This is a genomic window from Catellatospora paridis, from assembly GCF_009720365.1.
Classification (GTDB): domain Bacteria; phylum Actinomycetota; class Actinomycetes; order Mycobacteriales; family Micromonosporaceae; genus Catellatospora; species Catellatospora paridis.
The window spans coordinates 57,672-113,761 of sequence record NZ_WBZD01000042.1 but is presented as its reverse complement, the minus strand read 5'-3'; the positions used below and the strand labels follow the sequence as shown (position 1 = coordinate 113,761).

The 56,090-nt window shown below is 72.4% G+C and carries 53 protein-coding genes (2 of these 53 cut by a window edge); 29 read left to right on the top strand and 24 right to left on the bottom strand.

Features of this window, described 5'->3' with window-relative positions:
* The 4 genes from F9C41_RS37530 to F9C41_RS37515 form a co-directional block, all read right to left on the bottom strand.
* Window positions 1-249: the 5' end (the start) of a hypothetical protein gene (locus F9C41_RS37530; protein ID WP_155391602.1), read on the bottom strand. 480 nt of this gene lie to the left of the window's left edge; the window shows 249 of its 729 coding nt (coding positions 1-249); the start codon lies at window positions 247-249; the stop codon falls past the left edge of the window.
* Window positions 250-455: 206 nt separating this feature from the next.
* Window positions 456-1,775, bottom strand: coding sequence for a cytochrome P450 (locus F9C41_RS37525; protein ID WP_155391601.1), 1,320 nt, complete (start codon window positions 1,773-1,775; stop codon window positions 456-458).
* A gap of 152 nt (window positions 1,776-1,927) precedes the next feature.
* Complete coding sequence (locus F9C41_RS37520) at window positions 1,928-2,785, bottom strand: ABC transporter permease (protein ID WP_155391600.1); 858 nt, start codon at window positions 2,783-2,785, stop codon at window positions 1,928-1,930.
* Window positions 2,782-3,687, bottom strand: a complete 906-nt coding sequence (locus tag F9C41_RS37515) for an ATP-binding cassette domain-containing protein (protein ID WP_155391599.1) — start codon at window positions 3,685-3,687, stop codon at window positions 2,782-2,784. The genes F9C41_RS37520 and F9C41_RS37515 overlap by 4 nt, the downstream gene beginning before the upstream one ends.
* A gap of 131 nt (window positions 3,688-3,818) precedes the next feature.
* Between F9C41_RS37515 and F9C41_RS37510 the strand changes: the two genes are divergently transcribed.
* On the top strand, window positions 3,819-5,111 hold the full coding sequence (locus F9C41_RS37510) for a sensor histidine kinase (protein WP_230690302.1): 1,293 nt from the start codon (window positions 3,819-3,821) through the stop codon (window positions 5,109-5,111).
* Entirely contained in the window at window positions 5,108-5,764 is a 657-nt protein-coding gene (locus F9C41_RS37505) for a response regulator (RefSeq protein WP_155391598.1), read from the top strand. Before F9C41_RS37510 ends, F9C41_RS37505 begins: the two co-directional genes overlap by 4 nt.
* Before the next feature lie 6 nt (window positions 5,765-5,770).
* On the opposite strand, the gene F9C41_RS37500 is transcribed toward F9C41_RS37505, so the two are convergent.
* The 9 genes from F9C41_RS37500 to F9C41_RS37460 all read right to left on the bottom strand — a co-directional run bounded on the left by F9C41_RS37500 (window position 5,771) and on the right by F9C41_RS37460 (window position 14,503).
* Entirely contained in the window at window positions 5,771-6,487 is a 717-nt protein-coding gene (locus F9C41_RS37500; protein ID WP_155391597.1) for a pyridoxamine 5'-phosphate oxidase family protein, read from the bottom strand.
* 102 nt (window positions 6,488-6,589) lie between these two features.
* A complete protein-coding gene (locus tag F9C41_RS37495) occupies window positions 6,590-7,255 on the bottom strand; it encodes a copper resistance CopC family protein (protein WP_196280117.1) in 666 nt (221 codons plus the stop codon).
* Window positions 7,256-7,312: 57 nt separating this feature from the next.
* Window positions 7,313-8,545: a DUF1501 domain-containing protein gene (locus F9C41_RS37490; RefSeq protein ID WP_155391595.1), complete on the bottom strand. Its 1,233-nt coding sequence runs from the start codon at window positions 8,543-8,545 to the stop codon at window positions 7,313-7,315.
* Window positions 8,546-8,565: 20 nt separating this feature from the next.
* Entirely contained in the window at window positions 8,566-9,882 is a 1,317-nt protein-coding gene (locus F9C41_RS37485) for a DUF1800 domain-containing protein (RefSeq protein ID WP_155391594.1), read from the bottom strand.
* A gap of 90 nt (window positions 9,883-9,972) precedes the next feature.
* Window positions 9,973-11,241 (bottom strand): hypothetical protein, encoded by a 1,269-nt coding sequence (locus tag F9C41_RS37480; protein ID WP_155391593.1) that lies wholly within the window; start codon window positions 11,239-11,241, stop codon window positions 9,973-9,975.
* A 24-nt stretch (window positions 11,242-11,265) separates the two neighbouring features.
* Window positions 11,266-12,051 carry an ABC transporter permease gene (locus F9C41_RS37475; RefSeq protein WP_155391592.1) on the bottom strand — a complete coding sequence of 262 codons (786 nt, stop codon included), beginning with the start codon at window positions 12,049-12,051 and terminating at the stop codon, window positions 11,266-11,268.
* Window positions 12,048-13,013 carry an ATP-binding cassette domain-containing protein gene (locus F9C41_RS37470; RefSeq protein WP_155391591.1) on the bottom strand — a complete coding sequence of 322 codons (966 nt, stop codon included), beginning with the start codon at window positions 13,011-13,013 and terminating at the stop codon, window positions 12,048-12,050. Before F9C41_RS37470 ends, F9C41_RS37475 begins: the two co-directional genes overlap by 4 nt.
* 11 nt (window positions 13,014-13,024) lie before the next feature.
* Window positions 13,025-13,915: a DUF4097 family beta strand repeat-containing protein gene (locus F9C41_RS37465; protein ID WP_155391590.1), complete on the bottom strand. Its 891-nt coding sequence runs from the start codon at window positions 13,913-13,915 to the stop codon at window positions 13,025-13,027.
* Between the two features lie 72 nt (window positions 13,916-13,987).
* Window positions 13,988-14,503: a ribbon-helix-helix protein, CopG family gene (locus F9C41_RS37460; protein WP_155391589.1), complete on the bottom strand. Its 516-nt coding sequence runs from the start codon at window positions 14,501-14,503 to the stop codon at window positions 13,988-13,990.
* Between the two features lie 252 nt (window positions 14,504-14,755).
* On the opposite strand from F9C41_RS37460, the gene F9C41_RS37455 reads away from it, so the two are divergent.
* The 4 genes from F9C41_RS37455 (at window position 14,756) to F9C41_RS37440 (ending at window position 21,457) form a co-directional block, all read left to right on the top strand.
* The gene (locus tag F9C41_RS37455) at window positions 14,756-16,201 is read left to right on the top strand and encodes a coiled-coil domain-containing protein (RefSeq protein WP_155391588.1); all 1,446 of its coding nucleotides are present in this window, start codon (window positions 14,756-14,758) and stop codon (window positions 16,199-16,201) included.
* Between the two features lie 165 nt (window positions 16,202-16,366).
* Entirely contained in the window at window positions 16,367-18,295 is a 1,929-nt protein-coding gene (locus F9C41_RS42250; RefSeq protein ID WP_155391587.1) for a fibronectin type III domain-containing protein, read from the top strand.
* 154 nt (window positions 18,296-18,449) lie between these two features.
* Complete coding sequence (locus F9C41_RS37445; protein ID WP_230690301.1) at window positions 18,450-20,687, top strand: acyltransferase family protein; 2,238 nt, start codon at window positions 18,450-18,452, stop codon at window positions 20,685-20,687.
* 158 nt (window positions 20,688-20,845) lie between these two features.
* Window positions 20,846-21,457: a hypothetical protein gene (locus F9C41_RS37440; RefSeq protein ID WP_155391585.1), complete on the top strand. Its 612-nt coding sequence runs from the start codon at window positions 20,846-20,848 to the stop codon at window positions 21,455-21,457.
* A gap of 60 nt (window positions 21,458-21,517) precedes the next feature.
* On the opposite strand, the gene F9C41_RS37435 is transcribed toward F9C41_RS37440, so the two are convergent.
* Window positions 21,518-22,561 carry a suppressor of fused domain protein gene (locus F9C41_RS37435; protein ID WP_196280116.1) on the bottom strand — a complete coding sequence of 348 codons (1,044 nt, stop codon included), beginning with the start codon at window positions 22,559-22,561 and terminating at the stop codon, window positions 21,518-21,520.
* Window positions 22,562-22,678: 117 nt separating this feature from the next.
* Between F9C41_RS37435 and F9C41_RS37430 the strand changes: the two genes are divergently transcribed.
* Window positions 22,679-23,017 (top strand): ArsR/SmtB family transcription factor, encoded by a 339-nt coding sequence (locus F9C41_RS37430; protein ID WP_155391583.1) that lies wholly within the window; start codon window positions 22,679-22,681, stop codon window positions 23,015-23,017.
* Window position 23,018: 1 nt separating this feature from the next.
* Window positions 23,019-23,495 carry an SRPBCC family protein gene (locus F9C41_RS37425; RefSeq protein WP_155391582.1) on the top strand — a complete coding sequence of 159 codons (477 nt, stop codon included), beginning with the start codon at window positions 23,019-23,021 and terminating at the stop codon, window positions 23,493-23,495.
* 54 nt (window positions 23,496-23,549) lie between these two features.
* Here the strand turns inward: F9C41_RS37425 and F9C41_RS37420 are convergent, their stop codons facing one another.
* Window positions 23,550-25,016 carry a hypothetical protein gene (locus tag F9C41_RS37420; RefSeq protein WP_155391581.1) on the bottom strand — a complete coding sequence of 489 codons (1,467 nt, stop codon included), beginning with the start codon at window positions 25,014-25,016 and terminating at the stop codon, window positions 23,550-23,552.
* Between the two features lie 235 nt (window positions 25,017-25,251).
* Here F9C41_RS37420 and F9C41_RS37415 point away from each other — a divergent pair, with 235 nt between their 5' ends.
* The 3 genes from F9C41_RS37415 (at window position 25,252) to F9C41_RS37405 (ending at window position 27,209) form a co-directional block, all read left to right on the top strand.
* On the top strand, window positions 25,252-25,857 hold the full coding sequence (locus F9C41_RS37415) for a hypothetical protein (RefSeq protein WP_155391580.1): 606 nt from the start codon (window positions 25,252-25,254) through the stop codon (window positions 25,855-25,857).
* A 56-nt stretch (window positions 25,858-25,913) separates the two neighbouring features.
* A complete protein-coding gene (locus F9C41_RS37410) occupies window positions 25,914-26,393 on the top strand; it encodes a hypothetical protein (RefSeq protein WP_155391579.1) in 480 nt (159 codons plus the stop codon).
* A gap of 120 nt (window positions 26,394-26,513) precedes the next feature.
* Complete coding sequence (locus F9C41_RS37405) at window positions 26,514-27,209, top strand: GNAT family N-acetyltransferase (protein WP_155391578.1); 696 nt, start codon at window positions 26,514-26,516, stop codon at window positions 27,207-27,209.
* Here F9C41_RS37405 and F9C41_RS37400 read toward each other — a convergent pair.
* Window positions 27,184-27,747: a P-loop NTPase family protein gene (locus F9C41_RS37400; protein ID WP_155391577.1), complete on the bottom strand. Its 564-nt coding sequence runs from the start codon at window positions 27,745-27,747 to the stop codon at window positions 27,184-27,186. The genes F9C41_RS37405 and F9C41_RS37400 overlap by 26 nt on opposite strands.
* Window positions 27,748-27,820: 73 nt before the next feature.
* Between F9C41_RS37400 and F9C41_RS37395 the strand changes: the two genes are divergently transcribed.
* Entirely contained in the window at window positions 27,821-28,408 is a 588-nt protein-coding gene (locus F9C41_RS37395; protein ID WP_155391576.1) for a TetR/AcrR family transcriptional regulator, read from the top strand.
* 4 nt (window positions 28,409-28,412) lie between these two features.
* Entirely contained in the window at window positions 28,413-29,039 is a 627-nt protein-coding gene (locus F9C41_RS37390; RefSeq protein ID WP_230690300.1) for a maleylpyruvate isomerase family mycothiol-dependent enzyme, read from the top strand.
* 24 nt (window positions 29,040-29,063) lie between these two features.
* On the opposite strand, the gene F9C41_RS37385 is transcribed toward F9C41_RS37390, so the two are convergent.
* Window positions 29,064-29,732, bottom strand: coding sequence for a hypothetical protein (locus F9C41_RS37385; protein ID WP_155391574.1), 669 nt, complete (start codon window positions 29,730-29,732; stop codon window positions 29,064-29,066).
* A 157-nt stretch (window positions 29,733-29,889) separates the two neighbouring features.
* On the opposite strand from F9C41_RS37385, the gene F9C41_RS37380 reads away from it, so the two are divergent.
* Window positions 29,890-30,198: a hypothetical protein gene (locus F9C41_RS37380; protein WP_155391573.1), complete on the top strand. Its 309-nt coding sequence runs from the start codon at window positions 29,890-29,892 to the stop codon at window positions 30,196-30,198.
* A 67-nt stretch (window positions 30,199-30,265) separates the two neighbouring features.
* Here F9C41_RS37380 and F9C41_RS37375 read toward each other — a convergent pair whose 3' ends face one another.
* Window positions 30,266-31,519 carry a glycoside hydrolase family 16 protein gene (locus F9C41_RS37375; protein ID WP_155391572.1) on the bottom strand — a complete coding sequence of 418 codons (1,254 nt, stop codon included), beginning with the start codon at window positions 31,517-31,519 and terminating at the stop codon, window positions 30,266-30,268.
* 246 nt (window positions 31,520-31,765) lie between these two features.
* On the opposite strand from F9C41_RS37375, the gene F9C41_RS37370 reads away from it, so the two are divergent.
* Entirely contained in the window at window positions 31,766-32,110 is a 345-nt protein-coding gene (locus F9C41_RS37370; RefSeq protein ID WP_196280115.1) for a zinc-binding dehydrogenase, read from the top strand.
* Window positions 32,071-32,373, top strand: coding sequence for a zinc-binding dehydrogenase (locus tag F9C41_RS37365; protein WP_196280114.1), 303 nt, complete (start codon window positions 32,071-32,073; stop codon window positions 32,371-32,373). The genes F9C41_RS37370 and F9C41_RS37365 overlap by 40 nt, the downstream gene beginning before the upstream one ends.
* Window positions 32,374-32,412: 39 nt before the next feature.
* Here the strand turns inward: F9C41_RS37365 and F9C41_RS37360 are convergent, their stop codons facing one another.
* The gene (locus F9C41_RS37360) at window positions 32,413-33,564 is read right to left on the bottom strand and encodes an RNA-guided endonuclease InsQ/TnpB family protein (RefSeq protein ID WP_155391569.1); all 1,152 of its coding nucleotides are present in this window, start codon (window positions 33,562-33,564) and stop codon (window positions 32,413-32,415) included.
* 497 nt (window positions 33,565-34,061) lie between these two features.
* Here F9C41_RS37360 and F9C41_RS37350 point away from each other — a divergent pair, with 497 nt between their 5' ends.
* The 3 genes from F9C41_RS37350 to F9C41_RS37340 all read left to right on the top strand — a co-directional run bounded on the left by F9C41_RS37350 (window position 34,062) and on the right by F9C41_RS37340 (window position 36,162).
* Window positions 34,062-34,328: a DUF4235 domain-containing protein gene (locus tag F9C41_RS37350; protein WP_155391568.1), complete on the top strand. Its 267-nt coding sequence runs from the start codon at window positions 34,062-34,064 to the stop codon at window positions 34,326-34,328.
* A gap of 208 nt (window positions 34,329-34,536) precedes the next feature.
* Complete coding sequence (locus F9C41_RS37345) at window positions 34,537-34,932, top strand: YciI family protein (RefSeq protein WP_155391567.1); 396 nt, start codon at window positions 34,537-34,539, stop codon at window positions 34,930-34,932.
* A 6-nt stretch (window positions 34,933-34,938) separates the two neighbouring features.
* Window positions 34,939-36,162 carry an RNA polymerase sigma factor gene (locus tag F9C41_RS37340; RefSeq protein ID WP_155391566.1) on the top strand — a complete coding sequence of 408 codons (1,224 nt, stop codon included), beginning with the start codon at window positions 34,939-34,941 and terminating at the stop codon, window positions 36,160-36,162.
* 129 nt (window positions 36,163-36,291) lie between these two features.
* Here the strand turns inward: F9C41_RS37340 and F9C41_RS37335 are convergent, their stop codons facing one another.
* Window positions 36,292-37,164 (bottom strand): sigma-70 family RNA polymerase sigma factor, encoded by an 873-nt coding sequence (locus tag F9C41_RS37335; RefSeq protein ID WP_155391565.1) that lies wholly within the window; start codon window positions 37,162-37,164, stop codon window positions 36,292-36,294.
* Between the two features lie 135 nt (window positions 37,165-37,299).
* Here F9C41_RS37335 and F9C41_RS37330 point away from each other — a divergent pair, with 135 nt between their 5' ends.
* A complete protein-coding gene (locus F9C41_RS37330; protein ID WP_155391564.1) occupies window positions 37,300-37,758 on the top strand; it encodes a carboxymuconolactone decarboxylase family protein in 459 nt (152 codons plus the stop codon).
* Here the strand turns inward: F9C41_RS37330 and F9C41_RS37325 are convergent.
* From F9C41_RS37325 to F9C41_RS37310, 4 genes are all read right to left on the bottom strand, one after another.
* Window positions 37,724-38,758 (bottom strand): ADP-ribosylglycohydrolase family protein, encoded by a 1,035-nt coding sequence (locus tag F9C41_RS37325; protein ID WP_230690315.1) that lies wholly within the window; start codon window positions 38,756-38,758, stop codon window positions 37,724-37,726. The two genes, F9C41_RS37330 and F9C41_RS37325, sit on opposite strands and share 35 nt — an antisense overlap.
* A 70-nt stretch (window positions 38,759-38,828) precedes the next feature.
* Window positions 38,829-40,292: a trehalose-6-phosphate synthase gene (locus tag F9C41_RS37320; RefSeq protein ID WP_155391562.1), complete on the bottom strand. Its 1,464-nt coding sequence runs from the start codon at window positions 40,290-40,292 to the stop codon at window positions 38,829-38,831.
* Complete coding sequence (locus tag F9C41_RS37315; protein ID WP_230690314.1) at window positions 40,289-40,639, bottom strand: STAS domain-containing protein; 351 nt, start codon at window positions 40,637-40,639, stop codon at window positions 40,289-40,291. The genes F9C41_RS37320 and F9C41_RS37315 overlap by 4 nt, the downstream gene beginning before the upstream one ends.
* A gap of 147 nt (window positions 40,640-40,786) precedes the next feature.
* Window positions 40,787-41,956, bottom strand: a complete 1,170-nt coding sequence (locus F9C41_RS37310; RefSeq protein WP_155391560.1) for a ThuA domain-containing protein — start codon at window positions 41,954-41,956, stop codon at window positions 40,787-40,789.
* Window positions 41,957-42,377: 421 nt separating this feature from the next.
* On the opposite strand from F9C41_RS37310, the gene F9C41_RS37305 reads away from it, so the two are divergent.
* The 9 genes from F9C41_RS37305 to F9C41_RS37265 all read left to right on the top strand — a co-directional run.
* Entirely contained in the window at window positions 42,378-43,538 is a 1,161-nt protein-coding gene (locus F9C41_RS37305; protein WP_155391559.1) for an inositol-3-phosphate synthase, read from the top strand.
* Entirely contained in the window at window positions 43,525-44,367 is an 843-nt protein-coding gene (locus F9C41_RS37300) for an SCO3242 family prenyltransferase (RefSeq protein WP_155391558.1), read from the top strand. The genes F9C41_RS37305 and F9C41_RS37300 overlap by 14 nt, the downstream gene beginning before the upstream one ends.
* Window positions 44,364-45,668 (top strand): TIM barrel protein, encoded by a 1,305-nt coding sequence (locus F9C41_RS37295; protein ID WP_155391557.1) that lies wholly within the window; start codon window positions 44,364-44,366, stop codon window positions 45,666-45,668. Before F9C41_RS37300 ends, F9C41_RS37295 begins: the two co-directional genes overlap by 4 nt.
* Complete coding sequence (locus F9C41_RS37290; RefSeq protein WP_155391556.1) at window positions 45,668-46,516, top strand: TatD family hydrolase; 849 nt, start codon at window positions 45,668-45,670, stop codon at window positions 46,514-46,516. The genes F9C41_RS37295 and F9C41_RS37290 overlap by 1 nt, the downstream gene beginning before the upstream one ends.
* Window positions 46,516-47,634, top strand: coding sequence for a metabolite traffic protein EboE (eboE, locus tag F9C41_RS37285; protein ID WP_155391555.1), 1,119 nt, complete (start codon window positions 46,516-46,518; stop codon window positions 47,632-47,634). The genes F9C41_RS37290 and eboE overlap by 1 nt, the downstream gene beginning before the upstream one ends.
* A complete protein-coding gene (locus tag F9C41_RS37280; protein WP_155391663.1) occupies window positions 47,631-49,004 on the top strand; it encodes a nucleotide pyrophosphatase/phosphodiesterase family protein in 1,374 nt (457 codons plus the stop codon). Before eboE ends, F9C41_RS37280 begins: the two co-directional genes overlap by 4 nt.
* A complete protein-coding gene (locus tag F9C41_RS37275) occupies window positions 49,001-50,083 on the top strand; it encodes a polyprenyl synthetase family protein (RefSeq protein ID WP_155391554.1) in 1,083 nt (360 codons plus the stop codon). Before F9C41_RS37280 ends, F9C41_RS37275 begins: the two co-directional genes overlap by 4 nt.
* A 158-nt stretch (window positions 50,084-50,241) precedes the next feature.
* Window positions 50,242-53,382, top strand: coding sequence for a fascin domain-containing protein (locus F9C41_RS37270; RefSeq protein ID WP_230690299.1), 3,141 nt, complete (start codon window positions 50,242-50,244; stop codon window positions 53,380-53,382).
* 319 nt (window positions 53,383-53,701) lie between these two features.
* On the top strand, window positions 53,702-56,090 hold the 5' portion of the coding sequence (locus tag F9C41_RS37265; RefSeq protein ID WP_196280112.1) for a discoidin domain-containing protein. It continues 887 nt past the right edge of the window; 2,389 of the gene's 3,276 nt are visible here — the first part of the coding sequence; its start codon is at window positions 53,702-53,704; its stop codon lies beyond the right edge, outside the window.

The following is a 56,090-nucleotide window of genomic DNA, read 5'->3' as shown; positions in this document are numbered from 1 at the left end:
GATGCCCCGGGCGTCGCGGGCCAGGTCGTCGGCCTTGGCCCGGGCGTCGTTCTTGATCCGGTCGGCTTCGGCCTGTGCGTTGCCGACGTGCTCGTCGGCGGTGCGCCGGGCCAGCACCAGCACCTGCAGCGCCTGCCGCTCCGCCTCCGGGTCGGCCAGCACGCCGGTGTTCTGCTCCTCCATGGGCTCGTTCTCCGCCGGGCCGCTGAACAGGCCCTTCACTCGACCCTTCAACCGGTTGTCGGTCATCGCAGGTTCTCCTCACCCCAGTGTTCGGACGCCGCGACTCCCGCCGGCCCGGGTCGACGTTCCCGCGCAGCCTGCACCGTCGAGAACAGCGCCGATGGTAGTCGTCCCGCCGCTGGCGGGGAAGGTGCGTCACCCGCTCCGCCGACCCGCGGGACGCGCGGCCTGCACCTGCGTCGATGTGCGCACATCCCGACAGGCGCAGGCCGTCACGTCCCGTCGAGCACCATGCGGATGCCGTGCCGGGCCCGCAGCGTGCTGCGTGCGCGTTCGCGTACCGGCCGCCGGTCCGCCCGGCGGGGCCGGAACTCCCGGCTGAGCAGCGATATCACCAGCTGCATCTCCAACAGCGCCAGCGGGCGTCCGATGCAGAGCCGCTGCCCGCCGCCGAACGGGAAGTAGGCGTGCCGGTGCGCGGGCGGCCCGTCTGCCCAACGGTCGGGGTCGAACGCCGCCGGGTCGGGCCAGAACTCCGGCAGGCGGTGGGTGAGCCACGGCACCAGCAGGATCGACGCGCCGCCGGGGACGACATGCCCGTCGAATTCGTCGGCTTCACGGCTACTGCGCAGAACCTCCCAGAACGGCGGGTACAGCCGCAGGACCTCGTCCACGACCTGCCGTGTGTACGGCAGGGCGGCGACGTCACCCGGGACGGCCGCCGCCGCCTCCGCGCGCACCCGGTCGCCGACCTGCGGATGGCGGTCCAGCAGATGCCAGGTCCAGGCCAGCGTGTGCGCCGTCGCCTCGTACCCGCCGAACAGCAGCGTCATCACCTCGTCGCGCAGCTGCCGGGGCGACATGGCACCGGCGTCCACGGCCTGCTGGAGCATGCCGAGCACGTCGGCGCGCGACGGGTCGTGCCGGTCGACGATCCGGGCCACGATCTCCTCCAGCGCGGCCAGCGCCCGCAGGGCCCGTGCCCGGCCGGGCAGCGGCGTCGAGGGCGGCAGCGTGAACGTGGCGAACCGCAGCCCGACGTGTTCGAGCACGACGCCGAACGCGCGGCCGGTCGTGGCCAGCTCGCCGGCGCTGAGCCGCACCCCGAACATCGCGGTGGCCATGAGGTCCAGCGTGAGCACGGTCATCTCCGACTCGAGCTCCAGGACCGTGCCGTCGCGCCGGGCGAGCCGCCACCGCCGGGCGTGGTCCTCGATCACCTCGAGCATCGCGTCGATCGCGGTACGCAGCAGGTCGGCGTGGAAGCCGGGCTGCATGACGCGCCGCTGGGCGTGCCAGCTCTCGCCGTCGTTGAGCACGAGGCCGTTGCCGAACAGGAAGTCCGCCCGGCCGAAGAGCCGGCCCTTCCAGTGGTTGGCGTTGCGGGTGACCAGCACGCGCTCGACGTGGTCGGGATGCGCCAGCAGGTAGACGGCGCCGCTGGGCACGGGCAGGCGCACCACGTCGCCGTACCGGTCACGGGCACGGGCGAGGGTGCCGAGCGGATCGCGGGCCAGCTGCGGCAGCATTCCGAGCAGCGGAACCCCGCGCGGCCCCGGCGGTCCTGGGCGATGTGCGGCACGCGGACTCATCGGCCGGCCACGATGGACATGGCGTCAGTGTGCGTCCGCGCGCCGCGCCGCGACATCACCGGAACAGGTCGATGTCCTGGTCGGGTGCCGGTCAGTGTTGGGAAGGGCACCTTCTGCAACGCATATCGATGTGAAGGTGCCCTTCCTTCGGTCTAGACGTCGCGGCGGCGGATGGTGAGGAGGGCGGGGATGAGGAGGAGGAGGGGCCAGGCGGCTAGGACCAGCCAGGACTCGGTGATGGTGGCGGGGAAGTAGTCGGGGCGTGGCGGGGGCATCCAGCCCGTGGTGAGGCGGTTCCAGGCGACGCCGGGCATCAGGTTGCTCAGCTCGGCCGACCAGCGCTTGTCCGAGGAGAACATCGTCGGGAGCATCAGCAGCAGGAAAATGCCGGTGACCATGGTGGTGGCGGCGTGCCGGATCAGCACGCCCAGGCACAGCCCGATGAGCGCGCACACCGGGGCGAGCAGGGCGGAGGCGGCCACGGCACGGATCGAGACCGGGTCCGAGAGGGACACCGCCGCGTCGCGGCCGGCGAGGATCGCCTGCGACACGGCGAACGAGCCGAAGGCGATGACGATGCCGGTCGCGGTCCAGACCCCGGCCGTCACCACCGCCTTGGCCAGCACCGTCGCGCCGCGCGCGGGCACGGCCGCCGTCGTGGTCCGGATCAGGCCGCTGCCGTACTCGGAGACCACGCTGAGCGCGCCGAGGCTGACCGCGACGATCATCAGGGTCAGGTAGCCCTCCTGCGGGAACGCGTCGCTGAGGGAGAACATGTGATCGCGCTGCGTCTCGGGCTCGTAGAACGGGAAGTTGTCGTAGTCGGCCTTGGCCGCCAGCGCGGCCGCTCCGAGGACGAACAGCGTGGCCAGGCCGAGCGTCCACGGGGTGGACCGCAGCGACCACAGTTTGATCCACTCGGCGGCGACCAGGTCCGTGAAGCGGGCCCGCGGTGCGGCGGCACGGGTGCGGGCGGGGACGGGCGGGGCCGGGTGCAGGGACGTGGTCATCGGGACCCGGCCAGGTGGTCGGCGTGGCCGGCGGTGATCTCCATGAAGGCTTCCTCCAGGCTGGTGGTGCGGGTGGTCAGTTCGTGCAGCTCGACGGCGTTGGCGAAGGCGAGCGCACCGACGCGTTCGGCGGACAGCCCGCGTACGGCGAGGTGGTCGGGTGCGGCGTCGACGGCGGCGCCCGCCGCGGTCAGCGCGGCGGTGAACGCGGCCGCCTGCGGGGTGCGCACGGTGACCTGCTGGCGGGTGCCGCGGTCGGCGAACGTGCGCAGCGGCTCGGCGGCGATGAGCCGGCCCTGGCCGATGACGACCAGGTGGTCGGCGGTGTGCTCCATCTCGGTCATCAGGTGGCTGGACAGGAACACGGTGCGGCCCTGCGCGGCCAGCCGCCGGAACAGGTGGCGCACCCAGCGCACGCCCTCCGGGTCCATGCCGTTGATCGGCTCGTCGAACATCAGCACCGGCGGGTCGCCCAGCAGCGCCGCCGCGATGCCCAGGCGCTGCTTCATGCCGAGGGAGAAGCCGCCGACGCGGCGGTGTGCCGCATCGGTCAGCCCCACCTCGGCCAGCACCTCGCCGACCCGCCGCCGGCCGATGCCGTTGCTGCGGGCCAGGGCGCTCAGGTGGGCCGCGGCGCTGCGCCCGCCGTGCACCTGCTGCGCGTCGAGCAGCGCACCGACGTGGTGCAGGCCCCGCGAGTGCGACCGGAACGGCACTCCGCCGACCGTGGCCGCGCCGCTGGTGGGCGCGTCCAGGCCCAGGATGACGCGCAGCGTGGTGGTCTTGCCCGCGCCGTTCGGGCCGAGGAAGCCGGTGACGTGTCCGGGCCGCACGGTGAAGGACAGGTCGTCGACGGCGGTCTTGCCGCCGTAGCGCTTGGTCAGGCCGATGACTTCGATCATGGGAACGATCCTGTCCGGCCGGGCGGCCGTGGGCATCGGGCCGTGGGCGGCAGTCGCAGGGCGGGTTGCGTCCCGCGGGCGTACGCCCACGGGCCGATGCCGCACCGCGCTGAGCTGGCTACTCTCGCCGGGTGGACCCCATCACCCCCGACCGGCGGCCGCGCCGGACCGCCCTGGCGCAGGTACGCGCCGTGCTGGCGTGGAGCGGCGCGCTGGCCTCGCCGTTGCTGCTGTACGTCGTGGTCGCCGACGGCGCGGGCGGCGGCAGCGTCGACCTGGTGCAGTGGCTGTCGGTGCGCCACCTGCTGCCCGCCCTGGCGCTGGCGCTGCCGTTCGCGCTGCTGCGCCGCCGGCCGCTCGTCGCGCTGGGCCTGCTGCTGCTCGGCTCCGCGGCGACCACCGTCGCGATCCACACCCAGGAGATCGCCTACCTCACCGACATGCGCTACCTGCAGATCATCGCCGTCGACCTGGCCGTGGCCGTCGTCGCGGCGAACCGGATGCGGCGGGTCTCCGCCGCCGTGGCCTTCGCCGCGCTGCTCGTCCAGGTCGTCATCGGCTACGGCAACGGCCTGAACACGCCCGTCTTCGAGTTCGAGATCCCCACCCTGGCCATGGCGCTGACCTGGACCGTCGGCAACTCGGTGCGGGCCCGGCGCGAGCACGCCGAGGCGATCCGGGTCCGGGCCGCGAGCCAGGCGACCACCGAGGAGCGCCTGCGCATCGCCCGGGAGCTGCACGACATGGTCGCGCACAGCATCGGCGTCATCGCCATCCAGGCGGGCATGGGCCGCCGCGTCATCGACACCCAGCCCGCCGAGGCCCGCAACGCGCTGCAGGCCGTCGAGGAGACCAGCCGCGAGACCCTGGCCGGGCTGCGGCGCATGCTGGTCGGACTGCGGCAGGACGCCCCCGCCGGGCTCGCCCCGGCCGCGCCCGCGCCGGTGCTCGCCGACCTGGACCGGCTGGCCGCCACCACCTCGGGTGCTGGGGTGCAGGTCACGCTCGACTGGCGCGGCGACCGGCGGCCGCTGCCCGCCGACATCGAACTGTCGGCGTACCGGGTGGTGCAGGAGGCCGTCACCAACGTGGTACGGCACGCGGCCACGCCCCGCTGTGCGGTGACCGTCGACTACCGTGACGCCGAGCTGTGCCTGGAGGTCACCGACGACGGCCGGGGCAGCGCCGCCCCCGGAGCCGGCTACGGCGTCACCGGGATGCGCGAGCGGGTGACCCTGCTCGGCGGCGAGTTCAGCGCCGGACCGCGCGCTGAGGGCGGCTGGCGGGTCACCGCACGGCTGCCGCTGCCCGAGCATGCCGCCGATGCATGGCGTTCGCCGGCGGAGCCAGGCACGGTCGTGCCGCCGCCCGTGGCGTCGCAGCGGGGCGCGACCGCCACGCACAGCGGGGCGGTCGTGCGATGACGGTCCGGGTGCTGCTCGCCGACGACCAGCCGCTGGTGCGGTCCGGGCTGCGGGTGCTGATCAACGAGACGCCCGACCTGGCCGTGGTCGCGGAGGCGGGCACCGGGGCCGACGCGGTCCGGCTGACCGCCGAGCTGCGCCCCGACGTGGTGGTGATGGACATCCGCATGCCGGGCATGGACGGCATCGAGGCCACCCGGCAGATCACCGCCGCGTCCGGACCCGCGCGGGTGCTCATGCTCACCACGTTCGACGAGGACGAGCACGTCTACGGCACGCTGCGGGCCGGGGCCAGCGGGTTCCTGGTCAAGGACATGGCGCTGGACGACATCCTGGCCGCGATCCGGGTCGTCGCCGCCGGGGACGCGCTGATCGCGCCGAGCGTCACCCGCCGGCTCATCGCCGACTTCGCCGCCGGTCCGGCCGCCCCGCGCGCGGCACGCCCCGACCCGGGCATCACCGACCGGGAACGCGAAGTGCTCACCCTGATCGGCCGCGGTCTGTCCAACGGCGAGATCGCCCAGGAGCTGTTCATCTCCCCGGCCACCGCGAAGTCGCACGTCGCGCGGCTGCTCGGCAAGCTGGCGGCCCGCGACCGCGTTCAGCTCGTCATCACCGCGTACGAGCTGGGCCTGGTCACCCCGCCGGGCTGACGCCCGTCACCGGGTGTCGGCGGCCGACCCGACCCGGCGGCCCGGGGCGAGCCGCCGCAGCCAGCGCCGCAGCCGCGTGGGCCGGGCCACGTCGGCGGCCGAGGCCGCGCGTGCGGCGGCGTCGGCGGCCGCGCCGAAGAAGTCGCCGCCCTTGCGCCGTACGTCGTCGGTGCCCCACTCGCGCTTGCGCGGCGCCTTCGCCATCCGCGGGATGTGCTTGGCGCAGTGGATGTACGCCTCCTGCACCTCGACCAGCACCCAGCGTTCGGCCCGCCGCCCGGGGACCGGGTCGATCGGCAGCTCAGGGTAGGCGGCGCGGGCGATCTCGTCCTCCACCACCGAGGCGCGGCCGTTGACGTGCAGCCCGATGACGTCGCTGACGAAGTCGACGAACAACAGTCCCACGTGGCCGTTCTCGGTGATGTTGCCCAGGCTCGCCATCACCCCGTTGCCGCGGTACTCGGGCCAGGTCAGGTGGGTGGCGTCGAGCACGTGCACGAAACCCGCGGGCCCGGCGCGGAACGTGTTGTCGCACTCCCCGTCGGCGTCGGAGGTCGCGACGAACATCATCTCCTGGCGGCTGACGAACGCGGTCATGCGCTCGTTGAGGTGGTCGAGCTGTTGCTGGTCGTAGAAGCGCTGGGCTCGTCCGGCGGTGCCGTGCGCCTGCTGGAGACGGCGCTCTCCGGCCGAACCCTGCACCTTCTCGACGATCCGGGTCATCTCGTCCCCCTCCGCCGCGCGCCCCCGCGGGTGCGCCTGCGAACGAGATTCACGGACGGCGGGCGGCCCGCGTCGCACAGCGGGTGCGACGCGGGCCCGAGGTCAGCGCGCGGTGCGCCGCCGGTGCACCAGCACGCCGCCGACGGCCAGCGCCGCCACCAGCCCGGCGAGCGCCCAGTAGGGCCAGGTCGGCGAGTCGGGCTCGGCAGGTGCGGTGGCGGACACGGTGATCGAGTTCCCGGACGCGGCGGGCGGCGGCGGCGCGGTCTGGCCGAGCAGCAGCGGGTCGGGCTGGTTGGTCGGCGGCTGCCAGCCGGCGGGCGCGGCGGTGATCTTGCCCTGGTAGTCGAAGCGGATCTCGCCGCTGACCCTGTCGCTGTCGGAGGCCACCGACAGGTAGGTGATGGTGTAGACGCCGGTCTGCGGCCAGTGCGACACGGGGATCACCGCCGGGAAGCCGGTCTTGTAGAGCTGCGGCTCCCAGTTGCCGTCGCGCAGCGTCAGCTCCTGCACCGGGCTGGGCAGCGGCTTTGGCTCACCACCGGACCAGCCGTGGTCCACGCGGGTGCCGTCGGGGGCCTTCACCGTGAAGTACGCGGCCGGGTTCGGCTTCTCGGTGAAGACCAGCCGCACGCTCTCGCGGGGCTCGGTCAGCGTGCTGCGGTCCACCGGGTCGGAGAAGGCCAGCTGGCCGTGCGCCTGCGCGGGGGAGGGCAGCAGCACGGCCACGGCCACCGCGGCGAGAACGGCGACGATCTTTCGAGACATGCGCATGAAGCTAAGCCATCGGCGTCGCGGGCACCATCCCCGCTTTGCGCCCGCCGGTCACCACCAGTCCAAGCGGCCCTTCCAGCCGTTGAGCGCGGCCCCCGGATCGGCCTGCAGGACCCGGTCCAGGGCGCTGGCGTACACGTCGCGGAAGTCGGTGGTGAACTTCAGGTCCCCGTCGTCGAGGTCGGTGAGGCTGGGCTGCTCGCCGTACAGTCCACCCGGGATCGACTCGCCGAGCACGAACACGTTGGACGCGGTGCCGTGGTCGGTGCCGTCGGAGGCGTTGGCCCGCACCCGGCGGCCGAACTCGGAGTAGACCAGCACCACCACGTCCCTGCCCGCCGGGTGGGCGGTGATGCGCTTGTAGAACGCGGTCAGGCCGCGGTCCAGGTAGGACAGCAGCGTCTCCTGCAGGTCGCGCTCGTCGGCGTGGGTGTCGAAGCCGCCCAGCGACACCGAGAACATCCGCGTCGACACTCCGGCCTCGATGCACTGCGCGACCAGGTCGAGCTGCGCCTGCAGCCCGGCCAGGCCGCCGGTGCCGGTCGCCGGGACCTTCTCCTCGTCACCGCCGTCGCTGTCGGGGTCGGTGTCCTTGACCTGCTGGGCCATCTCCCGCACCCGGGCCAGGTCGCCGAAGCAGGCCGCGGCCCGCGCCTGCAGCGGCGGCTCCCCGGCCGACGGCTTGGCGAACCCGGCCAGGGCCTGCGCGGTGACCGCCTTGGGCAGCTTCACGTCGGCCGCGCCGATCACCGCACCGGCGCTCCTCTCCCCGGCCAGCAGCGGCGGCAGCACCTTCTCGAACGACACGGCCAGCCGCGGGTCGCCGCCCGCGCCGTCGAGCCAGCGGCCGATCCAGCCGGTGTTGCCGGGCCGCTCCGGGTTGGCGGTCTGCCAGATGTCCATCGAGCGGAAGTGGCTGCGGTCGGGCTTGGGGTAGCCGACACCGCGTACGACGGCCAGCTTCTTGCTCCCGAACAGCTCGTGCAGCCCCTTCAGCGCCGGGTTCAGGCCGGTGGCGTCGTCGAGTCTGAGCACCTCACCGCCGTCGTAGGCCAGCTCGGGCCGGGCGTCCTGGTAGGCGCGGTCGGCGTACGGGATGACGGTGTTGAGGCCGTCGTTGCCGCCGTACAGCGTGATGACGACGAGCGTCTTCGCGCCCTCGGGGCGGTCGCCGGCAGTGTCGAGGATGTCGGACAGGGCCAGCGTGGTCGCGCCCGCGGCCAGCGCCGCGCCGCCGACGACGCCGCTGGCGATCAGGAACCTGCGCCGGGTCGTGGTGTCCATCGGGCGTCCTCCTCGAAGTCTCAGTGCACCGCGTACTCGGGGCTGATCAGCCCCAGCACGGTCAGCTTCCGGGCATCCTTGGCCGCGTCGGCCAGCACCGCCCGGGTCCGGTCGGTCCAGGCGTCCACGACCAGCAGCCGGGCCAGCGCCTCGGGCCGCCCGGCGACCGGGGCGGCGGACAGCCGCTCCAGGAACGCGGGGCTCGCCGCGGCGGACAGGGCCTGCGCCAGCTGCACCCGGGTCTGCGTGGCGAACGTGTTGAGCCAGGCCGTGCCCGACGGCCAGCCGCCGACGCTCGGCGGCTTGAACGGCACCTGGTCGAGCCGGTTCAAGCCCTGGTAGAGCTGCTTGCGCTGCTTGTCGTCAGCCGCGCCGCCGGCGCCGAGCTGGCGCACCGCGCCGACCAGCCACTCCACCGGCTGCTTGACCAGCTGCCCGCCGGTGGCGGTGAACTGCTCGTCCACCAGCAGCGCCCGGACCAGCGCGGTGACGTCGTGCCCGGCGAACGCGGCCGACAGCCGGTCGCGTACGGGGGCCGGCATGGGCTCGCCGGAGGCGAACCGGAACCACAGTCGCGCGGGCAGGAACGTGTCGGCGGCGGGCTGCGCCAGGATGGCCTCGGCCAGCGAGTCCGCGTCCAGCGGGCCGGTGCGGCCGAGCACGGTCTTCTCACCGGGGTCGTGGCGGGCCTGCTGGAAGGCGGCCGTGCCGTCGACCCGGTCCACGGTCCAGCCGGTCAGTGCGCGGGCCGCGGCCTTCACATCGGCCTCGGTGTACGCGCCGATGCCGAGCGTGAACAGCTCCATCAGCTCGCGGGCCAGGTTCTCGTTCGGAGCCTTGCGGGTGTTGCGCTGCCCGTCCAGCCAGTGGATCAGTGCGCCGTCGCGCAGCATCGCCCGCACCAGCACCCCGAAGTCGCCCCGGCCGTCGCGCCGGAAGGTCTGCTGCTGGGCCAGCATCAGCCCGGCCGACTTGACCTTCTGCACGCTGGTGGCCCAGTGGCCGTGCCAGAAGAAGACCAGCTTCTCGGCCAGCTGGTGGTCCGCGGCGACCATCCGGTCCACCCACCAGTGGGTGAGCTGCTGCACCTGCTCCTTGCGGGCCTGCTGGGCACGCTGGCGCTGCTCGCGGGTCGGCTTCTTGGGCAGGTCCGTGTAGGGGTCCGCGCCGAGTTTCGGGGCGGGTGTGCGCGCCGCGCCCCGGTCGGCGCCGGTCGGCGCGAGCAGCTGCTCGACGGTCGCCTGGTATCCGGCCCGCTCGGCCCGGTCGACCTCGTCGGCGGTGGGCCCGAACGTTGCCCTCCGCAGCAGGTGCGCGACCTTCTCCCGTTCCGCCATGCGCCGATCCTAGGCAGGTATCGATCCGGATCGCGCCCGCAGCGTGTTCGGGCAATGTAAGGCCACGGCGGGTGAAGGCGCGGTCACCGCTCAGCGGGACGGCTTGCGGTGCATACGGTAGTGCAGCACGAGGAACGGCAGGCCGAAGACCCGGAACGCGTGCTCGGCCCGCAACTGCCCGTCCTGCACGTACACGTCGAGGTCCTCGGCGAAGCCGTGCACCGCTGCCGTGGTCAGCCGCCCGTCCTGCGGGTCGACGAGGCTCAGGTAGTGCCCGGGCTGGTCCAGTGCGCTGCGGCTGGTCAGCGACAGGCCGCCGCCCGGCCGGGCCCGCGGCTCCAGGGTCGCCGTGAAGCCCGCCTGCGGCAGCGGGAAGCCGACGCTGACGTAACCGCGCCCGTCGTGCCGGTAGGTCGTGTAGACGCCGACGTAGATGGGCTCGTCGGTGTCGGCGAACGAGCGGATCCAGCCGCGGACCGTGATCGTGCCGTTCTGGCGGACGGTGTCGATGCGGCTGCGTACGCCCCGCTGCGTCTCGCGCTGGTTCATCGGCACGTTGGCCTGCCCCAGTGGCCGGGCCAGCAGGTTGCGGTAGAGCAGGTAGCCGGGCCGGACCCAGACCCGCCAGCGGGGCTCGATGTCCAGGGTGAACCGGGTGGTGTGCTCGTAGAACTCGCGCACCAGCGGGTCCACCCCGGCCGGGTCGAAGCCCGGTCCGGCCAGTTCGTCGAGCGAGGCGACGATGCCGACATCGGGGGTGTCGGGGAGGTAGTCGCCGCCGAGCTCCGCCGCGAGGTCGGCCACGTAGCCGGTGCCGACGTAGCGGGTGCGGGCCGCCAGCGGCACCACGAACGGCAGCCGCGCCGGGTCGACCCGCTCGGCCAGCAGGCTCACCTGCGGGTCGCGGAACAGCAGCGCGGACAGCACCCGGAACACCGCGACGGTCACCGCCGCCACGATCGCCGCGGGCACGCCCGCCATGGCCCAGCCGAGCGCCGCCCCGACCAGCGGGCCGAGCACGACCTTGTGCGGGCGGATGCCCAGCAGCCCCGCGACGCCGCCGGCGATGACGCCGACGAGCAGGGAGCTCGCGCCCAGGCCGCCCAGCGCCCAGCCGAACGGTGCGGCCAGGGCGGCGCTCATGACGATGCGGGACCACAGCGCCGGGATCTCACCGGGTCGCTGCCGCGCGCGGGCCAGCAGGTCGACTGCCCCGAGCAGCAGCGCGCCCGTGAGCGCGCCGGCCGCCATCGCCCGGGTTCCCCACGACGCGGACACCGCGCTGCCCGCGACCGCACCGATCAGGGCCGCGAGCACAACCGATCCACGGCGGTCGGGCGTTCGGGCTGCATCGCTCATCGGGGGAGGTTAGCGCGGTCCGGCTCAGCGCACGCCGTCGCGGTTGTAGCGGGCGCGGGCCCAGTAGAAGCAGCCCACGGTGATGGCCACCGACCAGGCCACGGCCAGCCAGGCGCTGTTGCCGATGCCGGTGCCCAGCAGCAGGCCGCGCACGGTCTCCATGACGGGGGTGAACGGCTGATACTCGGCGACCCAGCCGACGGCGTCGGGCATGGAGTCGGTGGGCACGAAGCCGCTGCCCAGGAACGGCAACAGGATCAGCGGCATGGGCAGGTTGCTGGCCGACTCGACGGTGCGCGCGGTCAGCCCGCACGCCACGCCGAACCACACGCAGGCGAACGAGACCAGGGTCAGCAGCCCGGCGGCGGCGACCCACTCGACCGGCGTCGCGTTCGGACGGAAGCCGACGGCCACCGCCACGCCGACCACCACGGCGAGGGCGACGACCAGCTGGACCAGGTTGCCCAGCACATGCCCGGTCAGCACCGAGGGCCGGAAGATGGCCATGGTGCGGAACCGGGCGATGATGCCCTCGGTCATGTCCTGCGCCACCCCGATCGCGGTGAGCTGCGGTGCGCTGGCGATGGCCAGCAGCAGGATGCCCGGGGTGACGTAGTTGGCGTAGGCCGCCCGGCCGCCGCCCGCGGCGATGCCGTCGCCCAGCGTGCCGCCGAAGACGTACACGAACAGCAGCAGCATGACGACGGGGATGCCGATGAGAAACATGATCATCGGGTAGCGGCGGGCGCGCAGCAGGTAGCGCCGCAGCATGGTGGTCGAGTCCCGCAGCGCGTAGGCGGTGGTGCTCATCGGTTGCTCGCTCCTTCGAGGGTGGCGGCGGTGTCGGGCCGGCCGGTCAGGGTGAGGAAGACGTCGTCGAGGTCGGGGGTGTGCACGGTCAGCTCGGCGATCTCGACGGCGGCGCCGTCGAGCCGGTCCAGCACCTCGCGCAGTGAGCGGACCCCACCGTCGCTGGGCACCTGCAGGGTCAGCGCGTCGTCGTCGCGCGTCGACGTGCCGAACACCCCAGCGGCGGACTCCAGCTCGGCCGGCCCGGCGAAGCGCAGCCGGATGTGGCCGCCGGGAATGAGCCGCTTGAGTTCCGCCGGGGTGCCCTCGGCGATGATCCGCCCGTGGTCGAGCAGGGCGACCCGGTCGGCGAGCTGGTCGGCCTCCTCCAGGTACTGCGTGGTCAGGAAGATGGTGACGCCGCTCGCGACGAGGCCGCGGATGCTGTCCCACATGGTCCGGCGGCTGCGCGGGTCCAGCCCGGTGGTCGGCTCGTCGAGGAAGACCACCCGCGGGTTGCCGACCAGGGTCATCGCCAGGTCGAGGCGGCGCTTCATGCCGCCGGAGTAGGTGGTGGCCGGCTTGGCGGCCGCCTCGGTCAGCTCGAAGCGCGCGAGCAGATCGGCGATGCGGCGGCGGCCCTCGCGGCGGTCCAGGTGGTTGAGGTCGGCCATCAGGGCCAGGTTCTCCGCGCCGGTGAGGTAGTTGTCCACGGCGGAGAACTGGCCGGTGAGGCCGATCGCGGCCCGGACCGCGTCGGGGTCGCTCGCCGGATCGTGGCCCGCGATGCGGATCTCGCCGGCGTCCGGGCGCAGCAGGGTGGACATGATGTTGACGGCGGTGGTCTTGCCGGCGCCGTTGGGGCCGAGCAGGGAGAAGATCGTGCCGGTGGGCACGCGCAGGTCGATGCCGGCCAGGACGGTCTTGTCGCCGTACGCCTTGCGCAGGCCGGTGACCTCGATGGCGTTCGCGGGGGTGGGCATGGCGCGTCCTTTCAGGATCGGTGGATGACGATGTCGCCCCAGTGGGTCCGGGCGCGCACCTCGACGCGCTCGTCGGACTCCTCCGGGCCGGGGACGTTGTCGAGGGAGTTGCGCACCGTGCCGGTGGACCTCAGGTCCAGCCACACGGCGGTGCCGGTCGGGATGCCGACGTCGATGCGGCCGGCGGAGGTCTCCAGCACGTGCGTGCCGCGCACCGCGGCGCCGACGCGGATGTCGCCGTACGCGGTCTTCGCGGTGAGCCCGGCCTCGGCCCGCTCGACCGTGACGTCGCCGTTGGCGGTCTTCGCGCTGAGCTCGGCCACGGCCCGCCCGACGGTGATGGGGCCGTCCGCGCCGTTGATCCGGCCGGTGCCGGTGATCGTGCCGACCTCGCAGCCGCCGGTCGAGCTCTTGATGACGGCGTTGCCGGCGACGAGCCCGACGCGGGTGCGCCCGGCGCCGGTGGTGAGTTCGGCGTCGCCGAGCACCCGGTCGGCGCTGACCTCGCCCGCGCCGGTGTTCGCCCGCAGGTGCCCGGTCTGCCCGAAGTACAGCCGGCCGTAGCCGGTGGAGAACCGGCAGTCGCCCAGCGGCCCGTCGGCGTGCAGGTCGCCCATGCCGGTGTCGCCGTCGAGCGAGGACCCGGCCGGCAGGTGGATCTCCACGTCGAGAGACCCGGGCCGGCCCAGCAGCGTGTTGAGGTGCTTCGGCGTCTTCACCAGCAGGCGGCCGTCGGCGTACTCCACGCGGGTCTGCTCGGCGATCCGGACGGACTTGGCGCTGTTGTTGGCGGGGCGCACCTCGACCACGGTGTCGGTGCGCTCGGTCGCCACGATCCGGATGTCAGCGGCGATGACGCTCAAGGACACGGTGATCGGCTCAGGTGTGTCGAATGTGGGCATGGTGGTTCCCTCGCATCGGTCTGGTCGGTGAATCCGCGGGAAGGCGTGGTGGGCGGCGAGCGGCCGCGGCGGTCAGCGGGCCCAGCCGGTGTAGCGCTGGCCCAGATCGGTGCCGCCGGGCCGGGCGGCCGGGCGCGGCGCGGCCGCGGCGTCCAGGGCCGCCGCGGCGGCCCGGACCAGCCAGGAGTTGGCGGACAGCCGCTCGCGGGCGGCCGCCTCGTCGATGCGCGCCTTCAGCTCGTCGGGCAGGCGCAGGTTGATCCGTGAGGTCGCGCCCTTCTCCCCGGCGGTGTCGTCCCAGGCCGGTGCGGCAACGGGGGCGGCCACGTGCTCGTCCGGCGGGCTCTGCCGGGTGTTGACCACGAAGGCGGGATTGAGCCCGCGCAGGCGCACCTCGACCGAGCCGGGAGCGAGTTCGCGGGTGATCTCGTCGGCCGCTGCCGAGAGCGCCTCGAGCAGCGTGAGCCGGATCGCCGACTCGAGCGGCACGGCGAGGCGCTCGGCGAGGGCGCGTGCCTCCTCGCCGGCGGTCTCAGCGGCGACGGCCAGCTCGGCTCGGAGCTTCTCCACATACGGCGTCAGTTCCATGGCACCACTATGGCACCACGCTGGTGCCATATGCAAGCTAGCTTGGCTCAATTGTGGTGCCAAGGTGTCCCGTGGGCCCCGATCCGACACAAACGTGAACGGTCGGTGGACTGGTGGCGGGGCGGGGTGACGGCGAACATAGGGACGCCGGTACCGTCTGCGGATGCGCAGGCGGGTATGCCGGCCGCACCGCATCCCCCGCGGCGCGGCTCCCGCCGGCCGACGCGTTCGTGATTTGTGGAAGGAAGACGTATGTCTCAGGGCGAGGACGTACTCGCACTACGCGACGACCTGGCGGCACGGCCCGACTTCGAGGTCACGCTGCGCGGCTACGACAAGCGGCAGGTCGAGCAGTACATCGCGCGCATCAACGCCGAGGTGTCGTCGCTGTCGGCCGAGCGCGAGCGCGCGCTCGGTCAGGTCCGCGACCTCACCGAGCGGCTGAAGCGCCAGCACACCGACCTGTCCGAGCTGGCCGAGCTGCGCCAGCGTCCGGCGCAGGTCGAGCGGGCCTCCTTCCGCCACCTGGGCCCGATGGTGGACCAGATCCTGGAGCTCGCCGAGAAGCAGGCCGAGGCGATCACCACCACGACGGCGCAGCAGATGGCGCACCACAAGGACGAGGCGGAGAAGATCCTCGTCGACGCCCGGGAGCAGGCCGACCGACTGCGCGCCGAGAGCGAGGGCGCCCTGGAGCGCGCCGAGCAGGAGCTCAAGCGGGTGCACGACCAGAACGCCCAGCAGGCCGAGCACGCCCGCGCCGAGGCCGACGCCCTGGTCGAGGCCGCCCGGGTGCGGGTGCAGCAGGAGGTCGAGGCCGCCCGTGCGCAGACCCAGCAGGAGGTCTCGCAGTGGAAGGCCAACGTCGAGCGCGAGCTCGTCGAGCTGCGTGCGGCCGCCGAGCGTGAGCTGGCGGGCCAGCGCACCGCGGTGAACCAGAAGAACGCCGCGCTGCACGCCGAGGCCCAGCAGCACGCGTCCGACCTGCGCCGTCGCGCCGACGACCAGAACGCCGCCCACCAGCAGCAGCTCACCGTCGTGCAGCAGGAGATCCGGGCCCGCCGCCAGGCGCTGGCCCAGCTGCAGGCCGAGCTGGACATCGCCCAGCAGCGCCTGGTGCAGTCGCGCCAGGACGGCGCCACCGCCGAGCGCGACGTGGCCCAGCTGCAACAGCGGCTGAGCGAGACCACCCAGGAGCTCAGCCACGAGCTGCACCGGCTGGAGGAGGCGCGCCGGTCGGCCGAGTCCGCCGAGCGCCACGCCGTTGCGGTGCGGGCCCGGGTGCAGCGCGAGGCCGAGCGGGTGGCCAACCTGGCCGCCGCGGCCGTCATGGCCGCCGCCGTGGGCGGAGTCGAGACCGGCGAGTACCCGCGGGTGCAGATGCGCCCGAACCCCCGGCACTCGGCCGCCGAGCCCGAGGAGGCCAGGGTGGTCGCCGACCAGCACGCCGGACCGGCCGAGGAGCCCCAGCAGGCCGAGGCGCGGGAGCCGGAGCAGCCGCAGGACGAGCAGGTCGCGGAGGAGCGGGTCACGGACGAGCGGGTCACGGACGAGCAGCCCGAGGACGAGCGGGAGCAGCAGCGTCACGAGGGCGACCCCGAGCTCGCCGAGTACGCCAACGGCCGCCGCGACGGCGAGATCGCGGTTCCGGCGCAGCGGATGCCGCTGCCGGAGCGCGTCGGCGCGGACGCCGAGTAGCACGTCTACGCAGCACGGGCCCGCTCACCTGAGGTGAGCGGGCTCGTGTCGTCTGTGCACCGTCTCAATTGGTGGGAATTAATAGTAAGGCTTATTGACTGTTAATTATCGACCCGCGACGATCCCAGGAGAACGGCTCCCCCGTGTCCTGAGATCGGAGCTTCCATGAACAGACTGCGAACAGCAGCGGCGGCCCTGGCTGCCGCGCTGGTCACCACTTTCGCGGTGGCGGCGCTGCCCGCTCCCGCCTCCGCCGCCGAAGTGCTCGTCAACGGCGGCTTCGAAAGCGGCGCCCTGTCGCCGTGGACCTGCACCGGCAACCTCGGCAGCGTCGTGTCCACCCCCGTACGCACCGGCACCAAGGCGCTGCAGGGCGCGGCCAGCGCCTCGGACAACAGCAAGTGCAGCCAGACCGTCTCGGTGGTCTCGGGCACCCAGTACACACTGACGGCCTGGGTCCGCGGCAGCTACGTCTACCTCGGCGTCAACGGCGGGGCGTCCACCTGGACCCCGAACGCCACCAACTGGACGCAGCTCACCCTGACCTTCACCGCCGCCAGCAGCTCCGTCCAGGTCTACCTGCACGGCTGGTACGGCACCGGCACCTACTTCGCCGACGACGTCTCCCTGCAGGGCCAGGGCGGCACCGGACCGACCGTGCCCGGCGCGCCCGGCAACCCGTCCGCGGGCTCGATCACCAACACCTCGGTCGCGCTGTCCTGGGGCGCGTCGTCGGGCACCGTCACCGGCTACCGGGTGTACGAGGGCAGCACCGTGCGCGCCACCGTCACCGGCACCAGCGCCACCGTCAGCGGCCTGGCCGCGTGCAGCACGCACACCTACTCCGTCGCGGCGTACAACAGCGCCGGCGAGTCACCGCGCTCGGGCAACGTCACCGTCACCACCACCGGCTGCGGCACCGGCGTGCCCGGCACCCCCGGCAACGTCGCCGTCGGCGGCGCGACCAACACCTCGCTGAACGTCAGCTGGAGCGCGTCGTCCGGCACGGTCACCGGCTACCGGGTGTACGAGGGCAGCACCGTGCGCGCCACCGTCACCGGCACCAGCACCACCATCTCCGGCCTGGCCACCTGTTCCAGCCACACCTACACCGTGCGCGCCTACAACGGCACCGGCGAGTCCCCGGCGTCGGCGCCCGCGTCCGGCACCACCACCGGCTGCACCACCGGCACCCTGCCCAAGCACCTGCTCACCGGGTACTGGCAGAACTTCGTCAACGGGGCCACGCCGCTGCGGCTGTCGTCGGTGCCGACGACGTACGACATCGTCGCGGTCGCCTTCGCCGACGCCGTGTCCGGCACCCCCGGCGCGGTCACCTTCAACGTCGACTCGGGGCTGTCCTCGGCTGTGGGCGGCTACACCAACGCCCAGTTCCGCACCGACGTCGCCACCCTGAAGGCACGTAACCAGAAGGTCATCCTGTCCGTCGGCGGCGAGCTGGGCTCGGTGTCGGTCAACAGCTCGACCGCGGCGACCAACTTCGCCAACAGCCTCTACACGCTGATCACCGACTTCGGCTTCAACGGCGTCGACATCGACCTGGAGAACGGCCTCAACGCCACCTACATGGAGCAGGCGCTGCGCAACCTGCGCTCCCGGGTCGGGTCGGGCCTGATCATCACGATGGCGCCGCAGACCATCGACATGCAGTCCACGGGCGCGGGCTACTTCTCGCTGGCGCTCAACATCCGCGACATCCTGACCATCGTGCACACCCAGTTCTACAACTCGGGCAGCATGCTCGGCTGCGACCAGCAGTTCGCCTACTCGCAGGCCACGGTCAACTTCCTCACCGCGCTGGCCTGCATCCAGCTGCAGTCCGCGCTGCGGCCCGACCAGATCGCGCTCGGCCTGCCCGCCACCACCCAGGCCGCGGGCGGCGGCTACGTCGCTCCGTCCGTGGTCAACAATGCGCTGAACTGCCTGGCCGCGGGCACGAACTGCGGCAGCTTCGTCCCGCCGGCGCGCTGGCCCACGATCCGCGGCGCGATGACGTGGTCGATCAACTGGGACGCGTCGAACGGCTACAACTTCGCCAACACGGTGCACAACCACCTGGTGTCGATGCCGTAGCCGACCGCGGCACGACGACCCGCCGGAGGTGGTCCGGCGCCGGACCACCTCCGGCGCCGGACCGCCTCGGCCGGGGGACCACCCGCGCGAGCTGAAACCGATTCGGCTATCGTGGCTGGCCAGGTACCCCGACCGAAGGACCAGCATGACGTCGGTGCAGTCCCCCCTCGCCACGTCCGGCGCGGCAGGCATACCCGCGCAGCGCGAGCCGGCTGAAGCCGCCCAGCCGCGGCCGCAGGAAGCGCCGCCGAAGGAGGCCGGGCACGCCGGTCACCCGTTCCGCGGCGACGTCGCCGGGCTGCGCGCCGTCGCCGTCGGGCTGGTCCTGCTCTACCACGCCGGCGTGCCGTTCCTGCCCGGCGGCTTCGTCGGCGTCGACGTCTTCTTCGTCATCTCCGGCTTCCTGATCACCGGGCAGCTGCTCAAGGAGGTCGAGCGCACCGGCCGGGTCTCGCTGGCGGGCTTCTACGCCCGCCGGGCCAAGCGGATCCTGCCGGCGGCCGCGATCGTCCTCGTGGCGACCGCGGGCCTGGTCTGGCGCTTCGTTCCCAAGACCAGCTGGGAGGAGACCGCAGGCGACATCGTCAGCGCGGCGCTGTACGTCGTGAACTGGCGGTTCTCGGACCGGGCCGTCGACTACCTGGCCCAGCACACGCAACCGTCGCCGGTGCAGCACTTCTGGTCGCTGGCGGTCGAGGAGCAGTTCTACCTCGTCTGGCCGCTGCTGATCATCTTCGCGGTGCTGGCGTCGCGCCTGCTGCGCAGCGGGGTCAAGCCGACGCTGTGGGTCGCCCTGCTGGTCGTGCTGGTGCCGTCGTTCGTCTGGTCCGTGCTCGAGACCACCGCCTCGCCGGCCGAGGCGTTCTTCGCGTCCACCACCCGGATGTGGGAGCTGGCCATCGGAGCCGGTGTCGCGCTCGCCGCCACGGCCTGCGCGCGGATCCCGCGGGCCGCCGCCGTCACGGTGGGCTGGCTCGGGCTGGCCGCCGTGGTGGCCGCCGGCGCGCTGGTCACCACCGACACGGCCTGGCCGGGCTACGCGGCCGCGCTGCCGACGCTCGGCACCGCCGCCGTGCTGGCCGCTGGGACTACGGCGGGCCGGTGGGGACCGGTCGCGCTGCTCGGCATCCGGCCCATGCGCTGGGTCGGCGACCTGTCCTACTCGCTCTACCTGTGGCACTGGCCGCTGCTGATGGTCGCGACCGCGTACTGGCAGGGCCTGTCCATGAGCCAGAGCCTGGCGATCACGGCTGCCTCGCTCATCCCCGCCTGGCTCACGTACCGGCTGGTGGAGAACCCGCTGCGGTACTCCAAGGCGATCTCCGGCTCGTCGCGGCTGGCACTGAGCCTAGGTGCGAACTTCACCCTCGTCGGGGTCAGCGCCGGGCTGGCGTTGCTGCTCGTCTTCGCGAACCTGGGCACCGGCCCGGCCGGCACGCCGGAGCAGTCCGCGACCGGCGGGGGAGAGGTCGTCGCGCTGCCGCCGGTCGACATCGCCCTGCTCCCGGACACCGACCCCGGCCGCGCGCCGCTGGGTGCGGCGGTGCTCGGGATCAACCCCCTCGGCGATCCGCGCGGGAAGGTGACCGACCAGGTCCCCGCCATGTTCCCCCAGCCGGTCATGGTGCGCCGCGACCTGCCCGACACGTTCCGCGACAGGTGCCACCAGAGCCAGCAAGGCACCGACCTGCTCACGTGCACCTACGGCGACCCCACGTCGAGCACGGAGCTGGTGCTGGCGGGCGACTCCAAGGCAGAGCAGTGGCTGCCGGCGTTGCAGGCGCTGGCCGCGCGCAACCGCTGGAAGATCGTCACCTACATCAAGTCGTCCTGCGGCTTCGCGACCGCCACGCACCTGCTCAACGACATCGCGAACAAGCCGTACCCGTCGTGCACGCAGTGGAACCGCGACCTGCTGGCGAAGCTGGTCGCCGACCGCCCCGACTATGTGATCACGTCGCAGTACTCCGGGACGGCCGCCGACGGCGGCGGGCAGCAGAGCGCCGACGCGATGGTCACCGCGATGCACGCGAACTGGACGGCGCTCGCCGAGGCCGGCACGAAGGTGATCGTGCTGGCGAACACCCCCGACCCCGGCATGACCGTCTACGAGTGCATCGACCGCAACCGCGACCGGCTGTCGGCGTGCGCGTTCGACCGCGCCCGCCGCGACGCGGACCGGGGCTACCAGACCCAGCGGGCGGCCGCGGTCGGCACCGACGTGCCGATGATCGACCTGTTCGACGTCGTCTGCCCGGTCGGGCCCTGCGCCCCGGTGATCGGCAACGTGATCGTGTACCGCGAGTCGTCGCACCTGACCGCGACCTACGTCAGAACCATGGCGCCGCGGCTCGCGGTCGCGCTCACCGCCGCCGGGCTGCCCACCGGCTGACCTCGCGTCCGCGCCGGCCGGTCCGGCGCGGACGCCCGGCCCGTCGCGAGCGGGACGGGCCCGTCGGTCGACATGGCAGCGGACTTCACCAGCCCTGCGCTGACGGTTTCCGGTCAGTCGGAGGAACGGAGTGGATCGAGTCGGCAATCATGTGCGCCATGAAGTCATCAGGCCCGCTCGCCGCACTCGTCCTTGCCGCCGTCTTCGCCACCGCCGCCTGCACCGCCGACACCCCCGCAACCACACCCGCGTCCAGTGGCGCGCCTGGCGTCGCCCCGTCGGCCAGCGGCGTCGCCCCGTCGGCGGCCACCGCCGCGGGCGACCGGGACGGCTGCCTGACCGGCAAGTGGACGGCCGACGTGGACGCCATGGCCAAGGCGGCCGCCAGGCTGGGCGGCGGCGAGGGCAAGGGCTCCGGCAGCATCACCATGGAGTTCGCCGACCAGATGACCATCGCGTACGACAACGCGATCATCTCGATCAAGTCGACCGTGTCCGGCTCCGCCGTCGAGGCCAAGATGACCATCAACGGCACGGCGACCAGCACCACGTACACGACCAAGGACGGGAAGATCGCCGGCGTGATGCCCGGCGGCAAGATCACCACAAAGTCCGTCATGACCATGAACGGCGTCGAGACGCCCATGCCCGCCGGGGCGTTCGACGGCAACATCGACCTGTCCAAGAACACGGTGTCCTACACCTGTTCCGGCAACCGGGCCGAGCTGAACAACGGCTACGTCAGCTGGCCGCTGACCAAGGTCTCCTGACCGAACCGCACCCGGGCAGCCGGCCGTAACGGACCGCCGGCTGCCCGAACACGTCACGGGTCAGCCGACCTCGGCGACGACCGCCCCGCTCTGGTCGCGGATCTGCGACCGGACGATCCGGACGGTCAGCCCCGGCGCGGCGGCCAGCCGGTGCACCCCGGCCACGGGCCGCAGCAGGCCGGTCAGTTCCGCCAGCACCTCGGGCGTGAGCTGCAGATCCAGCAGGCCGTCGGCCTCCTCGGACATCACCAGCCGCGTCCCGGGCCGGATGCGCACCCCGCCCTCCGGGCCGGCGAGGTACAGCTCGCGGTCAAACGGGAGCCGGGCCGCCAGCACCCGCCCGATCCGAGCGGCGGCGTTCGCCCCGACGGTCACCGTGGTGACGCCGTCCTGCTGCTGCCAGCTCGCCTCCGCCACGAACAGGGCGCCGGTCGAGGATCCGTCGTGGCGCACGCCGTGGGCGACGGCGGCGGCGACCTCGGCGTCGCCGGTGAGGTCGCCGCGGTCGAGGTCGGTGACCAGCAGCGGCAGCCGCGGTCGCAGCGCGTCGAGCAGGCGCTGCGCGTCCCACTGCTCGATGACCGCGTACTCCTCCAGGGTCAGGCCGACGACCTGCAGGAACCGCACCTGCCCGTGCGGGGTGTCGAGGACGCCGAGTTCGGGGTCGGTGGTGAAGGCGGCGGCGCGGATGGCGGTGTCCGGCCGCTCGGCGCAGACGGGCCCGTTGAGGTCGAGGTGGTGTCCGGGCCCGAAGCCGTTGCCCGAACCGAACACGTACCGGGCCAGGGCCTGCAGGAAGTTCGCGGCCCACAGCGGCGGCGCGTCCTCGCCCGCCGGGCGGGCCACCCGGAAGGTGAACTCGAAGCCCCAGCCCGACTGCTCCGGGTCGTCCCACTCCTTGCGGTACAGCTCGGACATGCCGTAGCTGACCAGGTGCCAGTGGTCGTCCCGGCGGAAGAAGCTGACGCCGTCGAGCGGGTCCGGCCCGCCCAGCGTCCATTTGATCAGCGTGCCGTAGTGCTGCGGCTCGACCCCCGGGTAGAGCCGGCCCAGCGCGGCGTCGACGGCGTCCCAGCCCGGGTACTCGTCGGTGTCCTCGGTCATGGCCGGTGACTTTACAAACGGGGTCCGTCTTTCGGGGTATGGGTTGCGGAGGAGTGCGCTGAGATGCATACTCAACTTGTCGGTTGATTAACCGGATGGTTGAATAGAGGGGCGGTCATGGACCGACTGAGCCTGGTCTTCGCGGCGCTGGCCGACCCGACCCGACGGTCGATCCTCGCCCGCCTGGCCGACGGCGAGGCCACCGTGAACCAGCTCGCCGAGCCGTTTCCGATCAGCCTCCAGGCGGTCTCCAAGCACCTGAAGGTGCTGGAGCAGGCGGGCCTGATCACCCGCGGCCGGGACGCGCAGTGGCGGCCCTGCCGGCTGGAGGCGGCCCCGCTGCGCGACATCTCGGCCTGGGCGGAGCAATACCGCCGCTTCTGGGACGAGCGCTACGACCGGCTGGACGACTACCTGCGGACCCTGCAGACGGGTCCCACAGCAGAGGAGAAGTGAGATGGGCGAGACCAAGACCCTGGACGTCAAGCTGCAGGGCGACCTCGAGATCGTGATGACGCGCAGCTTCGACGCGCCCCTGGCGCTCGTCTGGGAGGTGCACACCAAGGCCGAGCACCTGAAGAAGTGGTGGGCCCGCGGCCACGAAGCCGACGTCACCGAGTTCGACTTCCGGCCCGGCGGCAAGTGGCGCATCGTCGAGCACGGCGACGGCGGCGAGGAGTGGGCGTTCCGCGGCGAGGTCCGCGAGATCGTGCCGATGGAGCTGATCGTGCAGACGTTCGAGTGGGAGGGCCTGCCCGGCCACATCTCCGTCGAGCGCCTCGTCTTCGAGCACAAGGACGGCAAGACCACGCTGACCGGCACGTCGACGTTCGCCAACAAGGAGGACCGCGACGGCATGGTCGCCTCCGGCATGGAGGGCGGCGCCAACGAGTCCTACCAGGCCCTGGACGCGTACCTCAAGACGCTGGCCTGACCGGCGCGGCGGCCCCGCACCGACGGACCTCCGCCGGTGCGGGGCCGCGCCGCGTCAGTTGCGCGCACCGCCCAGGCCGAGCAGCGCCGCCAGACCCAGCGCGCTACGTGGGGCGTACGGCATCCGCCACAACCCGCCGTGCGCCGCCCCCTGCGCCTCCTCCTGCCACACGTGCTCGCGCACCGGCGGGGGATTGCGCAGGTCGTGCACCAGCAGCGCAGCCATCAGCGTGTTGGACGTAGCGGGCTCGAACACCTCCACCCCGAACGCCGGCGCACCCGCGTACGCCGCGGCCAGCACCCGGTTCTTCACCACCGAGCGGGTCCGGGTCGGCGGCGCGACCTTGAAGCTGACCGTCGCGCCCTCATGCCGGGCCACCGCTGCCCGCCACCGCTGCAGCCGCTTGGCCAGCGCGTAGTTCGGACCCTGCTGCGCCACGAGGCTGTCGCAGATGCCCGGGTCGGCCTCGGGCGGATAGTTGCGCCGCAGCAGCCGCCCCGCCGACAGCATCCGCAGCGGCCCGCGCAGCGTACGCAGCGTCGACGGCTGCCGGTACTTCTCGTCGGCCTGCGCGACCGCCTCGCCGGGCGCGGCGAACACGTCCGTCGGGGTGGCCAGGAACGCCAGCGCCGTGTCCGGGCGCTGCCCGCGCAGGTGCTCGGTCAGCGCGTCCACCGCCGCACAGACCCGCAGATTGGTCGCCCCGTCCGCATAGACGTAGTTGCCGACCACCAGGCGGCCGTCCACGCCGAGCAGCCAGTCAGCGACGGTGGGCAGCTGGTGCAGCAGGTCCGCGCCGGCGACCTCGGCCAGGTCCGCGTGGTCGCGGCGCGCGGCCGCGACCGGGATCCGCAGCCGGCCGCCGTACCGCCGGGCGGTCTCCAGCAGGCCCCGCCACAGCTGCGGCCGCGGCAGGTCGACCGCGACCACCTCGCCACCCCAGCGCAGCAGCGAATGCGTCGGACCCATCTCGGCACCCGCACCCAGCGCCACCACCCGCACGTCGGACAGGTCCAGCCAGTCCGGATTGGCCGCCACCGCCCGCACCGCCTCCGCGCAGCTCGGCTCCACGACCCCGGCGGCCACCCACGCGTCGAGCTGCCGCGCCAGCGCGTCGCCGCGCAGCCGCTCGCCCCGGTACGGCAGGGACAGCTCGCGGTCGGTGTCACCATCGCCGCCGACCGTCACCGTGCTCAGCTCGGTGGACGGGTCCGGCTTGCGTGCGAACGCCTCCCGTAGGCCGGCCTCGCCGTCCTCGGTCACCACCCGCATCCGCTCGTGCAGCGAGGCCAGGCCCGCCGCCGCACTGCCGCGCGCGGCGTCGCCGGAGGTCAGCCCCGCCTCCACCAGCCGCCGGAAGTGCACCAGGTAGTCGGCCCGCCAGTTGGTCTCGTGCTCGGCCGCCCGCGCCCCGACCGGGTCGACCGGACGCAGCGCGTCGGCGACCACGGCCCGTCCCAGCGCGGACGTGCTGCGCTCGGTGCCGCTGCTGACGGGGAAGACCACCCCGGACGATGCCATCGTGCCGCTCCTTCACCTGGCCGCGGCGGGTGCGGGCCGCGTCGAGCGCGGACACTATCGCCTGAGCGGGGCGGTGGGCAACGACTCCCGCCGCAAAGACCGCCGTGGCGTCAGCCCGTGAGCACGGGCGGGTGTTACCGGCCGGATGCCGGCCCGCCCGGCCCGCCACGCGCGTCCGCCGCCCGGTCGCCCGGCTTGCCGGGCGCGCCGGACGGCGGGAGACTGGCTGTCGGCAGTGGACGGACGGCCGGGGGAGGGGATCGCGCTGGTACGGCGGGAGCGCAAGGCCGTGGCGGGTTTGCCGATCTGGCTGCTGGACATCGACGGGGTGATCAACGCGGTCACCGATCTGCCGGATCACCGCGTCTGGCCCGATCACGAGTGGGTCCGGACCAGCGCGCCCAGCAAGCACGACCTCGAGTGGCCCATCCTCGCCGCGACGCCCGTCCTGGACTTCCTGCGCCGGGTGCACGAGCAGGGCCGTGCCGAGATCTGGTGGCACAGCACCTGGCAGCACCACTCCGTCAACGTCGGCACCGCCTTGGGCCTGCCGGCCTGGCCGGTGCGCGAGTGCCCCGAGTTCGGTTCGCAGGACACCGCCCTGGCGACGCCGCTGGCCAGGACGAAGCAGACCTGGTGGAAGCTGCCCGCGGCGCAGCGGGTGCTCGACGAGGGCCGCCCGCTGCTGTGGACCGACGACGACGTACGCCACCAGCTACGCGGCGCCGACACCAGGCCGTGGGGCGACCGGGCGCTGGTGGTGGCCCCACCGGTCGAGGCCGGGCTGACGCCGCGGCAGTTGCGCCGCATCGATCGCTGGCTCACCAAGTGGGCGGCCTGACCCGCCCTTACCTTCCGTATATCCCTGCGGTACCTTCCGTATGTCTTATGTGGAGGGTGATCGATGTGAGCGTCCAGGGCAGGGCTGCGTTCGCGGGGCTCGGCGCCCCCGTGCAGCGCTACGGCACCAGGCCGGTGGCGCAGCTGCTCATCGCCCCGATCGTGGCCGCGACCACGCTGGTGCTGGGCTTCGGCGCGGACATCACGCCGTACCAGATCGCCGGCATCGCGATCACCGTCGGCCTGCTCGTCCAGGCCCTGCTGATCCACCGCAACCGGGCGATCCACGTGTTCGAGCGGGGAATGGTCACGGTCGGCGCGCTCGGCCGGGTGCAGCACGTGGTGACCTGGCACGAGGTGGCCTTCGTCGAAGGCGTCACCGTCAACACCAGCAACGGCGCGTCCACCACCACCCGCCGCGACTTCACCGTGCACGTGCCGGGCGGCCGGGTCCGGTTCAACGACCTCCTGGTGGCCGACGGCGACCGGCTCGCCGCCCACATCGCCCTGCGCGCCGGGCAGCGCCGCCTGTTCTGACACTGCGGATGTGCGGGAGGCCACACCGGCCGAGTGGCCGCCGGGCCCGGACCCTGGCCGCCGCGGCGACTACGATTGCCTCGGCTGATCAGGGCATCGTTGCGGGGGAGTTGGTCTGTGATGAGCGGCCTGCACGCGATCGACACCGGCGTGCTCGACGATCCGGCCGGAGCGGCGCTGTCGGGACCGCATGCCGCGTTCGCCCGGCGGCACGGGCAGGCGGCCTGCTACGACCCGGCCGTGACGCCGTTCGCCGCACTGCCGGCGGGCGCCGACGCGCGGGCCTGGGACGACCTGGCGGCGCTGGTGGGCCCCGGCGGGCGGGCTGTCGTCATCGGCGACCACCCCGTGCCCCCGGGCTGGCAGATCACCTGGCAGGACGAGGTCGTCCAGCTGGTCGACGCCGCGATCGCGGTCGCGGACGAGCCCGCGGCGGTGCCGCTGGGCGCGGCCGACGTGCCGGAGATGCTCGACCTGGTCGAGCGCACCAAGCCGGGGCCGTTCCTCGCCCGCACCGTCGAGATGGGTTCCTACCTCGGTATCAGGCAGGACGGCAGGCTCGTGGCGATGGCCGGGGAGCGGATGCACCCACCGGGCTTCACCGAGCTCAGCGCCGTGTGCACCGACCCCGCATACCGCGGGCAGGGGCTGGCCACCCGCCTGATCCGCGCGGTCGCCGCGGGAGTACGCAGGCGCGGCGAGACGCCGTTCCTGCACGCCGCCAGCGACAACGCCGGCGCGATCCGGCTCTACGAGGCGATGGGCTTCGCCGTACGCCGGCAGCTCACCTTCACGGTCGTGGTCGCGCCGAACTGACCGGGCTCAGCTCCTCCAGCCAGCGGTCCAGCTCGCCCGGGGTGCGGAACAGCAGCACCTGAGGGCCGGGGGAGTCCGCTGCCCACCGGCGCATCCGGCGGCGCTTGCGCCCGAACGACGCGAAGTGCCACAGGATGATCGACTCGGACGACAGCACGCTGCCGAGCGTCTCGCGGTTGCCGTTGCAGATGACCTCACCGGTGGAGATCAGCCGCGCGGTGCGCCGCAGCAGCCGCCGCAGCGTCAGCCCGCGCGAGAAGTCCAGGCCGATGACCAGGTCGGCGGCGGCGAGCGGGACGTCCAGCCAGTCCTTGTACGCGCCGTCGAGGATCCAGGACTGCCGCCGGCAGACCGCCGCGATCCGGTCCCGCTGCAGTGGCATGGGAACCTCTTTCCAGCCGGGCTCCCAGGTCAGCTCGTCGACCGGCTGCCAGGGCAGGTCCAGCCGCCGGGACAGCTCCAGGGCGAGGGTGGACTTGCCCGCCCCGTACACCCCGTAGATCAGGATCTTCTGCGGGAAGGGGCGGCGCGCGGTCACCGGCTGAGCGTAGCGGGCGAATGCACGGAAACAACGTCTGTTGTTCTTTGAACAACCATCGTAGTATCGGTGTATGTCGAATCGACGTGAGCTGCTGATGGATACCGCGATCTCCCTGCTGGGCGAGCGTGGTGTGCACGGGCTCACCCATCGCGCCGTGGACACCGAGGCCGGGCTGCCGTCCGGCTCGGCCGCCAACTACTTCAGCACCCGGGACGCCCTGCTCGACGCGGTGGTCGAGCGTGTCGCCGACCGCGAACGCGACAACTGGGAGCAGCTGTGGGCGGCCCGCTGCCCGACCACCCCCGCGGAACTGGCCGAGGTGCTGGCCGCGTTCGCACACCAGGCGACCGGTCCCCATCGGACGCTGACGCTGGCCCGCTACGCCGTGCTCGTCGAAGCCGCCCACCGGCCGCAACTGCGGCCGCAGCTCGCCGCCGTGGGCGGCCGGGTGCGGGCGTACTTCCTGACCTGGATGCGCGTCGCCGGTTCCACCGACCTCGAACGGGACGCGCCGATCATCATGAACTGCTGGACCGGCCTGGTCCTGCACCAGTTGTCCTACCCCAACCCTGAGTTCGACCCGCTCGCGCAGCTCGGCCCGCTCGTGGCCGCCCTGCTCCCCGCGCCGCATGGAAAGCGAGGCAGTCACGGAACGTGACCAGGTGTGGCAGGCGATCGATGCGCAGCGGCAGGCCGTCGCCGACCTGCTGGCGCAGCTGTCCGTGGACGACTGGCGGCAGCCGTCGCTGTGCGCGGGCTGGACGGTGCGCGACGTCGCCGCGCACCTGACCCTGCAGCATATCGGTCTGCGCGACGTGCTGCGCGAGCTGCCGCACCTGCGCCTGGGCGGCATGAACCGGCTGATCCTCGACATGGCCCGCCGCCACGCGGAGCTGCCCACGGCGGAGCTCGTCGCGCGTATCCGCGCCATGATCGGATCGCGGCGGCACAACCTCGGCGTCACGCCGCTGGAGACCCTGATCGACATCCTGGTGCACAGCCAGGACATCGCCGTCCCGGTGGGCCGCCGGCTGGCCCTGGACCCGGCGGCCGCGGCCGCCGCGGCGACCCGGGTGTGGGGTTTGAACTGGCCGTTCCGGGCACGCCGACGGGTGGCTGGTTTCCGGCTGACCGCGACCGACACGGACTGGACCATGGGTGAGGGGGCCGAGGTCAGAGCACCGATGGAGGCGATCCTGCTGGTGCTGACCGGACGGCTGACCGCCCTGCCCGCCCTGTCGGGCGCCGGCTCCACGGCGCTCGCCGCACGCCTCTCGGCTGCGGTCTGAGCCGGCCGTCGGACGTGCGCGCGTTCAGCCGACGCCGAGGCGCAGGCGCTCGGTGAGGTCGTCGATGCCGAGGTAGAGGTACGCCGTCTGGTACTGGAGGTTGCCGAACAGCCGGGCCTCGCCGCGATAGATCGCCAGCAGGCTGTTCTTGCCCCGCCACCAGCCGTCGGCGACGCCGGCGACCTCGGGCACCGGGCGCAGCCCGTATCGCTCGGGCAGGCCGTCGATCCTGGCCCCGGTGGCCATGCGGACCTCGGCGGGCAGGCCGTCGGCGAGGTGTCGCAGCGCGGCGGCCTCCACCCAGCCCTCGACCGAGCCGTGCAGCGGCACCCAGTTGTCTTCCGCGACGATGCCGAAGCATCCCGCGCCGTCGACCATGAACCCGTAGGCCATGGAGCAGCGTGGACTTCCTGCCTCGAAGCACGGCCCGAGCCCGTCCTGGACGGAAGGGTCGCCGGCCTCGAGGACTTGCGGGCCGCCGTCGTACTCGGGGGTCGGCGGTAGTTCCAGCCCACCCCACCGGCCCTGGTAGGCGGCCAAATGTTCGATGGCGTCCGCGGGTCGGCCGGACCGGTGCCAGTGGCGCCGGTGCTGCTCGGGCGTCCAGACCTCGCGCCGGATCGCGTATCTGGCCAGGTAGGCCCGAGCGCGCCGGGTCAGGCCGCTCGGGAGTCTGAGCCCGCGTCCGCTCATGGCGTCAGGTTAACGAGGCGGGGCGACCTTTTCGACGGTCGCGATAGGGGACCGTCCATTGACTGTCGCAATTGGGTTGGTCATGATGATCGAGGTATCGGTTGAATCGTCAACTTCGATGTCGTCCTCGTTCCTCCCGCCCGGAAGGAGAAATTTCGTGCACCGTTCCCTGATCAAGCGCCGCGCCGGTGCGGCGGTCGGTGTGGTGGCTGCCGCGGCAGCTCTGCTGGTGGCCACCGTCGCGCCGGCGATGGCCGGCACTGCCAAGGAGTTCACCGGCGGAGGCCGCGGCCTGACGCCTGCTTCGGCGATCCAGGCCGCCGCCTGGGACGCCGAGGCTTCGGCGAGCGCCGAGCAGCTCTACACGTGCGTCCAGTCCGGAGAGCCGGGCGTCTGGGAGGTCTTCGACCACCCCTACTTCGGGCACGTCTTCTTCGCCGAGGTCACGGTGTCCTGCACTCAGTGATCCCCTTGACGTGCCTCGTCTCCCGGATTCGGCGCATCCGGGAGACGAGGCGTTCAGGGGGCGGCGGTCAGCCCTTGCGCCACTTCTGGGCGCCGGTGCCGTTGCAGGTGTAGAGCTGGAGCTTGGTGCCGTTGGCGGTGCCGTTGGCGGTGACGTCGACGCACTTGTTGGCCTGGGTGTTCACCAGGTCGCCGGCGCCGCTGAGCACGAACTTCTGCGCCCCGCTGCCGTTGCAGTCGTAGAGCTGGATGGCCGCGCCGTCGGCCGACGAGCCGGCCGCGACGTCCATGCACTTGCCCAGCGCCCGCAGGCTGCCGTCGGCTTCGAAGGACCAGCGCTGCGCGCCGCTGCCGTTGCAGTCCCAGATCTGCAGCCGGGTGGCGTTGGCGGTGTTGGAGTTCGGGATGTCGATGCAGCGGTTGCTGCTCTGGCCGATGAGCGGGGTGGCGCCGGTGGGCGGGGTGCCGCCGTCCTGGGCGAAGACCCGGACGTAGTCGACGACCATCGATTGCGGGAAGACGGTGCTGCCGTCGGGGTTGCCGGGCCAGTTGCCGCCGACCGCCACGTTCAGGATCATGAAGAACGGGTGGTCGAAGACCCAGCGGTTGCTGCCCGCGTCGGCGCGGGTCTTGCGGGAGTACTGGATGCCGTCGATGTACCAGGTCACCGAGTCGGGCGCCCAGTCCACGGTGTAGGTGTGGAAGGCGTCGGCGAGCCGGGCTCCGCCGGGCAGGGTGTACTGGCCGGTCAGTGAGCAGCATCCGGAGTAGCCGGGCCCGTGCAGGCTGCCGTGGACGGTGCCGGGCTCCTTGCCGATGTTCTCCATGATGTCGATCTCGCCGCTGTTAGGCCACGGGTTGGTGCCGATGTCGCTGCCCAGCATCCAGAACGCGGGCCAGATGCCCTGCCCGCGCGGGATCTTGATGCGGGCCTCGTACCGGCCGTAGGTCTGGGTGAACCGGTCGGCGGTGAGCAGGCGGGCGGAGGTGTACTGGCAGCTGCCGTACCAGCAGCCGTAGCCGGCGGGGTTCTCGCGGCGGGCGGTGATGACGAGGTTGCCCGCGCCGTCGTGCACGGCGTTGCTGGTGCTGTTGGTGTAGTACTGCAGCTCGTTGTTGCCCCAGCCGCCGCCGCCGATGTCGAACTTCCACTTGCTGCCGTTGACGGGCGTGCCGGCGGCCGCGTTGAACTCGTCGGACCAGGTCTGCGGGCCGACGGCGAGGGCGGGGGTGGCGGTGATGACGGTGGCGGGCACGGTGAGGCCGGCGGCGGCGAGCGCGGCCACGGTCAGCCGGGCCAGCAGTCGGGTCGGTCTGCGCATGGGACTACCTCCCAGGAGCGTGTGGGGCGTGCTACCAGGAGTTCCGGGCAGAACACTTTTGGTAAGCACTGTTAATAAATTGACAACCGTCACGTTAGGACGGACTACAGCTCCCGTCAAGAGAGCGCTCTCTATGAGATCGACACCGCTCCGATGTGGATCTGCGATAGCAAGCCGAGGCGGCGCTGTCGTCGCAGCTTCCGGCGGTGACCGCGAGCTGATCGGCCGTCCACGAGCCTGGCCCGGGTGCCCGACGGTCTGGACCTCACCACCGCCGGGGCGCTCGGCCTGGCGGGCGCGGCCGCCGCCACGGTCGTCGACTCCATCGCGCCGCAGCCGGGCGAAACCGTGCTGATCGCGGGCGCGACCGGCGGCGTGGGCAGCCTCGCGGTGCAACTGGCGGCCGCGCGTGGGGCCGTCGTGCTGGCGACCGCCGAGCCCGGCGAGGGCACCCAGCTGGTACGCCGCTTCGGCGCGCACTACGTCATCGACCGCACCGGCGACATCATCGGGCAGGTCGCCGCATCGCGCCGGGTGGTGTCAAGGCGGCGGTGCACCGGGCCGGCGACCCGTTCGCGCTGGCCGAGCTGATCGCGCCGGGCGGCCGGTTCACCACGCTGCTCGGCATCGGCCAGGACCAGATGAGCGTGCACGACGTGGTCGCGCTGCCGGTCAACGCCGACCTCGCCCCGGCCGGCCTGGAGCACCTGGCCGCTCAGGTGGCCGCGGGCCGGTTGGAGGTGCCGGTGCGGCGCATCTACCACCTGGACGAGGTGCCGCAGGCCTTCGCCGACTTCGCCGCCGGCAGCGTCGGCAAGCTGGCGGTACGCGTGGGGTCACCTACCCGGCCCTGAGGGCCAGGCTTGCAGGTCTCTTCCCCGCTGGGCGCGAGGTCAGGCCGCGTGCGGGCGGTTGACTGCGCCCCAGTCCTCGACACCGCGCTGGGCGATGTTGAGGGCTGCATTGTGATCGGCGTGGGCAACGACCCTGCACGATCGACAGGTGAAGGTTTCCTGGTCGGGCCGGTTGCGCTTGTCGCGGTGTCCGCACCGGTGGCAGGCCTGGGAGGTGTACCGGGGATCGACTTTGGCCAGCGGTATACCGGCTCGGCGGGCTTTGTAGGTCAGGAACGCGCCGAGTTGGTGGAAAGACCATGAGGACAGGGTGACCCGTTGGGGCTTGCGGAGCCGGACCCGGTCGCGGATGCCCGTCAGGTTCTCGACGGCTATCCCGCGGCCGGTGCGTACAGCCTCGGTCACGATGGTCTTGGCAATGCAGTGGTTGACGTCCGCGGCATGCCGGGCGTCCTTGCGGCGGCGTTTGGCGAGCAGTCTGCGGGCCGATTTGGTGCCTTTGGCCTGTAGTCGCTTGCGCAGCCGCAGTTGCCGTCGGCGGTAGCCGTTGAGCCGGGTTCCGGCGTAGCGGTTGCCGTCGCAGTCGTAGGCGATGTTGGCGATGCCCATGTCGACACCGAGGAACCCGGCCGGGTCGATCAGCTCCGGCTCGGGCACCTCGACTGTCGCGTAGAGGAACCACATGCCGTCACGGTGCACCAGGTCGCACTCCCCGACAGGCAGGGTCGCGACGGCTTTGAGCTGATCCGGCGACCCCGTGTACGCGACACACTTGAGCCGGCCGTCGACCGTCCAGATCGACACGGTTCGAGCGTCTGGCTGCCAGGACAGCATCCGCGCATCGTAGGGCTGCGCGGCGTCCCACCGGAACGAGATCGGTTTGGCCTCGGCGCTGCAGCGGCGTTTCGATCCCGGCTTGCCCAAGTTCCCGGCCCGGATGTTCGCCTTCAACGCCTGGTACGAGTCGCTGACCTTCTTGATGACGTGCTGGGCCGCTTGCGCGCCGAGCCGATGCTGGTCCTTGATGGCCTGGTAGACGTGTTTGCGCAGGTCGTAGTTGCGGTAGACGCCCTTCTGGCGGGCCACGGCAGCCACCGCGCAGGCCGCAGTGTTGCAGGCACGCAGGGTCGACTCCAGCGCCGACGCCTGCTCGGGCGTCGGCAGGAGCTTGACCTGCACGACCAGCTTCACCAGACCACTATATCTTTTGGACTGTCGCGTCTATGGGGCCCGCGTCGGGATTGCGGCGTGGCTGTAGCGTCTACAACCTGGATGCGCACTTGGTCTTCACCACTAGAAACCGTCGCGGAACACTCATCGACCCGATCCTCACCCGCGCAAAGAGACCATGCGATCGGTGTGCACCGAATTCTGCGCCGAGTTACGCGAGTGCAACGGCGACAGTGACCACCTGCACCTACTCATGCATTACCCCCGCCGTCGCTCTTTCGAAGCTGGCCAATCGGCCCGCTATCTGCGCCAGGAAGACGTCACGCACCTGCGCCGCTACCTGGGGGTGGCCGCCTGTGGTCGCCGTCGTACTTCGCCGGCATCGGTGGCGCATCGCCGCCCACGGTGGTCAAGGAAGACGTCGAAACCAGGTACGCCGCTGAGTGACGGCTTTCCTGCCGGCCTTGCTGGATCGGGGTTTCAGCGTTACGCACTGCTGAAGCGGGTATGCGGCTGCCATGAACACGCAGAAGGTGGTGTACAGGCCGATCGGGATGGTGAGCGGCGTCGTGGCCGGTGCCGTGGCCGGAGTGGCGTTCAAGCAGGTCTGGCGGATCGTGTCAGGCAAGCGCGAGGCGCCGCACGCCACCGACCCGACGAAAGGGTGGACCGAGATCCTGCTCGCCGCGGCGCTGCAGGGCGCGGTCTTCGGGCTGGTCAAGGCCGCGGTCGACCGCGGCGGCGCGCACGGCGTGAAGGCGCTCACCGGCAGCTGGCCGGACTGAGGCCCGGCCCGGCTCAGGGGCTCCGTTCCACTGGACGGGGCCCCTGACCATGCCCGACCAGGCCATACGTCCTCCAGAAAAAATCTTGAAAAATGTGCCGCGGGGATGTCGAAGGCGCGCGACCGGCGGTGTCTACCCGGTGAGAGGGTGGCGGGACAGGCCCGACGGGCGGCCGCCGCCACCACGGATCGCCAGGAGGAGTACGGACATGAAGTACATGATCATGATGCACACGGGCCAGGACGCCACCGAGGGCATCATGAACTGGTCGCAGCAGGACGTGAAGCGGCACATCGAGTTCCAGCACGACTTCGACCGCGAACTGCGCGAGGCCGGCGAGATGGTCTTCAACGAGGGGCTGACCTTCCCCGACCAGGCCCGCATCGTCCGCCACGACGGCAAGGGCGCGCCCGCGGTCACCGACGGTCCGTTCCCCGAGGCCAAGGAGTTCCTGATCGGCTTCTGGATCGTCGACTGCGCGAACCCCGAGCGGGCGTACGAGATTGCGGCCAAGGCGTCGTCCGCGCCCGGCAAGGACGGCGCGCCGCTCGGCATCCCGATCGAGGTGCGCCCGATCGTGGGCCCGCCGCAGGCCGACGCCTGACCCGCGATGGCCGACCGGTCGATCGAGGACCTGCTGCGCGAGCTCGCGCCGCGGGTCCTCGCCGTGGTCGCGCGCAAGTACCGCGACTTCGACACCGCCGAGGACGCCGTGCAGGAGGCGCTGCTCGCGGCACACCAGCACTGGCCGGCCGACGGGCTGCCGGACAGCCCCGAGGCCTGGCTGATCGCCACCGCCTCCCGGCGCCTGATCAACATGTGGCGCGGCGACGACGCCCGCCGCCGCCGCGAGGAGCAGGATTGGGCACCCGTGACGGCGACCGCGGCGGACGAGAGCGCCGCGGACCGTGACGACACGCTGCAGCTGCTGTTCATGTGCACCCACCGGGCGCTGACGCCCGCGTCGGCGATCGCGCTGACGCTGCGCGCGGTCGGCGGCCTCACCACCGCCGAGATCGCCGCCGCGTTCCTGGTGCCCGAAGCCACCATGGGCCAGCGGATCAGCCGCGCCAAGCAGCGCATCCATGCCTCCGGCGAGCCGTTCCGGCTGCCATCGGGCGCGGACTGGCGCCCGCGCCTGGACGCCGTGCTGCACGTGCTCTACCTGATCTTCAGTGAGGGGTACGCGAGCAGCGGCGGCCGCGAGCTGGTGCGCACCGACCTGTCCAAAGAGGCGATCCGGCTCGCCCGCGAGGTGCACCGGCTGCTGCCGGGCGAGCCCGAGGTCACCGGGCTGCTGGCGCTGATGCTGCTGAACGACGCCCGCCGCGACGCGCGCACCGGCCCGCACGAAGAGTTGATCCCGCTGCCCGAGCAGGACCGCGCCCGCTGGGACCGGGCGGCGATCGCCGAGGGTGTCGACCTGGTCAGCGCCGCGCTGCGGCAGCGCGCCGTGGGGCCGTACCAGCTGCAGGCGGCCGTGGCGGCCGTGCACGACGAGGCGGCCACGGCGGCCGAGACCGACTGGCCCCAGATCCTCGCCCTGTACGGCGTGCTGGAGCGCATCCAGCCCAACCCGATGGTCACCCTCAACCGCGCCGTGGCCCTGGCGATGGTGGACGGTCCGCAGGCGGGCCTGAAGGTGCTCGACACCCTCGACGGGCCGCTGGCCGGCCACCACCGCCTGGCCGCCGTGCGCGGCCACCTGCTGGAGATGGCCGGTGACCGGCCGGCCGCGATCGAGCAACTGCGCGCCGCCGCGGTCGCCACGTCCAGCGCCCCCGAGCTGCGCTACCTGATGACGGAGATCGGCCGCCTGCGCGACGGCGGCTGACGCGCCTCCGTCACCGGCCGGCTGTACCTGGCTCCGACCATCCGGCCAAGATCGCTGTCTGGTGTCGAAATGCGCGGCGATACCACACGTTTCGACACCAGACAACGATCTTGCGGCGCGGCGGCCCGGTCAGAGGATCGCGACGTCGAGGTCGGCGAGGCGGTCGCGGTCGGCGGTGAGGTCGATGGCGGCGATGCGGCCGTCTACGACGGTGAAGGCCAGCGCCACGCGCACCTTGCCGCCCGGTGCCCAGACCGCGTTGACGACGCCGTCGAGCAGCGCGGTGCGTGCCTCGGCGGCCATGCCGTTCCAGTAGCCGGCGACGGTGTCCGCGCCGCGCAGTTCGCCCTTGGAGCCGTACGCCACGGCGGTCGCGTCGGCGCGCATCACCACGTCGGGGTCGAGCACGGTGAGCAGGGCCTCGAAGCGGCCCTCGCGGGCGGCGGACAGGAACGCCTCGACGATCTCGCGCCGGCGGGCCTGGTCGACGTCGCCGGTCGGGGCCTGCCCCTGCACCCGGCGGCGGGCGCGGCTGGCCAGCTGCCGGGCCGCGTCGGGGGACTTGCCGATGACCGGGGCGAGCTCGTCGAACGGCACCGCGAACATGTCGTGCAGCACGAACGCCAGCCGCTCGGCGGGGGAGAGCGTGTCGAGCACGACCAGCAGCGCGAGCCCGACCGAGTCGGCCAGCACCGCCTCCTGCTCGGGGTCGGCCCCTGTCGCCGCGAGCGGCGGCAGGTCGGCGTCGGCGGTGTCGTCGAGCAGGTCCTCGCGCCGGGTGCTGCGCGAGCGGAGCATGTCCAGGCAGATACGGCCGACGACCGTGGTCAGCCAGCCGCTGAGGTTGCCGACCTCGTCGACGTCGGTGCGGCTCAGCCGCAGCCAGGCCTCCTGTACGGCGTCGTCGGCCTCGGCCGAGGAGCCGAGCATCCGCAGCGCCACCGCACGCAGCCGTCCACGGTCCTGCTCGAAACGCTCGGCCAGCCTGTCCTGCTCGTGCATGTCGTACATACCTCCTGAATCGTGATCCAGGCCACATCTGTCACATCTTCGGAAAGCGGCCCGTCATACCGATGACGAACGAGATCGGGCCGATGTGACAGGCCCGGCGAGCAAGATCCTAATGGAGGAGAAGCCATGCAGTCCCGGATGACCAACCCCGCCGCCCTGCTGCCGGACGCCGTGAAGGGCATCAACCTGATCTACAAGGCCGCCCACTCCGCGGGCCTGGCCAAGTCCACCTTGGACCTGGTGCACCTGCGGGCCAGCCAGATCAACGGCTGCAGCGCGTGCGTCGACTCCGGCGCGCGCGGCATGCGCCAGGCCGGCGAGACCGACGAGCGGCTGTTCTCGGTCGCGGCCTGGCGCGAGACCGACTACTTCACCGAGGCCGAACGCGCCGCGCTGGACCTCGCCGAGCACGCCACCCGGCTGGCCGACAAGGGCGACGCGGTGCCGGACCAGGTCTGGGAGGCGGCCGCCAAGCACTTCGGCGAGGCCGAACTCGCCTCGCTGGTGCTGTGGATCGCGACGACCAACTTCTTCAACCGGATCAACGCGGTCACCCGCCAGCCCGCCGGCCAGAACTGGGGCTGAGCTGCGGTGCGGGGCCGCCCTCGGGACGGCCCCGCCGCAGCCCGCCCGCCCGGCGGCCGGTCGCCAACCGGGCCAGCGCCGCGGCGGCGGCCTGGATGCGCAACCCCCGGGTGACGTCGGGGCGGGCCGCCATGGCCAGGCTGTGCTCCGGGTGGCGGGCCCCGCTGACCGCGCCGACGATCGTCGCCACGGTGCGGGCCTGCCCGCCCATCATCATCGCGTACCGGATGGCGGCGATCGGATCGTCCGGGTGGCGCAGGAACGCCGTCAGCGCGGCGGGCACGCAGCGCAGCGCGGTGCGTCCGGAACCGACCGTCGCGGCCGCGTCGGCCGGGGCGCTGCGATGGCGGACCAGCGTCTGCACCTCCCCGAGCGCGGCCCGGAACTCGCTGGTCCGCAGCTGCGCGGTGACCAGGTCGAGGAAGTGGTACTTGTCGGCGGGCGCCAGCGGCTGCCCGCGCGCGGCGAGCGCCACCGCGGTCGCCGTGGCGGCGGCCGCGTCGCGGGCCAGCGGATGCGCGTGCGTGATCCCGGCCGTACGGCGGGCCAGGGCGGCGACCGTGCCCATACCGGCGTCGGGCAGCAGGCCCACGGCGCCCGCCCGCACCGCGGCGACGCTGCCGAAGCTGCCCTGTCCGTCGTGGACCGTCGGGGCCACCTGCGACCAGCGGACGCCGCGGCGCACCGCGGACAGCACCCGCGCCGTGCCGGTGTCGGCCAGCTCGGGCCGGTCCGCCGGCCACTCCCGGGCCAGCTCCAGGGCGAGCGCGTCGTCATGCACCCGGCCCGCGTGCCGGCCCAGGTGCTCGGCGAGGATCAGCAGCTGGGTGGCGGCCGCGCTGGGCTGCGTCTGCCGGGCGCGCCGGCCGCGCAGCACGGCCTCCACCCGTGCCGGATCCGGCATGGTGGCGTCGTGCAGCGGCGCGGCCAGCAGGTCGGCCCGGGCTGCCATGAGCATGCAGCCGTGCGCCCGGCGGAGCAGTTGCGACTGGTCGAGCATCGGTGTCACGGCGGATCTGTCTTCCTTCCCGTTGCCGTCCGCCGTCCAGATCGCACCCGGACGGCGGACATCACGTCCGGCCCGGCCGGGACGCGGCGCGTCCGGGCGTGGCACCCGGCGTCGGGCCCAGGTGCTCGACACGGTCGGGGACGGTCGGGCGGGTGTGCGCGGGCGTGGCGGGCAGCCGCCGCGGCCGGCCGCCCGCCTGGGCGGGCACGACCGAGGCCCGGGCGCGCACCACGGCGAGCACGTGCCGGGCCCAGCTGTCCAGGCCCGGCTCTGCGGGCGCCGGACCGGCCTGGGGCGCGGGACCGCACAGGCCCACGGCCGTCGCGACGGCCTCGGCGTAGGCGGCCGTGTCGTGCGGGTTGACCACGATCGCCCCGGGCACGTCCGCGGCGTCGCTCGTCAGCTCGCTGAGCACGACGGTCGCGCCGCGCTCGCCGCGCGCCGCGACGAACTCGTGCGCCGGGTTCACCGCGCCGTGGTGCACGGGGGTGGCCAGCAGCCCGTCGCAGGCCAGGTACAGCGCGGCCAGCTCGCGGCGGTCGGGGTTGTCGCGTACGTAGTGCACGACGGCCTGGCCGACGCTGGCATGCGTACCGTTGATCTTCGCGATCAGGCGGTCCACCCGTTCGCGCTGGTCCAGCTCGTCCGGGGTGTGCGGGTCGCCGCACGCCACGTGCAGCAGCGCCACCGTGCCGGGCTCGGGCCGGTGCTCGGCCAGGAAACGATCGAAGGCGTGCAGGCGCTGCTCGACGGCGTCGGCGGGATCCCAGCCGGCGATCGACAGCAGCACCGGCCCGCCGACCCGCATCGCGTCGCGGATCTGTCCGGCGCGCTCGCGCACCTGCGGCCGCCGGGCCAGCCGCCGCATGCCGCCGGTGTCGGCGGGCAGCGCGCAGGCCAGCACCCGCACCCGGTGGTTGCCCACCGCGATCTGGTTGTCGCGCACCGGCAGCCCGTGCACGCGTCCGGCCAGGTCGAGCAGGTTGTCCACGGCGCGGTCGTGCGGCAGCGCGACGACGTCCGCGCCGAGCAGCCCGGCCAGCAGCTCGCGGTGCTCGGGCAGCCGCGCGAACGACTCCGCGGGCGGGAAGGCAGTGTGCAGGTGCACGGCGGTGGCGAGGTCGGGCCGCCGCCGGCGCAGCAGACGCGGCAGCAGCTGGAGCTGGTGGCCGTGCACCCAGACCGTGCCGCCGAGCGCCGCGGATCCGGCCACGGCGTCGGCGATGGCGGTGTTGGCCTGCTCGTACGGCTCGAACCAGCCAGGCGGGAAGTCGGCCTGCTGGTGCTGGTACAGCGCGCGCAGCAACCCCGCGCCCATCCGCGCGTCGTCGCCGTCGGCGTCGACGTGCAGCGCGTCGGCGTCCGGCGGGTTGGTGCCGTCGGGCACGGCCGCCCAGGCCCCGCCGTGCGCGGCCACGAACGGCCGCAGCGACGCCAGCGCGACGTCCACGTGGTCGCTGCTGTCGTCGGGGTCGGCGGCGGGCACCCGGTCGCCGGCCACGATCAGGTCGTAGCGCGCGGTCACAGGACCACCTGCCCGGCCGGGGTCAGCGCCACGTTCGGATACGGCAGCAGCTGCATGATCCGGTCGACCTTGGCCAGCCGCAGGGCGCGCCGGGCCTGCTCGGACGGCGAGCGCAGCGCGACGCTGCCGCCGTCGCGCACGGCACGCCGGTGGGCGTCCATCAGCAGCAGGATGCCCGCCGCGTCGATCGTGTCGCAGTCGGCCAGGTCGACGACGATCTGCTGGGGACGCAGTGCCAGCGCCTGTTCGAGAAGGCGGTTCACCTCCGGTGCGGCCTGCGCATCCAGATCGCCCTTGACCTGCACTTCCACCAGCGGCACTGCCTGTGCCGCGGTCGCCGGGACCATGTCTTCCACCTGGGTACCTCCTTGCCGGTGAGTGCAGCCATTCCCCACCCAGCGCGTAGATAACCCTGCGAACGATGACAGTTGTGTGACAAATCCCAAAGCGGGGCCGGGCCACCCGGTCTCACCGGGTGGCCTGACCCCCCCAAACTATGGGCTGACCAGGTCGAACTGTTCCCACGGGCCGATCGAGGTGCGGTTGGCGATCAATGCCGCCGCGCCGCCGTTCTCTGCGACGACGTACTTCCCGTTCGCCTGGGCCCGCAAACTCACCGAGCCGTTGGAGTTGCGGATCAGTGCGAAGGTCTCCCAGCCGCCGACCGCGGTGCGGTTGGCGATGAGCGGGTTGGCGCCGGCGTTGTCCGCGCAGACGTAACGTGCGTTGACCAGGGCGCGCAGTGCGATGTTGCCGCCGCCCCGGTCGACCATCTCGAACCGCTCGGCGGTGCCGGCTGCGGTGGCACTGGCGATCAGCGCGCCCGCCCCGCCGTTGGGGGCGGTGACGAACTTGTTGTTGGCCCGTGCGCGCAGGCTGATCCCGGGGGCCGGGGGCGTGCCGGGGGAGCAGTCGGCGGCGACCGCTCCGGCGGCGATCTGGATGCCGCCGAGCAGCATGCGGGTGAAGTTGCTGTCGGTGTAGCTGGCCTCGGTGTGGCCGAGGCCGGTGTACCAGGCCCGGCCGCCGCCGTAGTTGGCGCACCAGGTGATCGGGTGGTCGCCCATGTTGCCGCCGGTGTAGCTGCCCTCGTTGAGGTTCATCAGCACGCGGGCGGCCGAGCGCGGGTTGGTGCGGTAGTTGTACCACTCGTCGCTGCGCGTCCAGGCCGTCGGCAGGTGTGCCGTCGAGGCGTTGACCGGGGCTTCGACCCGCACCTGGGCGTTCTGGATGGCGGGGTGGGAGTGGAAGTACGCCCCGACCAGCCCGCCGTACCAGGGCCAGTCGTATTCGGTGTCGGCGGCGGCGTGCACGCCGACGTAGCCGCCGCCCGCCGCGATGTAGTTCTGGAACGCGGTCTGCTGGGTCGCGTTGAGTACGTCACCGGTGGTCGACAGCCAGATCACGGCCTGGAACTGGGGCAGGTTGGCCGCGGTGAACTGGTTCGCGTCCTCGGTGGCGGTCACCGTGAAGCCGTTGGCGCTGCCGAGCGCCTGGATCGCGGCGATGCCGTTGGGGATGGACGAGTGGCGGAAGCCGGCGGTCTTCGAGAAGACCAGCACCTTGGTCAGCGGGGCGGCCGACGCTGGGGTCGCCGGCGCGAACAGCGTCGTCGCCAGGACCGTGACCAGGCCGGCGACCAGGGACAGTACGCGTTTTCGCATGTGGCTCGCTCCTTCGATGAGGGTAGCGCGGTGGGCGGGGTCGGACCGGCGGACGCCGTGAGGCGCGCGGATCCGGACGGCCGTACACGCGGGCGAGGGCCACGCGGGGGTTCGGCGACCAGACATGACGCGTCCTCGGGTCGGGGGCGCGGGCACGCCCCTGCTGACGGCATTCCCGGGTTCTCACCCGCGAACCGGAGCCGGTCGCCGAAACTCGGATCCGATATCTATCGACGTCGAATCCTATAGGAATTCGTCCGGCGGGGGAAGGTCGCCGCGTCAACTTTCGGCCCGGCGACCCTCTGATTTGCTCATTCGCACGAAACTTTTGCTAGATCAGAAAAAAGTACAGATCGTCATCTAGAAACTTTTGCAGATCTAGATTTAATATGACCGCCACGATCGCGTTACAGGAGGTCCTGTGCGTACTGGTATCTGGCTCGTCGGCGCCCGCGGTTCGGTCGCGGTCACCAGCATCGTCGGCGCGCTGGCGGTGCGGGCCTCGCTCGCCGATCCCATCGGCTGTGTCACCGAACTGCCCCCGCTGCGCCACCCGGCGCTGCCGGCCCTGTCCGATCTGGTCTTCGGCGGCCACGACGTGTCCTGTGTGGCGCTGGTCAAGAAGGCGCACTCGCTCGTCGCGGCCGGCGTGCTGCCCGCGGCGGTGGTCGCCGCCGTCGCCGACGAGCTGGCCGCCGTCGAACCCGACGTGCGGCACGCGCCCGACGGCCCCACCCAGCACGACACCATCGCCCGCATCGCCGCCGACCTCGTGGACTTCCGCGAACGCCACGGGCTCGCCCGCGTCGTCGTGGTGAACGTGTCCTCGACCGAAGCCATCCCGCCCGACCACCCGGCGCACGCCGACGCCGCCGCGCTCGCCGCGGTGCTGCACCACGAGCAGGTGCTGCCGCCCAGCGCCCGCTACGCCTACGCCGCGTTCACCGCGGGCTGCTCCTACGTCGACTTCACCCCGTCCACCGGAGCCCGGCTGCCCGCGCTCGACCAGCTCGCGGCGCGGCACGGCGTGCCGTATGCGGGCAGCGACGGCAAGACCGGCGAGACCCTGCTCAAGTCGGTGCTCGCGCCGATGTTCGCCATGCGCAACCTGCAGGTGCGGTCCTGGTCGGGCACCAACCTGCTCGGCGGCGGCGACGGCGCGACGCTGGCCCGGCCGGAGGCCAACGCGGCCAAGGTCGCCAGCAAGCAGCGGGTGCTGCGGGAGACGCTGGGCTACGAGCCGGAGGGGCACACCCGCATCGACTACGTGCCCGACATCGGCGACCTGAAGACCGCCTGGGACCTCATCACCTTCAGCGGCTTCCTCGGCAGCCGCATGCGGCTCGAGTTCACCTGGCACGGCTGCGACTCGGCGCTGGCCGCGCCGCTGGTGCTGGACCTGGCCCGGCTCACCGCCGCGGCGCACGCCCAGGGCCTGTCCGGGCCGCTGCCGGAGCTGGCCTTCTTCTTCAAGGACCCGATCGGGCAGGTGCCGCACGGGCTGGCCGAGCAGTGGCGCGACCTGTGCGAATGGGTGCAGGCCTGGCCACAGCCCGTTGAGGGCCGCGATGAGACTGCGTGACCTGGCCCAGCTCGTCCGGGCGCCGGCCGCGCTGTCGGTGCCCGGTGACGCGGTCGCGGGCGCGACCGCGGCGGGCACGCTGGACGCGCGCACCGCGGGCATCGCCGCGGCGTCGGTCTGCCTGTACTGGGGTGGCATGGCCGCCAACGACTGGGCCGACCGGGAACTCGACGCCGTCGAGCGGCCCGAGCGGCCCATCCCGTCCGGGCGGATCAGCCCGGATACAGCACTGGCCATCGCGGGCGGCCTGACCGTGGCCGGGCTCGCCCTGGCCGCGGCCAGCGGCGGAAAGCGCACCCTGGCCACCGCGGGGCTGCTCGCCGGGGCGGTGTGGGCGTACGACATCAGGTGGAAGAACTCCCCGGCCGGGCCCGCCGGGATGGCGCTGTGCCGGGGACTGGACGTGCTGCTCGGCGCGAGCACCGGCGACCTGCGCAAGGCCGCCCGCCCGGCGCTGGCCGTCGCCGCGCACACCTACGCCGTCACCGCGCTGTCGCGGCGGGAGGTCAGCGGCACCGACCGGGTGCTGCCCGCGCTGACCATGACCGCGACCGCGGCGGTGGCCACGCATGCCGCGGGCCGCAGCGGCGGCTGGCTGCCCGCGGTACTGGCGGGCTGGTACGCCACCCGCTTCGGCAAGGCCCAGCGCGAGGTGCTGCGCCACCCCGACGCGGGCCGGGTGCGCGCCGCGGTCGGGGCAGGGATCACCTCCCTGCCCGCGCTGCAGGGCGCGCTCATCGCACGGGACGGGAAACCGCTGGTCGGAGCCGTGGTCGCGACCGCCGCCCCGGCCGCGGCCAAGCTCGCGAGGAAGGTGTCAGCGACATGAGCCTGCGCTTCGGCTACGGCACCAACGGATTCGCCAACCACCGGCTGGCCGACGCGCTCGACGTGATCGCCGAGCTGGGCTACGCGGGCGTCGCGCTGACGCTCGACCACGCGCACCTGGACCCGTACGCCCCCGATGTGAAAGACCAGGTCGCCCGGACCGCGCGGCTGCTCGCCGAGCGTGAGCTGGGCGTGGTCGTGGAGACCGGGGCGCGCTACCTGCTCGACCCGCGGCGCAAGCACGCGCCCACGTTCCTGCACGACGACGCCCACCGCCGCGTCGACTTCCTCAAACGCGCGATCGACATCGCCGCCGGGCTCCACGCCGAAGCCGTGTCGTTCTGGGCGGGGGTGCGACCGGCGCACGTGTCGGCCGAGGTCGCCTGGCAGCTGCTGGCCGAGGGCTGCGCCGAGGTCGTCGCGTACGCCGCCGAGCGCGGCGTGGCGGTGGGCTTCGAACCCGAGCCGGGCATGCTCGTCGAGACGCTGGCCGACTGGACGCGGCTGCGCGAGCTGGTCGGCGCGGGCCTCAAACTGACCCTCGACATCGGGCACTGCCGCGCCAACGAGCCCGCCGACGTCGCCGAATGCGTGCGCATCGCCGGGCCGTACCTGGTCAACGTGCAGATCGACGACATGCGCCGGGGCGTGCACGAGCACCTGGAATTCGGCGACGGCGAGATCGACTTCCCGCCGGTGCTGCGGGCGCTGGCCGAGACCGGCTACCGCGGCCTGGTCGCCGTGGAACTGCCCCGGCACTCGCACGCCGCCCCCGACGTCGCCGCCCGCTCGCTGAGCTTCCTGCGCGCCGTACAGTGGCTCGGCGACGCGCTCGACCAGCTCGCCCGCGACCCGGCCGCGATCGCGACGCTGCTGCCCGCGGCCCGCCGCCGGGTCGGCCGCGCCGCCGCCGAGGACGTCCGGGTGCGACTGCTCGGCGCCGTCACGCTCACCTCCGACGAGGCCGAGCAGCTCTACCGCTACGGCGACAACGACGAGAAGCGGGCGGTGCTGCTGGCCTACCCGCAGCCGGACCTGGTCCGCGACGCGTTGCGCAGCAACGACACCCGGCTGGTGGCCGCCGCGCTCGGCCCCGCCGCCCGGGACCTGCCCGACGCCGAGTGGCGTCAGGGCGTGCTCAAGAGCGTGTTCATGGGCCTGCCGCTGTCCGGCGTCGACGGACTGGCGCAGCGGGCCGACGCCGAGCTGGGCCGGATGCTGGCGGCATTGCGCCGCGAGCGCGAGGCGGCCGGCCGCACCATGCCCGACGACGCCGTCGACCTCCTGGAGAGGCTGCATTGATGCGCATCTTCGATCCGCACATCCACATGACCTCGCGCACCACCGACGACTATGAGCGGATGGCGGCGGCTGGGGTGCGAGCGCTGGTCGAGCCGGCTTTCTGGCTCGGCCAGCCCCGCACCAACACCGGCTCGTTCACCGACTACTTCGACGCGCTCATCGGGTGGGAGCCGTTCCGGGCGAGCCAGTACGGCATCCGGCACCACTGCACCATCGCGCTGAACCCGAAGGAGGCCAACGACCCGCGCTGCCGCGAGGTGCTGGCCCTGCTGCCGCGCTACCTGGAAAAGGACCGGGTCGTCGCGGTGGGCGAGACCGGGTACGACTCGATGACGCCGGAGGAGGACGAGGTGTTCGCGGCGCAGCTGGAGTTGGCCCGCGCGCACGAGCTGCCCGCGCTGGTGCACACCCCGCACCGGGACAAGGTCGTCGGCACCCGGCGCAGCCTCGACGTGGTCAAGGAGTCCGGCATCGACCCGGGCCTGGTCGTGCTCGACCACCTGAACGAGCCGACCGTCGGCGAGGTCGCCGGCAGCGGCTGCTGGATGGGCTTCTCCATCTACCCCGACACCAAGATGTCGCCGGACCGGATGGTCGCGATCCTGCGCGAGTACGGCCTGGAGCGGATGCTGGTCAACTCGGCCGCCGACTGGGGCAAGTCCGATCCGCTGCTCACCCTGCGTACGGGCGAGGCGATGCTGGCGGCCGGGTTCAGCGACGACGACGTCGACCGGGTGCTGTGGCGCAACCCGGTCGAGTTCTACGGCCAGTCCGGCCGACTCGACCTCGACGACGTGGCCACCGAGGGCACCTTCGCGGGCAACTCGATCCTGCGCGGGGGTTCGTGATGCGGCTGCGCGACGCCGACGGTGCGACGGTGCACCTGGCGTACTGCACGAACGTGCACGCCGCGGAGGACTTCGACGGGGTGCTCTCCCAGCTCGACCGGTTCGCCGTGCCGGTGCGCGAGCGCCTGGGCGTCGACCTGCTCGGGCTCGGCCTGTGGCTGGCCGCCCCGGTCGCCCGCGCTCTGGCCGAGCAGCCGCAGTTGCGGGCGCGGCTGCGCCGCGAGCTGACCGTGCGCGGGCTGGAGACGGTGACCCTCAACGGCTTCCCGTACCAGGCCTTCCAGGCGCCGGTGGTCAAGCACGACGTGTATCTGCCGGACTGGACCGACCCGCGGCGGCTGCGATACACCCTGGACCTGGCGCTCGTGCTGGCCGAGCTGCTGCCCGACGACGCCGCCCGCGGTTCCATCTCGACGCTGCCGCTGGCCTGGCGCGAGCCGTGGGACCGCCGCCGCTTCCGGGCCGCCAAGGCGCAGCTCGACGAGCTGGCCGCGGGCCTGGCCCGGGGCGAGCGCCCGATCCGGGTCGCGCTGGAGCCCGAGCCCGGCTGCGTGGTCGAGTCCACCGACCAGGCCGTCGCGGCGCTGTCCGCGGTCGCCAGCGAGCACCTGGGCGTCTGCGTCGACCTGGCGCACCTGGCCTGCGGCTGGGAGGACCCGGTCGACGCAGTCGCCAAGCTCAAGGCGGCCGGGGTCGCCGTGGTCAAGGTGCAGGTGTCGCAGGCTCTCGAAGTCGAGGACCCGCAGGCGGCCCGGCAGGTGCTGGCGGCGTACGCCGAACCGCGGTTCCTGCACCAGACCCGCAGCTCGGCCGGCGAGCGCTTCGACGACCTGCCGCAGGCCCTGGCCTCCGACGCGCCCGGACCGTGGCGCATCCACTTCCACGCGCCGCTGCACGCCGCCGCGCTCGACCCGCTGCGCACCAGCTCCACGGTGCTGCGCGAGGGCCTGGCGGCGCTGCTGACCAGCAGCGACTGCGACCACTTCGAGGTCGAGACGTACACCTGGGACGTGCTGCCGCCGTCGGCCCGTCCCGTCGACGACGCCGGGCTGGCCGAGGGCATCGCCGCCGAACTCGCCTTCGCCCGCGACCAGTTCGCCGCCCTGGGGGTCTGCTGATGAAGCCACTCGTCGTGCTGAACGTGGTCGGGCTGACGCCCCGGCTGCTGGCGCACATGCCGCGGCTGCGTGCCGCGTTCGCCGGCGGGTTCACCGCCCGGCTCGACCCGGTCGTGCCCGCGGTGACCTGCTCGGTGCAGGCCACCTTCCTCACCGGCGAGACCCCGGCGGGGCACGGCATCGTCGGCAACGGCTGGTACTTCCGCGACCTCGGCGAGGTGCTGCTGTGGCGGCAGAGCCACGCGCTCGTCGAGGGGGAGCGGGTCTGGGACGCGGTGCGCCGCGAGCGGCCCGGCTACACCGTGGCCAACATCTGCTGGTGGTATGCCATGGGCGCGGACGTCGACTGGACGATCACGCCCCGCCCGATCTACCGCGCCGACGGCCGCAAGGACCCCGACTGCTACACGATCCCGGCCGAGCTGCACGACGAGCTGCCGACGTTCCCGCTGTTCAGCTACTGGGGGCCGGGCGCGGGCATCGCCTCCTCGGCCTGGATCGCCGCGGCGGCCGTGCACGTGATGGCCACCCGCAACCCGGACCTGACCCTGGTGTACGTCCCGCACCTCGACTACGACCTGCAGCGCTTCGGTCCGTCCGCGCCGCAGGCCGCGGCTGCCGCCGCCGAACTGGACGCCACGCTGGGCCCGCTGCTGGACGCGGCCGCCGCACGCGGTGCGACCGTCGTCGCGCTGTCGGAGTACGGCATCACCGACGTCAGCCGCCCGGTGCACGTCAACCGGGCGCTGCGCGCCGCCGGGCTGCTGCACGTGCACACCCAGGACGGCATGGAGTACCTCGACCCGTGGACCTCGCGCGCCTTCGCGGTCGCCGACCACCAGGTCGCCCACGTCTACGTGCGCGACCCCGCCGACGTCGCCGCGGTGGCGAAGCTGTGCGCCGAGCTGCCCGGCGTCGGGCAGGTGCTCGACGAGTCCGGCAAGGCCGGGCAGGGTCTGGACCACGAGCGCAGCGGCGAGCTGGTGCTGCTGGCCGAGCCGGACTCCTGGTTCACCTACTACTACTGGCTCGACGACGCCCGCGCGCCGGACTTCGCCACCCACGTGGAGATCCACCGTAAGCCCGGCTACGACCCGGCGGAGCTGCTGTTCGACCCGGCCGGGCCGGGTGCGGCGAAGGGCCGCGCGGCCAAGGCGCTGGTGCGCAAGAAGCTCGGCATGCGATACCGCATGAACGTGGTAGGCCTGGACGCGGGCGCGGATGCGATCCGCGGCTCGCACGGCCTGCTGCCGCCCGGCGCCGACGACGCCCCGCTGCTGCTGTGCACCGACCCCGCTCCCGCCGTGGACCGCATCGCCGCCACCGACGTGAAGTCCCTGCTCCTCCGTTTGGCGGGAGGTGCGCCGTGACGCTCGCGCCTGCGCCTACGCCGTTGGCGGCCAGGATCGATGCGGTGCTGGCCGGGTTCGTGGACGGGCAGCGGCTGCTGTGGCCCGACGACGACCTGCGGCCGATGCTGGACACCGTGCGCCGGTTCATCCTCACCGGTGGCAAGCGGCTGCGGCCGGCGTTCTGCTACTGGGCCTGGCGCGGGGTGGCCGCGTCCGAGGAGCGGGGCGAGGACCAGGCGGCGGTGACCGCGGGCGCGGCGCTGGAGCTGTTCCACTGCTTCGCGCTGATCCACGACGACATCATCGACGCGGGCAGCCGCCGCCGGGGGCAGCCGTCGATGCACGAGGAGTTCGCGGCGGCGCATGCCCGGCACGGGTGGCGGGGTGACGCGCGCTCGTTCGGGCGCAACACCGCGCTGCTGTGCGGGGACCTGTGCGCGATGTGGGCCGAGGAACTGCTGGTGGGCTGCCCGGCGGCGCCGGCGCGGCTGGCACAGGCGCAGCGGCTGTTCGCGGTGATGCGGGCCGAGGCGGTGGCGGGGGAGTACCTGGAGGTCGTGGCGCAGGCCATGGGCGACTTCGGGCCCGGTGCGCGGGCGCGGGCGGCGCGGGTGGTGCAGCTGAAGACGGCGCGGTACTCGGTGGTGCGGCCGCTGCAGATCGGGGCCGCGCTGGCGGGGGCGAGCGACGCGGTGCTGGCCGGGCTGGCCGCCTTCGGGGAGCCGCTGGGCGAGGCGTTCCAGCTGCGTGACGATGTGCTGGGGGTGTTCGGCGACCCGGCGCGCACCGGCAAGTCGGTGCTGGACGACCTGCGCCAGGCCAAGCCGACGACCCTGCTGGCGGAGGCGTTCGCGCGCGGGGATGTGCGATCGCGTGCGGTGCTGTCGGCACACGTGGGAGAAGCAGGTCTGGACGAGGCGGGCGCGGCACGGGTGCGTGCGGTGATGGCGGAGTCGGGTGCGCTGGCGGCGGTGGAGGAGCGGATCGAGGCGGCCCGCGCCGAAGCGCTGCGGGCGCTGGAATTCCTGGATGTGGCGGAGGAGTCGCGGCAGGCGCTGGGGGCGCTGGCCGACTTCGTGGCGAGCAGATCGGTGTAAGGCAACAGGATCGCTCACATTTCCACTGAGGTCACCAATTTTCGATATAAGCAGAGACATGTCTTAACCTGATCTTCATCTATCCTATAGGATATTTCATACACGGTCTGGTAACAGGCCGGAAACTCTGCCCCCACATTTCGCGGAGGTTTTCCCCCATGAACCTCAGCAAGTCGTTACGCCTGGCCCTGGCGGCGGTACTCGCCGCGGGCCTGGGCGCGGCCGTCCCCGCCGCGCCCGCCCTGGCATCCCCGACCGATGCCGCCTTCAACTCCTCCACCGGCGCCCTCAACGTCAACTACGCCGGCTACCTGTCCAAGCACGACCTCGTCTACAACCGCCAGAACACCAACCCGCTGCACGGACTGACCGTCGGCAACGGCCGCACCGGAGCCATGGTCTGGTCCCAGAACGGGATCACCGCCCAGGTCTCCGGCGTGGACCTGTCGCAGCAGTCGGCGTTCGCGGCCGGCATGCTCAACTTCAACACCAGCCCGGCCATCGATGCCGGGTCGAGCACCTTCCAGCAGCGGCTGTCGCTCTACGACGGCACGCTGACCACGAAGTACGACAGCAACCGCACCGTCACGATCATGGGCTCGCCCAACTCCGAAGTGATGGGCATCCACGTCGACGACACCCGTGGCGGGGTGTCGGCCGCGACGCTGGAGCTGAGCCTGTGGGACCCGAACGGGGTCTCCAACAGCGCCGACGTGCCCAACCTGACCACCTGGCGCACGGTGTCCACCGGCAGCGACGCCTCCGCGGCGTGGTTCAGCCGGGGCCAGGCCGATCCGAACAACTTCGGCTACACCTTCGCCGCCACCGTCGAGGGCGCGTCCTACAGCGCCTCGGTGGTCAACGGCACCCGGGTGCGGCTGAGCATCACGCCCACGTCGAGCTACACCATCTGGTTCACCGCGGCCAGCCGGATCAACTCGCCGAACCTCGACTCCGTCGCGCAGGCGAAGAACCAGCTCGCCTCGGCCAAGTCGACCGGTTACAGCACCACGTTCACCAACTACAAGAACTGGTGGCACAACTTCTGGGGCAAGTCGTTCGTGCAGTACTCGAACTCCGCCGGCGACGCCGACTACCTGGAGAACGTGTACTACCTGTCCACGTACATGATCGCGGCGGGCGGGTACGGCAACTACCCGGTGCACTTCATCAACGGCGTGTTCCGGGCCACCGGCGACCAGACCAAGTGGAGCAACGGCTACTGGTACTGGAACCAGCGCGACGTCTACAACTCGTTCCTGGCCAGCAACCACGCCGACATGATGGCGGTGTTCAACCGGCTCTACAGCCGCAACTACACCGCGTTGAAGGCGTACACGCAGACCAGGTACGGCACCGACTCGCTGTGGGTGCCCGAGACGATGGGCTGGGACGGCAACGCCCGCGGCACCGTGGGCAGCGACTACGTCAACGACATCTACTCCACCGGCACCGAGGCCGCGTACAACATGTACCTGCAGTACCGGTACACCAACGACACCGCGTACCTGCAGAACACCGTGTACCCGTACATGAAGGACGCGCTGCGCTTCTACCAGAACCGGTTCCAGCTGATCAACGGCAAGTACCAGATGGTCAACAGCAACGCCCACGAGACCTACTGGGACGTGCGCAACGCGATCACCGACCTGGCCGCGGTCCGGCTGCTCGCCCCGCTGACCATCCAGGTCAGCACGCAGCTCGGCCTCGACAGCGGGCTGCGCGCGGGCTGGCAGAACCTGGTCGACAACCTCTGGCCGTACCAGCTGAGCAACAACGCCTACCTGCCGCACGACCCGCCGTCGTCGCAGGTGCGCAACGGTGAGAACGTGTCGGCCGAGCTGATCTGGCCGTACGACCGCACCGGCATCGGCTTCGCCGACTACAACACGGCGGTCAACACGTGGAACGTGCGGCCCAACCCGTACGCCAACGTGTGGGCCAACGACCACGCGCAGGCGGCCCGCCTCGGCCTGGGCGACCAGGCGTTCAACGGTATGCGCACCATGCTGCAGCGCTACCAGAACTACCCCAACGGCATGACCAACAACACCAACGGGGTGTTCGAGTACCTCGGCATCCACCTGGTCGCCATGAACGAGTCGCTGCTGCAGAGCTACAACGACAAGATCAGGGTGTTCCCGGCGCCGCCCACCGCCTCCTCCTTCGTCGGCAAGTTCACCCTGCTGGCCAAGGACGGCTTCCTGGTCAGCTCGGAGCGCGAGGCCGGTGAGATCAAGTACGTCGGGCTGCGCAGCCAGTTCGGCAAGAACGCCACCGTGGTCAACCCGTGGGGCACCCAGCAGGTCCGGGTGCGCCGCACCTCCGACAACGCGATCATCACCACCTCCTCGGCCGCCGAGGTCAGCTTCGCCACCGCCGCCAACACGGTGTACGTGGTCGAGCGCACCGCCAAGCCGCTGACGAACTACACGGCGACCACGCTGACCGGCACCGCCAACAACGGCCAGAAGTCGCTGCTCAACACGGCTTCGACGCTGGGTCTCGGCACGCCCGGCGGCGGCGGTGGCGGCGGGATGGTCAACGACACCGACCTGACCTACGACGCCGGCTGGTACCACACCACCGCCCGGGGTTACGGCGACTACAACGACGACACCCACCACACCAACACCGTCAACGCGGCGGCGTCGTACACCTTCACCGGCACCGGGGTGGAGTACCTGTCCGAGCGCAACGGCGACATGGGCAACGTGGACGTGTACCTGGACAACGTGTTCCAGGCCAACGTCAACCTGTACGTCTCCGGCGCCCGGCAGGCGCAGGCGGTGGTCTGGTCGAAGACCGGGCTGAGCAGCGGGCAGCACACCATCCGGATCGTCAACAAGGCCACGGCCGTGGCGATCGTGGACGCGCTGCGCATCACCACCGGCGGCACCTCACCGACCGGCTACGTCGCGCTGAAGGCGCAGGCCAACGGGCAGTACGTCACCGCCGCGAACGCCACCACGGCACTGATCGCCAACTCGACCACGGTCGGCACGGCGCAGCAGTTCCAGGTGAGCGACCTCGGCAACGGCAACATCGCGCTGCGCGCCCGGTCGAACAGCCAGTTCGTCTGCGCGGAGAACGCGGGCGCCAACCCGCTGCTGGCCAACCGGGCCTCGGCCGGCTCCTGGGAGACCTTCGCCCTGGTCAGCAACTCCGACAACACGGTGAGCCTGCGGGCCACCGTCAACAACCAGTACGTGACGGCCGAGAACGGCGGAGCGGGCTCGCTCATCGCCAACCGCGCGTCCATCGGCCCCTGGGAGAAGTTCGAAATGATCACACTCTGACCGTCGCGGGGGGCCGGACCAGGTCCGGCCCTCCGCCCACGCCACTTCGGAGCCGAGCATTCGGCGACCCGGCTCCGAGCCGACCGTCCGGGATCCCGCACCCCGTGGGAGCCCGGTGGCCCGGACGGCACCCGGCGTTCCGCCTCCACGGGCGGCACGTCGCGGACCGCCCGGACGCCCGACCCCGAGGGAACGCGTCATGGCACCCGTCGCCGAGATCCACCGTGCTCCGCGCCTGATCAGTGGCCGGTCGCCGGGACGGTCGTGCGCCCCTTCGGCTCCCCGTCCCGCACCAGCCGACACTGATCCGGAGCGACCCATGCCTCGAAGTACCCGCCCGCGCCTGGCCGCGGGCCTGGCCCTGATGATGCTCGCGAGCGTGGCGGCAGCAGCCGTCACCGTCGTCGCCGACCCCGCCCCGGCGGCCGCGGCGCCGCCGCCGACGTCCAGCTTCGAGAAGGTGAAGCTGGACGGCGGGCTGTCCATGGGCGAGCCGATCGAACTGTCCGTGCTGCCCGACGGCAAGGTCCTCTACATCAACCGGGGCACCAGCTCCGGCGGCGGGCAGGTCCGGCTCTACAACCCGGCCACCGGCTCCACCACGGTGGCGCTGACGCTGCAGCTCGACGCCCGGTTCGAGGACGGCCTGATCGGCATCACGCTGCACCCGCAGTTCGCGACCAACCGGTGGGTGTACCTGTTCTACTCCCCGGTGGCCACGCCGCTGGTCAACCGGATCTCCCGGTTCACCTTCAACACGTCCACCAACGTGCTGGACGCGGCCAGCGAGACCAAGCTCATCGAATGGCCCACCGAGCGGCGGCTGTGCTGCCACTCCGCGGGCTCGATGACCTGGGACAGCAACAACAACCTCTACTTCGCGGTGGGCGACAACACCAACTCCGGCGGCGACTCCGCGGGCATGGCCCCCATCGACGAGCGCACCTCGCGCGACGCGCAGTACGACGCGCAGCGCACCTCGGGCAACACCAACGACCTGCGCGGGAAGATCAACCGGATCCACCCGGAGAACAACGGGACCTACACCATCCCGGCGGGCAACCTGTTCGCGCAGGGCACGGCGAACACCCGGCCCGAGATCTACACCATGGGCAACCGCAACCCGTACCGCATCTGGGTCGACAAGCAGGCCAACAACACCCTGTACTGGGGCGAGGTCGGCCCGGACGCCGGTGCGACGATCGCCAACCGGGGCCCCGCCGCCTACGACGAGTACAACCGCGCCACCGGTCCCGGCAACTACGGCTGGCCCTACTGCGGCGGCCCGAACGTCGCCTACAACGACTGGGACTTCGCGGCCAACGCCCCGCGCGGCTGGTTCCCGTGCGGCGGCAGCACCGGCCCGGTCAACAACTCCCCGCGCAACACCGGCCTGCAGCAGCTCCCGCCGACCAAGGGCGCCCTCGTCTGGGAGCAGCACGGCGGCAGCGTCGACTGGCCCGCGCTGGACAACCCGGGCGGCTGCGGCTCGCCCAACCACGCCGAGGTCTACCACTACAACCCGAACCTGGTCTCGGACGTGAAGTGGCCGGCCTACTACGACAACAAGCTGATCATCACCGAGTACTGCCGTAACTGGATCAAGGAGGTCCAGTTCAACAACGGCAACCCGGTGACCGGCACCCCGACGATCATCGAGCCCGTGGTGTCCGGCATGCAGCTGGTGCACCCCATCGACATGGAGTTCGGCCCCGACGGCTCGCTCTACCTGCTCGAATACGGCAACGGCTACTTCTCCGGCGACGCCGCCGCGGGCCTGTACAAAATCAACTACGTGGCGGGCGGGCGCTCGCCGACCGCCGTGGCCACGGTCAACCGCGACAACGGCCTGGCCCCGCTCGCGGTGACGTTCTCCAGCGCGGGCAGCAACGACCCCGATGGCGACCCGCTGACCTACGCCTGGGACTTCGACAACAACGGCACCACCGACTCGACCGCGGCCAACCCGGGCTACACGTACACCACGGTCGGCGACAAGCGGGCCCGGCTGACCGTCAACGACGGCACCGGGCGCTCCGGCACCACGGTCATCCCGATCGTCGTCGGCAACAACCGGCCGGTGACCACGGTCGGGTCGATCCCTAACGGCGGCATCTACGGCTGGGGCGACAACGTCACTGCGACCGCGGCCTCCACCGACGCGCAGGACGGCACCATCGCCTGCGGCAACGTCGTCGTCCGGGTGGCGCTCGGGCACCAGGAGCACGCGCACGAGGAGGGCCAGGGCACCGGCTGCGGCTTCACCTTCAACACCGGACCGATCCACGCCGGGCTCGACGCGGTGCAGTTCTTCGTGGTCCGGGGCAGCTACACCGACCGCGGCGCGACCGGCACCGTGCCGCTGACCGGCGAGCAGCAGCTCACCCTGTGGCCCAAGCAGTGGCAGGCCGAGCACTACGTGACCCTCAACGGGCCCAAGGTGGTCGACCAGGCCGCGGCCGAGGGCGGCAAGCGCCTGGGCGACATCCAGAACGGCGAGAGCGTACGCCACCACGGCGTCAGCCTGAAGGGCATCACCAGCGTCAAGGCGCGGGTCTCCTCGGCCGGGGCGGGCGGCGTGCTGTCGTTCCGGTACGACTCCACGACCGGCCCCGAGGTCGCCCGGATCACCGTGCCGGGCACCGGCGGCTGGGACAACTACACCGAGGTCACCGCCCCGGTCACCAAGCCCGACGACGGCACGCACG

Excerpts from the sequence above, each read along its gene's own strand:
- F9C41_RS37525 (WP_155391601.1), bottom strand. The coding sequence starts at position 1,775 with ATGAGTCCGCGTGCCGCACATCGCCCAGGACCGCCGGGGCCGCGCGGG.
- F9C41_RS37520 (WP_155391600.1), bottom strand. The coding sequence starts at position 2,785 with ATGACCACGTCCCTGCACCCGGCCCCGCCCGTCCCCGCCCGCACCCGT.
- F9C41_RS37515 (WP_155391599.1), bottom strand. The coding sequence starts at position 3,687 with ATGATCGAAGTCATCGGCCTGACCAAGCGCTACGGCGGCAAGACCGCC.
- F9C41_RS37505 (WP_155391598.1), top strand. The coding sequence starts at position 5,108 with ATGACGGTCCGGGTGCTGCTCGCCGACGACCAGCCGCTGGTGCGGTCC.
- F9C41_RS37500 (WP_155391597.1), bottom strand. The coding sequence starts at position 6,487 with ATGACCCGGATCGTCGAGAAGGTGCAGGGTTCGGCCGGAGAGCGCCGT.
- F9C41_RS37495 (WP_196280117.1), bottom strand. The coding sequence starts at position 7,255 with ATGTCTCGAAAGATCGTCGCCGTTCTCGCCGCGGTGGCCGTGGCCGTG.
- F9C41_RS37490 (WP_155391595.1), bottom strand. The coding sequence starts at position 8,545 with ATGGACACCACGACCCGGCGCAGGTTCCTGATCGCCAGCGGCGTCGTC.
- F9C41_RS37485 (WP_155391594.1), bottom strand. The coding sequence starts at position 9,882 with ATGGCGGAACGGGAGAAGGTCGCGCACCTGCTGCGGAGGGCAACGTTC.
- F9C41_RS37480 (WP_155391593.1), bottom strand. The coding sequence starts at position 11,241 with ATGAGCGATGCAGCCCGAACGCCCGACCGCCGTGGATCGGTTGTGCTC.
- F9C41_RS37475 (WP_155391592.1), bottom strand. The coding sequence starts at position 12,051 with ATGAGCACCACCGCCTACGCGCTGCGGGACTCGACCACCATGCTGCGG.
- F9C41_RS37470 (WP_155391591.1), bottom strand. The coding sequence starts at position 13,013 with ATGCCCACCCCCGCGAACGCCATCGAGGTCACCGGCCTGCGCAAGGCG.
- F9C41_RS37465 (WP_155391590.1), bottom strand. The coding sequence starts at position 13,915 with ATGCCCACATTCGACACACCTGAGCCGATCACCGTGTCCTTGAGCGTC.
- F9C41_RS37460 (WP_155391589.1), bottom strand. The coding sequence starts at position 14,503 with ATGGAACTGACGCCGTATGTGGAGAAGCTCCGAGCCGAGCTGGCCGTC.
- F9C41_RS37455 (WP_155391588.1), top strand. The coding sequence starts at position 14,756 with ATGTCTCAGGGCGAGGACGTACTCGCACTACGCGACGACCTGGCGGCA.
- F9C41_RS42250 (WP_155391587.1), top strand. The coding sequence starts at position 16,367 with ATGAACAGACTGCGAACAGCAGCGGCGGCCCTGGCTGCCGCGCTGGTC.
- F9C41_RS37440 (WP_155391585.1), top strand. The coding sequence starts at position 20,846 with ATGAAGTCATCAGGCCCGCTCGCCGCACTCGTCCTTGCCGCCGTCTTC.
- F9C41_RS37435 (WP_196280116.1), bottom strand. The coding sequence starts at position 22,561 with ATGACCGAGGACACCGACGAGTACCCGGGCTGGGACGCCGTCGACGCC.
- F9C41_RS37430 (WP_155391583.1), top strand. The coding sequence starts at position 22,679 with ATGGACCGACTGAGCCTGGTCTTCGCGGCGCTGGCCGACCCGACCCGA.
- F9C41_RS37425 (WP_155391582.1), top strand. The coding sequence starts at position 23,019 with ATGGGCGAGACCAAGACCCTGGACGTCAAGCTGCAGGGCGACCTCGAG.
- F9C41_RS37420 (WP_155391581.1), bottom strand. The coding sequence starts at position 25,016 with ATGGCATCGTCCGGGGTGGTCTTCCCCGTCAGCAGCGGCACCGAGCGC.
- F9C41_RS37405 (WP_155391578.1), top strand. The coding sequence starts at position 26,514 with ATGAGCGGCCTGCACGCGATCGACACCGGCGTGCTCGACGATCCGGCC.
- F9C41_RS37395 (WP_155391576.1), top strand. The coding sequence starts at position 27,821 with ATGTCGAATCGACGTGAGCTGCTGATGGATACCGCGATCTCCCTGCTG.
- F9C41_RS37385 (WP_155391574.1), bottom strand. The coding sequence starts at position 29,732 with ATGAGCGGACGCGGGCTCAGACTCCCGAGCGGCCTGACCCGGCGCGCT.
- F9C41_RS37375 (WP_155391572.1), bottom strand. The coding sequence starts at position 31,519 with ATGCGCAGACCGACCCGACTGCTGGCCCGGCTGACCGTGGCCGCGCTC.
- F9C41_RS37350 (WP_155391568.1), top strand. The coding sequence starts at position 34,062 with ATGAACACGCAGAAGGTGGTGTACAGGCCGATCGGGATGGTGAGCGGC.
- F9C41_RS37345 (WP_155391567.1), top strand. The coding sequence starts at position 34,537 with ATGAAGTACATGATCATGATGCACACGGGCCAGGACGCCACCGAGGGC.
- F9C41_RS37340 (WP_155391566.1), top strand. The coding sequence starts at position 34,939 with ATGGCCGACCGGTCGATCGAGGACCTGCTGCGCGAGCTCGCGCCGCGG.
- F9C41_RS37335 (WP_155391565.1), bottom strand. The coding sequence starts at position 37,164 with ATGCACGAGCAGGACAGGCTGGCCGAGCGTTTCGAGCAGGACCGTGGA.
- F9C41_RS37330 (WP_155391564.1), top strand. The coding sequence starts at position 37,300 with ATGCAGTCCCGGATGACCAACCCCGCCGCCCTGCTGCCGGACGCCGTG.
- F9C41_RS37325 (WP_230690315.1), bottom strand. The coding sequence starts at position 38,758 with ATGCTCGACCAGTCGCAACTGCTCCGCCGGGCGCACGGCTGCATGCTC.
- F9C41_RS37315 (WP_230690314.1), bottom strand. The coding sequence starts at position 40,639 with ATGGTCCCGGCGACCGCGGCACAGGCAGTGCCGCTGGTGGAAGTGCAG.
- F9C41_RS37310 (WP_155391560.1), bottom strand. The coding sequence starts at position 41,956 with ATGCGAAAACGCGTACTGTCCCTGGTCGCCGGCCTGGTCACGGTCCTG.
- F9C41_RS37300 (WP_155391558.1), top strand. The coding sequence starts at position 43,525 with ATGAGACTGCGTGACCTGGCCCAGCTCGTCCGGGCGCCGGCCGCGCTG.
- F9C41_RS37295 (WP_155391557.1), top strand. The coding sequence starts at position 44,364 with ATGAGCCTGCGCTTCGGCTACGGCACCAACGGATTCGCCAACCACCGG.
- F9C41_RS37290 (WP_155391556.1), top strand. The coding sequence starts at position 45,668 with ATGCGCATCTTCGATCCGCACATCCACATGACCTCGCGCACCACCGAC.
- eboE (WP_155391555.1), top strand. The coding sequence starts at position 46,516 with ATGCGGCTGCGCGACGCCGACGGTGCGACGGTGCACCTGGCGTACTGC.
- F9C41_RS37270 (WP_230690299.1), top strand. The coding sequence starts at position 50,242 with ATGAACCTCAGCAAGTCGTTACGCCTGGCCCTGGCGGCGGTACTCGCC.